Below are 57,397 nucleotides of genomic sequence, written 5' to 3'. Positions count from 1 at the left end.
CATTAGCCGCGGTGCTTTCGTCAAAAACACTCAACGCCCGCTCTCTTCCAGCCTGCCCCATGTGCTCCAGCATCGAGGGATGCTCTGCCAACTGCACACAGCGCGCGGCCAAGGCACTTATGTCGTTGATTGGCAGCAAAAACCCTGTCACCTCATCCACAACTACGTCTGTCAGCCCGCTTGTGTGGAACCCAATAAATGGTTTGCCGCATGCCATCCCTTCCAAAGCGGTGTAGCCAAAACCTTCGTAACGAGACAGTGAGACCACCGCATCGCAGTGCTGGTATTCACTAATCAACTCTTCTTCGGACAGCTTTCCAAGAGTGCTTACGTTGGGCAATTCAGAACCGCCGCGCTCATCACGTAATCCTGCGGTGCAACGCAAGTCAAAGTTCGCACCCAGCGCCTTGGAGAACGCCGGCAGCAAATCATAGCCCTTGCGCCGACTCTGATTACCGACCATCAATAATCTAAACTTACCGCTTTGAATTGGCCTGTAATTAAGAGACGACGTATATAGGTCGTTATTGACCCAGTTGCCGATCACATTTACGGACTCGCGGCCAAACACGTCTTTCACTGTCTGCGCTACGTAACTCGATACAGCCGTCACAGCAGCACTATGCCTGATGGCGAGCGCCTCTCTCCATCGAATATTCAAACGGTGATGAAGCGCCTGCAATGATGAGCGATAAGGTGCGTAGGCGGGGTCATGAACCAGATGATGTACCGTGGCTACGACCGGAGCGTCACGCCCCAGAAATGCCCAAGCGTTAGAGCTGTCGGCGTGAATGACATCGATCGCGGGTGGCTTACGGTATCGCCGAAGTAGTTCCGGCAAGAATTCATACCGTCGATCAAACCACTGCAACAGCGGCTCATGTCCCGCTCGTCTTAGCGCCTGCGAAAGCCGCAGGGCGAATACGTCCGCACCGCTCCCCGCTCGGATGGTGGGGATCCATATTTTCAACGAACGGCTCACGATGACTCGCTTTCAACTCAAATGGTGGTTTGCCAATCCGGCGTTCTAGTCGTCATCGACTCTTGCTGTCTATCACTATCGCGTTAAATAAGTCAGCGTACCCGTTGGCTACCGCCGTCCATGAAATTTTTCTCTCGATCTGAGTGCGGGCGTGTGCAACACGACTTTGCGCTGCGTCAGGGTGGTCGAGTACATCGACAATGGCCGCTGCAAGGGCATCCGTGTCACGTGGCGACACAATATGCGCGCAATCGGCATCGAGTAGGTCATAAACAGCTTGCACATCACCTGCTACTACGGGACATAAGCACCCAACGGCTTCAGCCACGACCAGACCAAGCCCTTCTTGATCGCCATCAGCTGCCTCCACGAAGGGTGCCACGCATACTGCAGCTCGCTGATAGTGGGATGGCAATAACGCTTGCGCGACGGCGCCAAGGAAATGAACTCTATCTTCGATACCAAGCTCTGCAATACGCTCGCCAAGGCGCTTTCGCTCTGGACCATAACCGATGATATCCAATTGTATTCGTGGATGCCTTGCCAGGATCGTCGGCATGGCTTCAATCAAATGGAGAAGCCCTTTCTTTTCGACCAATCGTCCGACAAATAAGATTACAGTTCGTGATCGTTGTTGCCGGTGATCCGGCACGAAGCGAACGGCGAAATCAACTCCCATTGGCATGACTAGCGGATCGGCGGCAGGTATCTCCTGCCTCAGGCGCTGACGCATAGCCTGGCTAACCACGGTAATCCGCGATGCCCGGCCAACGACGTAAGCACGAAGCCATGCGTAAGCACGCCCAGAAATTGCAAATAAATCCGCCCCATGCGAAGTGACTATAAGCGGCACATCTTTTCGTGCGATAGCCGCTACCACGCCTTGCGGCACCAACCAATGCGCATGAATCACGTCCGGCCGCCACTCTCTGCGTGCACGTAAGAATGCCCACCACAATCCAATGAAAAAACCGGGGACTAACAACCACTTCCAAAATGCGTGGCGTAAATTAGCCACCATGCCGCCATCATTGACCAGCGTCTCCAAAAAACCGGGAGCATATCGATAGCGGATTACGCGAACGCCATCGAGACGCTCATCAACGACAGCTCCTGCGGCGTGAGGACCAAGCACCATTACCTCAAATCGATCAGTCAGACGTTTCGCCAGCTCATGTACAAAGCCAGGCTCATGATCCCCTGACCAGCGCGGGTAGGTCGACGTGAGTACAAGAAGTCGTGGCTTTTGATGTGCACTCATGGAATGCCGCGTCTATGGGCTACTACATAGTAGGCAGCGGGCATCATGTTCCGTGCAGGCAGCAGCTTAGAAAGTAGCCAGCCTAGGAGATTGACTATCGGAATTAGAGCGATTGCGATCGGAACCATCACCATCCGCCACCCCCGGGATGAAATCGCATCAATTGCACCTTGAGCCAAAGTCATCGACAGGCAGCCCGCAGTGGCATCAATGCCATCGGTCGCCTCCACTATAACTGCTGTTTCAAAACCCGCCTCACGCAACCGATACTCGAGGCCATGCACGGTGAATCTCTGAAAGTCGTGTGGTTGATCGTGCAAGGGATAGGCAAAAGGAATAGTCAACAACAAGCGACCACTAAACTTGAGTACTCGGCAAGCTTCCCGCAGCGCGGCCTCTGGCTGAGAAAGATGCTCAACCACATCAAGAAGAAGCACTGTATCAAATGAATTTTCTGCAAAAGCCAGTGCCTTGGCATCACCGAAAATATTGGGACGGGTGCCATATAGCTTTGTTGTTATTGGATAATCGAGACCAATATAGCCTTCAATATTTCTTAGGCCCTGTCGGATCTGGCCATCAGCACAGCCGATATCCAGCACCAAACCGAAAGCCCTTTCTTCAATCCACGCATTTCTTCGACGCCCACATCTGGCAGCCTGCCATTGCGGATGCAGTGGAGTAGCGCTTATAGGAGCTAGCCATTGCCTTAATTGACGACGCAATCCACTGGAACCATCAGTCATGACGGCGATATGTCAATGCTGTGATCTGCTCGGAAACCAGCCCTATCAGAAAGACGATAACCGCCGCGCTCCACATTAATGTGCTCATATTTGTCAAACGACCACCGTGCATGAAAGTCCACGCATAGTTAAGGCAACCGAGCAAAAAGAATAACGCGCTTGCCGGAACGAACAATTTCAACGGCGAATACAACGTCGCGATCTTGAATATAATCAACAAAAAACGCACACCGTCCTTAAACGGCTTGATATGACTCTTGCCAACCCGTTTCGCGGCCTTGATCGGCACATAAGCCACCGGATAAGCGCTACGGAAAAACGCCATCGTACTGGTCGTCGGGTAGCTGAAGCCATTGGGCAAGAGGTGCAGAAACTCGCGAAACTTGTCCGCACGCACCGCACGAAAACCCGACGTGAGATCAGCGATGACATGACCTGTCATACGGGTGGCAAGCCAGTTGTAAATCGTATTGGCCACACCACGGCCTACGCCCGCCTGACTACCCCAGTCGCGCGCGCCGACCACCATGTCGTAGCCCTGCTCCAAACGTTCCAGCAAACGCGCGACATCGGCGGGATCATGCTGACCGTCGCCATCCATAAAAATCAGTATCTCGCCCACCGCCGCCCGCGCACCGCGCTTGATCGCAGCGCCATTCCCCATCGAATACGGCGAAGACAGGCAGGTCACCCCGCTGCTCTCGCAAATGGCCCGCGTATCGTCGGTGGAGCCATCGTCTACCACGATGATTTCCGCCCCTGGTTGGGCCGCACGCAGGCGTGGCAGCAGGCTGGCGAGAGCCCCCGCCTCGTTCTTGGCAGGCAAGATGATGCTTAAGCGATTCAAGGTAATTCCCCGATAAGACGAAGAATCATAACGCGCTCAAGCCGGAGTCGCCGCCTCTGCTGCGACGCACTACTTACAGCCACAAACACTGTGCGCTAGGTCACTCCAGGAAGATCTGTGACCGAGTATGGATGACCGGTCGCTCCAACTGGGGTAAATTCTATGCCTGTCGGGGGGCTGGACAACAATAACTATGTCATCGCAACTGCAAGTGTCGCTGGCCGGCCTATCGGGCATGGCGCGTAGGCTGGTGTCCGAGGGGATACTGCCGGAAGCCGATGTGCGCCGTGCCGTTACGGAATCCACCCAACAAAAGACATCATTGGCCGCCTGGCTGCTGGACCACAATCTGGTCGACAGTTCACGACTGACCCAGATCGCTTCAGCCGAGTTCGGCATGCCGATGATGGACGTGTCGGCGCTCAACACCGCTAGCATGCCGTTAGGCCTGATTAGTGAGGCACTGATCAACAAACACAAGGCCCTGCCGCTGTTCAAGCGCGGCAAGCGGCTGTTTGTCGCCATCGCCGACCCTATGCAGTCGCATGCGCTGGACGAGATCAAGTTCAATTCCAACTGCATGGTCGAGCCGATCCTGGTTGAACGCGGGCAGCTGATTCGGGTGATCGAGAGCGTACTCAACACCATGAGTAACGCCATGCCTGAGATGGGCAGCGGCGACCTGGATGAGCTGGTGCTTGAAGGAGGGGATGACGAGGCAGAATCAAGCGGTATCGACGCCACCGCGGGCGACGAAGCCCCGGTGGTCAAGTTCGTCAACAAAATCCTGGTAGATGCAATTCGCCGTGGCGCCTCGGATATCCACTTCGAGCCGTTCGAGAGCCAATACCGCGTCCGTCTACGCATGGACGGTATGCTGCGTGCCGTCGCCAGCCCGCCGATGAAGCTGGCACCGCGAATTTCGTCTCGCCTGAAGGTGATGGCGGGGCTGGATATCGCCGAGCGTCGTGTCCCGCAGGATGGCCGCATCAAGCTCAACCTGTCTAAGAGTCGCGCAGTGGATTTTCGTGTCAGCACGCTGCCAACGTTGTTCGGTGAGAAGATCGTACTGCGCATCCTCGATGGCTCCTCGGCCAAAATGGGTATCGACAAGCTGGGCTACGAGGAAATACAGAAGAATCTTTACCTCGATGCCATCCACAAGCCCTACGGCATGGTGCTGGTCACCGGCCCTACCGGCTCGGGTAAAACCGTATCGCTGTATACCGCGCTGAATATCCTCAACACCGCCGAACGCAATATCTCGACGGTGGAGGATCCGGTGGAAATCCGCATGGAAGGCGTTAACCAGGTGCAGCAGAACGTCAAGCGCGGCATGACCTTCTCTGCCGCGCTGCGTTCGTTTCTGCGCCAGGATCCGGACATCATCATGGTCGGCGAAATCCGCGACCTGGAAACCGCCGAAATTGCCATCAAGGCCGCGCAGACCGGTCATATGGTGTTGTCTACCCTGCATACCAACGATGCGCCACAGACCATCGCGCGACTGATGAACATGGGTATCGCGCCCTACAACATCACCTCATCGGTGACCTTGGTGATCGCGCAGCGACTGGCGCGCCGCCTGCACGACTGCAAGAAGCCAATGGACCTGCCGCCGCAGGTATTGCTCGCCGCTGGCTTCACTCAGGAAGATATCGACGCGGGGCTGACGCTGTACGAGGCAGTCGGCTGCGATAGCTGTAATGAGGGCTACAAAGGGCGCGTGGGTATTTATCAAGTCATGCCCATGCTGGAGGATATTCAGAAGATCGTGCTGCAAGGAGGCAATGCGCTGCAGATCGCCGAGGTGGCCCGCAAAGCCGGCGTCAACGATCTACGCGCGTCCGCTCTGCTTAAGGCCAAAAACGGCGTAACCAGCCTTGCTGAAATCGATCGTGTAACCAAGGATTAAGACCCCTCTCCTAAGCTTGCCAGGGGAGAGGGTAATCACAGATCTGGGACGGCCGTAGCATCGAACCTGCGTTCGAGGCCACGGATTGACCCGGTGTAATGACATAAGCTGCGAGAAATCATGCCGGCGGGGCCTTACAACCAAGCCGGATAGAACCACCGGGGGAAAACTCACGTATGGCCACGGCTACCGCAATCGCAAAAAACACGCGCACGTTGGGCGCTCAACGCGCCGAAGTCAGTGCGCTGACTACTTACGACTGGGTGGCGCTGGACAAGCGCGGCAAGCGTATGAAGGGCGAGATGGCGGCGAAGAATGCCTCGCTGGTCAAAGCTGAGCTACGCCGCCAAGGCATGAACCCGCAGACAGTGCGCGAGCGTGGCAAACCCTTGTTTGGCGCCACTGGCAGCTCGGTCAAACCGCGTGATGTAGCCATCTTCAGCCGCCAAATCGCCACCATGATGGCTTCTGGCGTACCAATGGTGCAGGCCTTCGACATCATCGCCAGTGGTCAAAAGAACATTCGCTTCAAGAACATCCTTATTGATGTGAAACAGGGCATTGAGGGTGGCGCATCCATGCATGAAGCACTGGCAAAGTATCCAGTGCAGTTCGACGAGCTATATCGAAACCTGGTTCACGCCGGCGAGTCAGCAGGCGTACTCGATACCGTGCTGGATACGGTAGCGACCTATAAGGAGCGCATGGAGGCCATCAAAAGCAAGATCAAGAAGGCGCTGTTCTACCCCATTATGGTTCTAGTCGTCGCGTTGTTGGTCAGCATGATCTTGTTGCTGTTTGTAGTGCCGGTGTTTGAGAAGACATTTAAGGATGCAGGCGCTGAATTACCACTGCCGACCCAAATTGTCGTTAGCGCATCTCAATTCATGCAACATTGGTGGCTCTTAGTCATCGCAGTGATCATTGGCAGCGTTGTTGCCCTGGTTATGGCAAAAAAGCGCTCCGTGAAGTTCGCTCATTTTCTTGATCGCGTCATGCTGAAGTTGCCGGTGATCGGCAATATCTTGCATCAGTCGGCCATCGCCCGATTCGCCCGAACACTGGGCGTCACCTTCCACGCAGGCGTACCACTGGTCGAGGCGCTGGATGCCGTCGCGGGTGCTACCGGCAGCATTGTTTACGGTGACGCAGTACGACAAATGCGGGAAGACGTATCCGTTGGTCATCAATTGCAACTGGCGATGCGCCAGACCGCACTATTCCCGAACATGGTCGTGCAGATGACCGCTATCGGTGAGGAATCTGGTGCCTTAGATAAGATGCTGTTCAAGGTCGCAGAGTTCTATGAAGAAGAAGTCAGCAACGCAGTCGACACGCTGTCTACCCTGCTCGAGCCGATTATCATGGTCATCCTTGGCGTTCTAGTCGGTGGCATGGTGATTTCTCTGTACCTGCCCATCTTCAAGCTTGCTGGCACGATGTAAGCTCTTGGCCCCAAGCCCTCACTCAGAGGGCTTATGTTTTACGCCCGTGGACCGCGCATGCTCGAACTTTCCCCCTGGGTCTGCACCGCCATAGCTGGCGTGCTCGGCTTACTTGTAGGCAGCTTTCTCAACGTGGTGATCCTGCGCCTGCCTGAGCGCATGGCGGCGAGCTGGCGCAGCGAAGCACGCGACGTGCTCGAGCTTGAGGCCGATGATGAATCGCCGCTGCCGCCGGGCATTGTGCGCGAGCCTTCGCATTGTCCGTATTGCAAGCATCGGCTGTCGGCGCTGGACAATATCCCGCTGTTTGGCTGGCTGCTGTTGTGCGGGCGCTGCCGCTATTGCCAAACAGCCATTTCAATCCAATACCCCTTGGTCGAATTGCTGACTGGCTTGCTCAGTGCGGCGATTGTCTGGAAGTTCGGCATCGGCTGGCCGGCCCTGGCCGGGCTGACCTTCACCTGGACGCTGGTTGCCCTGGCCGGCATTGATTTCCGCACGCAGCTACTGCCTGACCAACTGACCTTTCCCTTGCTATGGCTGGGCTTGCTGCTCAGCCTGCTACCGCTATTCGCTGGTTCAACCGCAGCCATTATCGGCGCCGCGATCGGCTATCTAAGCCTGTGGAGCGTGTACTGGCTGTTCAAACTGCTCACCGGCAAGGAGGGCATGGGGTATGGCGACTTCAAATTGCTGGCCGCCTTGGGCGCCTGGATGGGGCCAACGGCACTGCTGCCGATCATCTTGCTGTCTTCACTGATCGGCGCCCTGGTCGGCGGCGGTTTGATTGCCCTGCGTAAACATGGCCGTGACGTGCCCATGCCGTTCGGCCCCTTTATTGCCGCCGCGGGCTGGGTCTGGTTTATCGCTGGCGACAGCCTGCTGCAAACCTATATGCAATGGACCGGATTGCGTTGACTGCAGAACACCCTAGCTACGTCATCGCACTGACTGGGGGCATTGCCTCGGGCAAGAGTGCGGTAGCGCACTGTTTCGAGGCGCATGGTATTGCCGTCTACGACGCCGACATCGCCGCTCGCGCGGTGGTCGCGCCCGGTAGCGGTGGCTTGCGGGCTATCGTGGAGGCCTTCGGCGCTGAAGCACTCGATGCCGAAGGCCAACTGGATCGCGCATCGATGCGTCGACGTATCTTCGCGGATGACCATGCCAGGCTCACGCTGGAGGCCATCATCCATCCACGGGTACGGCAGTGGTTGCAAGACCATGCCCGGACAGACCGCGGCCCTTATTGCCTGTTGGCGATTCCGCTGTTGACGGAAAACATCGAGCACTATCGCTGGGTCAATCGCATCCTGCTGGTAGATGCACCTGATAGCACCCGGCTCGATCGTCTTATCCACCGCGACCAAATCGACACGACGCTGGCGCAACGCATGCTCGATCGACAAGCCAGCCGCGAACGGCGCATGGCCTTGGCCGATGACATCATCGACAACAGCGGCGACAGGGCAGCGCTAGAGGCGGCGGTTGCCAGTTTGCATGCGAGCTATTTGGCATTGGCGCGGCACGCCTAAGAGCCAACTCAAAGTCTCCGAGCCCATCTACCTGCCCCCTCCCCTGCCTGCAGGGGAGGGTTGGGGAGGGGTACGGACTAGCGACAAAACCTCACCTCTCTGACGCTCTCGGCTCAAATCACCAGAACCCACGAATCCCCGCCACACCCTGCCCACCTGCATCACGCGCCCTGTCACCATCCACCGGCATCATGCCGCCCAGCGCATAAACCGGTAAGGCAGCGCGCTCTACCAACTGCCCAAATCGCGACCAACCCAAGGGCGGCACGTCAGGATGACTGGCCGTCACCGCTACCGGCGACAGCATCGCGAAATCGGCCTGTAGGCGTGAGGCCTGCACCAATTCCGCTTCGTTATGACAGCTAACGCCCACGAGCTGTGTCAGGGGCAGAGGGCGTTCGGATAGCTCGCGGCATTGACGCGTCTGCAGTTGCACGCCGACACCTAAGCCAAGTTGACGCGCGCCTTCAATATCGCCATTGAGCAGCAGCGATGCCCCGCAGCGTCGCGCCAATGGCAGCAATGCGCTCGCCAACTCGCGCACACTTTCAACCGGCCATAGCGGCAGCCGCAGTTGTAGCAGCCGCTCGCCCCGCTCTATCGCCTGACTCAAACGAGCCAGCCATAGCGGATAAGCCGAAAGCTCAACATCAGCCGGTGTAATGGGATAGCGCGACGGTAATCGCAGAGCCTGCAGAATAGGTCGATCGGCCGGCGCGAGGATGGCGGGGTCGACGTGATCCGGGGCGATCCATTGCCACGCCTGACCTTCCAGCGACAACGGCTGCCCCTGCCAGCGATCAATCTGCCAGGCGTCGAGCAGCAAATCGCGATCGCCATAGCGCCAGGGTATGCGGATCAACGGCACGGCTGTCGCGGCGTCGACATCGACACCCAACTCCTCGCGCAGTTCGCGTACCAACGCAGCCAGAGGCACCTCGCCCGGATCGATTTTGCCGCCCGGAAATTCCCATAACCCGGCGAGATGCTTGCCGGGTGGACGTTGCGCCAACAGCACACGGCCGCTGGCGTCGAGCATGACGCCAGCCATCACATGCATCAGTGCCGGCATCAGTTGCCGCGGATGTATTCGACCATGTCGAAGTCGTAGACGTGCTCTTTGTCTTTCTTGTGGTGCACACGCGACACTTCGGTCCAGTCGCTGAAATGCACGCCAGGGAAAAAGGTATCGGCACCCTCGGTAGCCGCATTCACCCAGGTTAAGTAAAGCCGCCGAGCCAATGGCAACGCCTCGGCATAAACCTGTCCACCGCCGATCACCATCAACCCGGTGCCGTCGCTAAGCGCCTGCGCCTCCAGCACTGAGCGCACAGTGCGCTGGCCTGGAAACGGCGCTTCGTGCTTGCGCGACAGCACCAGATTCTGGCGCTCCGGCAGCGCGCGACCGATCGCCACAGCGGTGTTGTAGCCCATCAAGATGTATTTACCGACCGTCAGTTGTTTGAACCAGCGCAAGTCGTCCGGCAAATGCCACGGCAGTTGGCCCTTACGGCCAATAGCGAGGTTTTCGTCCAGCGCGGCAATCAGCGAAATAGCCATGAAAATCCTAGATTCATCATTAACAAAAGAGCAGCAGGCAAGACCGAGCGGCCTTCCCCATAGCATCGAATTTTACGCGCTTAAACGGCCACCGGCGCTTTAATGGCCGGCTGTGGCGTGTAATCGGTTATAGCGATGTCTTCGTAGCGAAAATCGAATATCGAGCCCACCTTGGGGTTGAGCTGCAACTTCGGCAGTGGCGATGGTTGGCGCGTAAGTTGCAGCCGCGCCTGCTCGACGTGATTGTTATAGAGGTGTGCGTCGCCCAGCGTGTGCACAAAGTCACCCGGCTGCAATCCGCAAACCTGGGCGATCATCTGGGTCAGTAGCGCATAGCTGGCGATATTGAAGGGCACGCCGAGAAAAATGTCGCCGGAGCGCTGGTAAAGCTGGCAGCTCAGGCGGCCGTCGGCCACGTAAAATTGAAACAACGTATGGCATGGCATCAGCGCCATCTTCGGTAACTCGCCGACATTCCACGCGCTGACAATCAGCCGACGCGAATCGGGATTGCGCTTAATCTCTTCAACCAGCCAGCTTATTTGATCGACTGTACCGCCATCGGCCTTGGGCCAGGCGCGCCACTGCTTGCCGTATACCGGCCCAAGCTCACCGTGAGCATCGGCCCACTCGTCCCAAATGCTGACGCCGTGCTCTTTGAGATAGGCGGTGTTGGTATCGCCGCGCAGAAACCAGATCAGCTCGTGGATGATCGATTTCAGATGCAATTTCTTGGTGGTGACGAGCGGAAAACCTTGCGCCAGATCGAAGCGCATCTGCCAGCCGAATACGCTACGCGTACCGGTACCTGTGCGATCGGCTTTTTCGGTGCCGTGATCGAGCACATGCTGTAACAAATCGAGATAGGCGCGCATCGCTTAAACCTTGCCCTGTTCCGTCGTAGCCGCTTCGACCGGCACTACCAGCGGCAACGTGGGGGCGCGCCGCGACATAGCCAATAGCAACAAGCCGACCGCGATCAACGGCAGCGAGAGAATCTGCCCCATCGTCAGCCAGCCGAAGGCGAGATAGCCCAGTTGCACGTCAGGCAGCCGAACGAACTCGACCGCGAAGCGGAAACAGCCATACATAAGCGCGAACAGACCGGAGATCATGTAGCGCGGTCGTGGCTTCATCGAAACCAGCCACAACACCAGGAACATCACTATGCCCTCTAGCGCCATCTCGTAAAGCTGGGAAGGATGCCGCGGCAAGCCGTGAAATTGCTGCATCCATTGCGCCAACAGCGGATCACCGTTCGCCAACTGTAAATCTTGTTCGCGCGCGTTGGGGAAAATCATCGCCCACGGCAACTCGCTCGGCTTGCCCCACAGTTCGCCATTGATAAAGTTGCCCAGCCGGCCAAGCCCCAGCCCGATCGGGACCAGTGGCGCGACGAAATCCACCGTATCGAAGAAATGGAGCTGATGCCGACGCGACCACCATAACCCGGCCGCCAGCACACCGAGCAGGCCGCCATGGAAACTCATGCCGCCGTCCCACAGGCGAAACAGCGCCAGCGGATCAGTCCAGATCCAATGGATGTCGGTGTAGAACAGCATGTAGCCCACCCGGCCACCGATAATCACACCCATCATGGCGTAGAACGCCAAGTCGCCAAACGCATCGCGACTTACCGGCAACCGCCCCTGCCGTCGACGGTGCTCGCCGAACATCCACGAACCGAGAAAGCCGAGCAGATACATCAACCCATACCAGTGAATCTGGATAGGCCCCAGCCCAAAGGCAACGGGGTTGATGGCGACGGTAAAAGGCTGCGTCATGGGTACCTGGGGCCGCGGCAAAAGCCAAGTGTACCGGGCAGCCCGGCAACATGCGCGCAACCCCCTCGACGCCTTGCCTGCGATAGCTATACTCGCCCACGGATCGCCGTCGCACTGCTCGGGGGAGCAGATGCCATGGTGACTGGCCAGCGCAAGAGCGGCCATCCAACCGGACCGCAGCGCTCTCGCCGGTCAACGGATTTGTACACAGGGAGCATCTCAAGGGGGAGAGTTACATGTCATACCGAGTCGCGCGGGCCTTGCTGCCTGTGCTCAGTTTGCTTTTGCCGACGGCCGCCATCGCGGCGGCTGATCTGATTCCAGTCGAGGATTTTGCCCGCCACGCCCAGCTATCCATGCCGCGGCTGTCGCCAAGCGGCGAATACCTCGCCGTGCGCATGGATGACAATGCCAACGGCGACCATGCACTAGCGGTCTATCGCGTCAGCGATATGCTCGCCAGTAACATGGAGCGTCCGTTGATGATGCTACGCCTGCCAAAGTACGAACTTCCAGTGAATACCATCTGGGTCAGCCCGACCCGCCTGATTGTAGAAAAAGGTAAGCAATTCGGTTCGATCGACATACCCATGTACACCGGCGAAATTGTCGCCACCGATATAGATGGCAAGAATCAGGATTATCTCTACGGCTACGACGGCACAGCCGGCAAACGCGCTGGCACGCGTGCACGCGACCGTGGCTTTGGTTCAGTTGCCGGCTTGCCAGAACCCACCAACGACCACTTCTATCTTGGCGTGCACCTTTGGGGCAACGACCAGAGCAGCTCGCTATACGACGTCGATGCGACAAAAAACACCCGCCACCTCATCGGCGATATCGGTGTAGCCCGAATGCGTTTCATGGTGGGTGCCGATGGTCAAGCACATTACGCCTACGGTGAAAATAACGACTACGACTATGTGGTTTATCACCGCGAAGGCAACGCTTGGGCCAAGCTGGACACCCGCCACACTGGCAAAACCTTCGCTCCCATCAGCTTTACCCCCGATCATCAGCGCATCTATGCCCTGCAAAGCGACGCCGGCGGCCCCAGTACGCTGATCGAGCAAGACGAACAAGGCGGTCAGCGCCGCACCCTTGCCAAAGACGACTTTGGCAGCATCAGTCACCTTCAGTGGACGCCACTACCACTACAGCCGTTTGCGGCAACCACCGCCACTGGGCTGCCCAAGCTGATCTACTTCGATACGAATCAGCCTGCAGCAAAATTGCATATGGCATTGAGCCAAAAATTTCCTGGCTTAGTCAGCTTTATCAATTACAGCGAAGATGGCAAACAACTGCTGTTCTCGGTCAGCAGCGACCGTGAACCGGGCACGTACTATCTGATCGACACCACCCACTTCAAGGTGAGCAAGCTGTTTGCCGGCGCACCTTGGATAGACCCTGCAAAAATGGCAGAGCGCCGACCACTGCGCTTCAAGGCCAGCGACGGCCTTGAGCTGGAGGCGATTCTCACCCTGCCGCCTGGCCGCAACGAGAGCAACCTGCCCATGGTGTTGCTGCCACACGGCGGCCCACACGGGATAGAAGACAATTGGTTCTACGACAACGATGCACAATTTCTCGCTAATCGCGGCTATTTGGTGCTGCAGGTGAATTATCGCGGCTCCGGCGGACGTGGCGGCAACTTCAAAGAAGCCGGCTATCTGAAATGGGGCACGCGCGTTCAGCAGGATTTGATTGACGGGGTGAAATGGGCGATCAGCGAAAATTACGCTGACCCCAAGCGCATCTGTGTGTTCGGCGCCAGCTTCGGTGGCTACTCGGCAATGATGACGACCATTCGGGCACCGGAGCTGTTCAAGTGCGCCGTCGGTTACGCCGGTATCTACGATCTGGCGATGATGTACAAAAAAGGCGATATCGGCGACAACAAATTCGGGCGCAGTTACTTGAATACCGTCATCGGCAAGGATGATGCCGATCTCGCTGCCAACTCGCCGGTCAAATTGGCCGACAAGATCAACATCCCGGTCCTGCTTATCCACGGCGAGGACGACCAGCGCGCACCCTTTGCCCAAGCCAAGGCGATGCGTGCCGCACTGGAAGCCGCGCACAAGCCCTACGAGTGGTTGTCAAAGCCTGGCGAAGGTCACGGCTTTTACGACGAGAAGAACAATGTTGAATTCTTCAACACGCTGCAAACTTTTCTCGCCAAGCACATCGGCGAAGGCGCCAGCCGCTGACATTAGCGAACTGAAGCGTATTGATATTACCTAAGCCCCTGCTGGGCATGGCGTTAAGGCGCCATGTCCAGCTCAGTGGAGGCCGACTCCGGCGACAACCCTAGCCGCTGTTTGTTGCAGTCAAGGTATATTTTTGGTTTAGTCCGGGTTGCATTTTCGTAATCATTTGATTTAACTTCGGGCTCACATCGTCTACCCCCATGGCTCGGCGATGCCGAGGCACGCAGGCTCAACCCCGAGCATGGCGTGCCATCCCAGATATCCAGGCGCCCAGCCTCAACCGCTGGTGGCTGGATATTTCTTTGTTCGGAGTTGTTTAAACAATGAAGCAAAAGACACTGCTGGCTACGGCCATCGGCGCGGCACTCATGTTGCCGATCTGGGCCGCCTCGGCTCAGGACGCCACCCAGACCAACGCACCGGCCGAGCAGGCCAAGGCCAAGAGCCTTGAAACCGTTACCGTCACTGGCTCGCGCATTCGCAGCGTAGACCTTGAAACCGCACAGCCGGTTTTCAGCCTGAGCCGCCAGGAAATCCAGAAGCAGGGTTACACCAGCACTGGCGATATCCTCTCGCACATCACCGCATCGGGTTCGCCAAGCTATAGCAAGTCCGCTGTGCTGACCTCCAACACCTACGCCGGCAGCTCCACGGTCGAACTGCGCGGCCTGGGTGCCGCCCGTACGCTGGTGCTGGTCGACGGTCGCCGCTGGGGCACCAATGCCGACGGCTTCACCGATTTGGACACGATCCCCTCCTCGATCATCGAGCGCATCGATGTACTGAAGGACGGCGCTTCGGCCATCTACGGTTCGGACGCCATCGCCGGCGTCATCAACATCATCACCCGCTCTGATTTCAAGGGTGCCGAGGCCAATGCCTATTACGGCCAGTACGGCAAGGGTGACGGCGCCCACCAGCAGTACGATTTCAGCTGGGGCAACAAGATCGGCAAGCTGTCGTATGTCCTCAGCGGCACCTACGCCAAGGATGACCCGGTATGGGCTCGCGATCGTGACTTCTCGGCCACGCCGAATGGTCCGTTCCGTCCGAACAGCGGCCTTTCCCCATACGGCCCAGGCGGCCAGATCTCCAACGGCCCCGGCGGCAAGTACAAGCTCAACGATGGCGCCGATCCGACCAATTTCGCCAACTACCACCCTTACAACGCTGCCACTGACAATTACAACGCCGACGAGCAGATGATGCTGATTAGCGGCGCGAAGCGTAAATCGCTGTTTGGCAAAGCTACCTATGCCATCACCGACAACGTCAACTTCCGTGCCGACGCTGCCTACACCGAGCGCACTGCAAACATCCAGACCGCCGGCTACCCGATCGGTACCGGCAACACCGGTTTGCAGTTGGACAAAGACAGCTACTACAACCCGCTGGGTAGCCAGCAGGGCTATGCCAAGCCGCAAAACGTCAGCTTCCTGCGTCGTGCCGTCGAACAGCCGCGCGAAAACAAGAACACCCTGAAAACCTACCGCGTCGGCGCCGGTTTTGATGGCGTGTTCCAACTGGGCGAGCGTAACTTCAACTGGGATGCGAGCGCGTTCTTCAACAAGAACAAGGGCGAAGTCTTCGGCGTCGGCAACTACAACTTGCTGAACCTCGCACAGGGCCTCGGCCCGTCCTTCAAGGACACCGACGGCACGATCAAGTGCGGCCGCCCGGGCGCCGTCATCACGGGCTGCACGCCGGTGAATATGCTGTCGGGCGCAGGTGGCCTGACCCCCGCCATGCTCAACTACATCGGTCGCCCGACCGATGCCACCTACGGCACCCAGACCACGGGCTTTGCCGCCAATATCGGTGGCGACGTGGTGCAGTTGCCGGCCGGCATGATGCAGTTTGCCGCTGGTGTGGAATACCGCCGTGAGTCGGGTTATTTCCATCCGGATTCGTTCTCGCAGGCAGGCAATTCCACCAACCCGTCGTCGACCCCGTCCTCGGGCAAGTACAACACCAAGGAAGCCTACGCGGAGTTGAACATCCCGGTGCTGGCCGACCTGCCGTTTGCAAAACTGCTCTCGGTCGACCTGGCTAGCCGTTACTCCAAGTACAGCACCTTCGGCAACACCACCAACAGCAAGTTCGGCCTCCAGTGGAAGCCGATCGACGACTTGCTGGTGCGCGGCAGCATCTCCGAAGGCTTCCGCTCGCCGACGATCAACAACCTGTTCGGCGGCACCAACCAGACCTTTGACGTCTACACCGATCCTTGCGACAGCAAGTTCGGCGCGGTTGCCAACGGCAATGCCAATGCCGTCGCCGCCTGCCAGGCCGCCGGTCTGAAGCCGAACTTCCGTCAGACCGATGCTTCGGGCACACCGACCTCCTCGGCAACCGCGTCGTCGAGCACCCCGTTCCTCTCCGGCTCCAATCCCAAGCTGCAGCCCGAAACCTCGCTCAGCAAAACGCTGGGCCTGGTCTACAGCCCGAGCTATGTCGACGGCCTCAATGTGTCGCTGGACTGGTACAACATCCGCATCAAGAACGAGATCAGCTCGATCACCTCCAACGACGTGCTGGAAGATTGCTACCTGCGCAACCTGCAGGCGTCCTGCGGCAAGTTCTCGCGTAACGCCCAGGGCCAGGTCGTCAACCTGACTCACACGCTGGCCAATCGCGGCAGCCTGGAAACCGAAGGCTACGACTTCAACCTGGTCTACCGTCTGCCGAAGTTCTCGTTTGGCCAGTTCAAGGTCAGCCTGGATACCAACTACGTCAGCAAGAACAACGAGACGCTCGGTTCCGGCGTCATCAAGTATGACGTTGGCCAGTACTCCACCTGGCGCATCCGCAGCAATGCCAATCTGGATTGGAGCTATGGCGACTTCGGTGCGACCTGGGGCGTGCGTTACTACTCCGGCCTGAAAGAGAACTGCACCATCAACTTCGCCGGTGGCCCAGAGTGTGATCTGCCGAACTACGTCTCCCCAGGTGTGGGTATTACGCCGAAGCGTCAGGTCGGCGGTATCGCTTTCAACGACCTGCAGGTCCGTTGGAGCGCGCCGTGGAACGCGACTATCTCGATCGGTGCCAACAACGTGTTCAATCGCCAGGGCCCGATCTTCTACACCGCATCGAGCAACACCCTTGGCAACAGCGGTTTCGTCGGCAACCCGTCGTACGACATCGGTCGTTTCTGGTACGTGCGTTACAACCAGAAATTCTAAGAGCTAAGCTCAAAGAATCTTCTGCTAAAAAGGCGAGCCTTCGGGCTCGCCTTTTTTATGCGCGATACCATCAACTGTCCTGCGCGCGCTTCCCCGCCGCCATGACGGCCCAACCCAGGCACAGTGCAATAACGACGTTCAGAATCAGCGGAACGGCAAAGAAAAACTTCCAACTGAGCGCAGCGTTGATAATGGACGCCATCAGAAAAGTAACCACGATGGGGCGAACTCTGAGCGCATCGGTTTTAGCCAGGGCGGCAAGCTGCCACAGCACAACCGCCTGCAGCAGTTGATAAAGGTCGATGATTACCCCAAACCCCACGTAGAAATCCCAATAGGTTCTTGAGGGCCCAACAGCATCGAAGTGATGGGATTTCATGGCGTCGATCACCGCCATTTCACCTGGGCCTTGTGCCGGTGTCCAAGGCGCCCCGGACATATGCAGGGCGCAAAAAAGCAAGCTGATAACCGCAGCGACTCGCAATAAGGTCGATGATTTCATCACGTATCTCCGTTGGCGAAGACAGCAGCAGCGACTTCAACAGCAACAGACCGAGAACCCGTCAGCGCAAACGATCACGACCGAATGGATGCGCTTATAGCAAGACCGGCCGATCCGACAATTCGTCAGGCTCAACTTTGTCATTGCCCGGAAAATGTTGAGTGAGCAGGGCGTGCACCGCGGCGATACCTTCGAGACAACCTTCGCGCCAGGCACCACTGACGAAACGTTCGCGCATTCGCGCGCAAATCGTGTCCCACTCGCCCTGCGCCACGTAACGCGCAATGCCACGGTCAGCGACGATTTCAATACGATGCTCGGCCATCAAAATGTAGAGCAGCACGCCGTTGTTATGTTCGGTATTCCACACGTGTAGCTGACCGAATACCTGCGCAGCGCGAATGGGTGCATCCAACCCCTCCAGCACCGCCAGTGGCGCCAGCCTCGATTCAACGGCGATACAAACTTCGCCCTTGTGGCTGCGCTCGCCAGTAGCGACGGCTTGGGTCATTTCATCGAGCAGGCTGGCCGGAAACCGGCGGCGCACTTGAAACCATTCGCCGAACAGATTCATCAACAGCCGTTGCAGTCGTGTCATCTCACCAACTCCCCGACGAACCACCGCCACCGAAACTGCCGCCGCCACCGCTGAAGCCACCACCACTGGAACCACCGCCGAAACCACCGCCGCCAAAGCCACCACCAAGGCCGCCCCAACCGCCGCCACCGATCGAGCGACCGCCGCCAGCGGGTAGCAGCATGAAAACGCCGCCGATCAATGCACCGATCAGACCGGCGCCGAGCGATATCAGCAACCACAGTGCGCCACCGGTTAACGCCGCACCCAATAGCGCACGTACCACAGCATTCGTACGGCCCAAAATGCGACGCAAAATAAACGCGATAAACAAACCTGCAAAAAGGCTACTTTGCAGATCGAGTCCATGCCGCTTTTCGTAGACGTGCCCTTCCACCGGCGGCGGCAACGACTCGCCATCAATCAATTGGGTCAACGCGCCCACCGCGTCATTGATACCGCCGTTGTAATCGCCGGCACGAAATTTCGGCGCAACATATTCGCGGATGATGCGTGCGGTGGCCGCATCGGGAATCGCCCCCTCCAAGCCATAACCAACCTCGATACGCACGAGTCGGTCATCCTTGGCGACCAGCAGAAACACGCCGTCGTCGACACCTTTGCGGCCGATCTTGTTCGCCTCGGCAACGGCCAGCGAATAGCCTTCCAGATCCTGCGGTTTTGTCGTGCCGACCATCAGCACGACCAGTTGCGCACCCTTGCGTTTCTCCAACGCGGTTAGCTGCGTATCGAGCTGATCGACCTGTTGTGTACTAAGGGTGCCGGTAAGGTCGGTAACATGGCGTGCCAGCTTCGGCACGTCATCGGCATGTGCGGAAGACAGCCCTGCTGCGACCAGCAGCAGGATCGCGAAGAGAAACGGCAGCCGCAGCAGGCGCCCGGTCATCTCAATGCAGCATCATGTCAATGGGTCCCGGCAGGTGCAGGTGCCTGGGCAGGTGCCGGTGTCGCACCGAAATCCACGGTCGGCGCGGTTGAAATCGCCTTCTCGTTTTCAACCGTGAAGTTCGGTTTGACGTGATAACCGAAGATCTTCGCAGTGAGGTTGTTCGGGAAGCTGCGAATCAAAACGTTGTATTCCTCTACCGCCTTCACATAGCGATTACGCGCCACAGTGATGCGGTTTTCGGTACCTTCCAACTGCGCCTGCAGATTCTGGAACAGGCCATCGGCCTTCAACTGCGGATAGTTCTCGCTGACCACCATCAGGCGCGATAGCGCACTGGACAACTGACCCTGTGCCGCCTGGAACTCCTGCAATTTCTGCGGATCATTCAGCGCATCCGGCGACAACTGCATCGTGCCCACCTTGGCGCGCGCCTGAGTGACCTCGATCAGCACCTTCTCTTCGTGCTGGGCGTAGCCTTTGACGGTATTGACCAGGTTAGGCACCAGATCCGAGCGGCGCTGGTATTGGTTAATCACTTCCGACCAGGCGGCCTTCACCCCTTCGTCCTGCCGCTGAATCGCGTTGTAGCCACAGCCCGACAAACCGGTGACGACCAGCAACAGCGCAAGTGCGCGAAAGAGTTTCATGGCAAGACTCCGATCCGGTTCATTGAGGCGCCATTGCAGCACCTCCACCGGCTCGAACGCAATTAAGAGCCTGTTTACGACCTCTGAGCAGCCCGGAGGTCGTAAAGGTTCTTACAACCAGCGTGGACCGATAATCAGCGCCCAGCTCAAAACCACCAGCACCAACAGCAAAAACACTGCCGCCGAGCCCATGTCTTTGGCACGCCCGGCCAGTTCGTGGAACTCAGGGCTGACTTTGTCCACCACCGCCTCAATCGCCGAATTGAGCAGTTCAGCCGACAGCACCAGGATCGCCGGCAGCACCAGCGCGAGCTTTTCCAAAGCACCATGGCCTAGCCATAGACCCAGCGGCACCAGCACCACCGCCAGGCAAGCTTCCAGTCGAAACGAGGCTTCGTGCCGCCAACCGGCGCGCAACCCCTTCATGGACCACTGGAAGGCGCTCCAAAGCTCTTTGGGTCCACGAATGCCACTGGCAGCCATCAGTAATGCGTCCAGTCGAGGCGTGATGGCGAAAGTACGAAAATCTGCATAGCTAGGCGTGTCTCGGTCAAAAAGGCAAACAACAAGCGGCCGATGATGCCATAAATGCCACGTGCCAAAGGCCTCTATTGTCGCAGCGCAGCTACACCCAAATGACGGCTGGGTTACCCTCTCCGCCTGTGGCCCACTGCGCATCATCCTCCCTACGTGCCACGGGCCGCAGCGCGGTCGTTTCCCGACACCAAGAGCACCCGGCAGACTCCCTTATGAAACACCGCACCCGCCGTCCGCTGCACAGCCGTATCGGGCCTTTTGCACTAGCCCGTACCTTGGCGTGGTTGCGCATATGTGCCATCGCCGGGCAAAGCGTCGCGGTGTTGGTCTGTGCGCTGTGGATGCAGTTGGCCATCCCCCTGTTACCGCTGATGGTCGGCATCGGTTTGCTGGCGGTGTTTTCCGTCTTCGCTGCCTGGCGGCTCAGCCAGCCGTGGCCGATGCGCGAATGGGAAACCATCGTGCATGTGGCTGCCGATACCTTAGTCCTTGGCTATCTGTTGTATTTCACCGGCGGCGCCAGCAACCCCTTCATCACCCTGCTGCTGGTACCCATCGCACTAAGTGCGGCGGCGCTGTCGGTACGAGCGATTCTCGCGGTGGCGGCCCTTGCCGGCATTGCCTACCTGCTACTGCTGCGCTGGTACGTACCGCTGCCGATGCCCATGCATACGCAGTCATCCGGCGGCTTTTCACTGCACGTGGCTGGCATGGGCGTGAACTTTGTCATCACCGCGCTGCTACTGGGCTTCTTCATCAATCGGCTGGCCCGTGCCGTGCGCCTGCAACAAATCGAAGTGCAGCGCGTGCGCGAGCGCGCTTTACGCGACGAAGGCATCCTCGCCATCGCCACCCAGGCCGCCGGTGCCGCACACGAACTCAATACACCGTTGTCGACCATGCGCACCCTGCTGCCCGAGCTGCGCCGCGAACATGCCGGCGACGCGGTGTTGGATGAAGACCTTGAACTTCTGCAAGGCCAGGTAGAGCGCTGTCGCACGATTCTTCGCGAGATGGTCGCGTTTGGGCAGGCCCAGCTATCGCAAGAGCCCGAACAAATCAGCCTGGCTCGTTTTATCCACGGCTGCCTTGAGCGCTTTCAATTGCTGCGTCCCGAAGCCGAGCTGGCATTGAACCTGGACGAAGACGCCGCCCCCACCATGCTGCGCACGCCGCCTGGCCTGCGTCATGCCGTGCTCAACCTGCTCAACAACGCGGTCGATGCCTCCGCCCTCAATCATTCGCAAGCGGTCGCACTTACTGTGCACTGCGAGGATGGCTGGCTGGAGCTGATCGTGCGCGACCATGGCCCTGGCTTCAACGCGACCGGCGAGCTGGCGATACTGGGGCGCTCGCTGAAGCAATCCGGGCTGGGCATTGGCCTCGCACTTGCCGAAGCCACTGCTGAACGCCTCGAAGGTGAGTTAATCGCCATCAACACCGATGATGGTGCGCAGATGCGCCTGCGTTTACCACTGGCAGTCGTTGCTGCGAAGCCCAGTATCGGAGCCCACCCTGTCGGTAATTGAGTGGCTTGCCGCTGCTTGGACACTTAGGGCGCGCTTCTACAAAACATTCTTTACTAAGCGACAATGTGCATCCTCATTCGTCGCTCACACCAGAGAGTCTCCATGACCGATCTGCCGCGCACCGCGACCACCCAACCCTTACTAATCGTCGACGACGATGCCACCTTCGCGCGCGTGTTGGCCCGTGCCATGAGCTCACGCGGTTTCGAGGTCATCACCGCAAGCAACGCCGACGAAGCCCGCGCATTAACCCGCCGGCACCATCCGCGCTATTGCGTGCTGGATCTGAAACTAGGCGATGAGAACGGCCTGCGTCTGATCCCTGAACTGAAGATGCTGGTGCCCGATATTCGCGTGCTGCTGCTTACCGGTTATGCGTCCATCGCCACTGCCGTGGAAGCTATCAAGCGTGGCGCTCATGATTACCTGGCCAAGCCGGTAGATGCTGACGCGGTACTACGCGCACTGCTCGACGGCGACAGCTCCACCGGCGAAGACGATGTCATCGATGCACCCGAGGCACCGTTGGCACTACGTCGCTTGGAGTGGGAACACATTCAGCGTGTGCTGACTGAATGCGACGGCAATATTTCCGAGACCGCACGCCGGCTGGGCATGCATCGCCGTACTTTGCAGCGCAAGCTGAGTAAGCATCCGGTGCGCGAGCGGCCTGATAGCGAGGATTGATTTAGGACAGGTTGCGGCGACCTGGATCACCTACGCCAGGCTTTCGAACCCCTGCTGGGGTCCGAGTTATTTTCTCTTGATGGTGCAACCAACGGAGAATGCCACCCTCGATGCGGCGCGCGGCCTGCGCGCACTCGGAGCGACTGCAAGCAGTCGTCGATATATGAAACGCACGCCACACAGCCCCCTCCCTGCTTGCAGGGGAGGGTTGGGGAGGGGTTCAATCTTGCGGCGAGGTTGAACCCCCTCCCAGCCTCCCTCTACAAGTAGGGGGAGGGGCAAAAGCACAGCACGCTCTGCTTTTTGACGTTGCTCTTGACCTCGGGGCCCCTGTGCGTCGGTGAGGGTCGGACGATCAGACCCGCAGGAGCATCGACATGGATATCGATGCCTTTTCGCCAGCGCAGGAGCCCTGTCGCCCATACTGTTTAAGATCAGCCCGGCCGACCCGCACATGCCCGTAGGGCGACGCACCGGGATGGCCTTCTCCGTTGCTTACACCATCAAGAGAAAGTAACTCGACCACCGACAGGTAGCCGAAACCCGCCGTAGGCGAACAACCTAGCCACAACCTCACTGCGACAACGCGCCACCTTCCTCCGCAAATTAGTACGACTATCCTGCAAACCCTTGACCATGGTCCAGGGTAATTCCATTGAAAACCGCCACGCTCGGCTTTAGCGCACTTGCGCTCGCCATCCTCAGCTATAGCGCTCAGGCGGCTGATCCGCAGCAATCGACCACACTCGCACCCATCGCTGTGCATGCCAGCGACATGGGCGTCATGGACGCACAAAGCGTGCAAGTACATGTCACGCGCGAAACCTTGCAGAAGCACAACATCACCGACAGCTCGGACGCACTCAAATACGCACCGAATGTGCAGGTGCGCAAGCGCTATATCGGCGACCCCAATGCCGTCATCAGTGGTCGCAACGCCGGCACGCTGCAAAGCGCGCGTAGCCTGGTCTATGCCGATGGCCTGCTGCTGTCCAACCTGATGACCAATGGCTGGGATGGCGCACCACGCTGGGGCATGGTGGCGCCGGAGGAAATCGGTGCGGTCGATGTGCTGTATGGGCCGTATTCGGCGCTGTACCCCGGTAACTCTTTGGGCACGACGGTGCTGATCCACACGCGCCTGCCCGATCGACTCATGGCCAGTGCCAGCATGAGCTTCATGAGCCAGGATTTCGGCGACCGTTATGGCAGCAGCGGCCACTACAACGGCCACAACCTGTCGGCGGCCCTGGGCAACAAGCAGGGGCGTTGGAGTTGGCTGTTGTCGGTGAACAAGCTGGACAACCATGGTCAACCCATGCAGTACGCCACGGCGAAGGCCGGCGGCAATGCCGCAAAAGCGACCCCGGTCGACGGTGCCACCCTCGACCGAAATCCAAATGGCAGTCCGCGCCTGATCTACGGCGCCAACACTATCGAGCACACCGAGCAGACCCAGGCCAAGCTAAAGGTCGGTGTGGATCTGAGCGATAACGTATCCGCGCAGTTCACCCTGGGCTGGTGGCGCAACCATGCAGAAGATCGCACCCGCAGCCTGATCCGCAATGCCAACGGGCAGCCGGTCTACAGCGGCGTCATCTCAGCGAATGGCCAGACCTGGACACTCCCGGCCAGCGGCCTGGCACCGACCTCATCGTTTGACACGCACGTGCTCTACGGCGCTGAGCTCAACGGCCACTTCGATAACGGCTGGCGTTGGACAGCGGTCGCCAGCAAGTACGATTTTCAACGCTCGCAACAACACACCGCGAACCTGCCCCCACCGAACGGCCCGCTCGGTGGTCCTGGTACGGTCGGCGACATGGGCGACTCGGGCTGGCAGACGTTGGATTTGCGTAGCTCCGGCCCATTGGGCGAGCAGCAGCAACTCTATGTCGGCGCGCATGGTGACCGTTACGTCTTGGACTCCCAGGTCCGTACAGCCAGTGACTGGCGCAGCCAAGGCGATGGCGTACCGCTGAGTGCGTTTGGTGGTCGTACGCAAACCCGTGCGATTTATCTGCAAGATGTGTGGAGCTTCGCCCCGGCCTGGGCATTCACTGCCGGTGGCCGCTGGGAGCAATGGCGTGCTTATCGTGGTTTACGCGCCAACGGCAACGCGTTGGTGAGCTATCCCAGCCGCAAGCGCAACGATTTCTCACCCAAGGCAGCGCTGAACTGGGATTTCGCCGAAGATTGGCAACTGCGCCTGGCCAGCGGCAAAGCCGTGCGCTACCCCACCGTGAATGAATTGTTCCAGGGTTCGATCTCCGGCAACGCCATTATCAACAGCGACCCGAACCTGCGCCCGGAACGCGACTGGTCTACCGACCTTACCCTTATCCGGCATCTAGCCAATGGTCATTGGCGTGTCTCGCTGTTTCAGGATCGCATCGCCGATTCGCTGTATTCGCAAACCGACATCACGGTTACCCCCACCGTCACCAGCGTGCAGAATGTAGGCCTTGTGCGCTTGCGCGGCATTGAGGCCGAGATCGCGCTGAAAGACGTCTGGACGGCCGGTCTTGATCTAAGTGCCAGTGTTGCCGTGAATGACGCCAAGACACTGCAAGATCGCCAGTACCCTAATGCGAACGGCAAAGTGTTCCCGCGTATTCCACGCTATCGCGCCACGGCGGTTGCCGATTACCGCTTTAACCCGGCATGGGACGCCTCCCTCGCTGTGCGCAGCTCGGGTCGCCAATACAACAGCCTCGACAATAGCGACTACATAAACACCTACGGTGCCGTCAGCCGCTACACCGTGGCCGACGCCAAGCTGCGCTGGAAATTTGCATCGCAATGGACAGCCTCATTGGGCGTGGACAACCTCACCAACACACACTACTGGGTCTACCATCCCTACGCCGGACGCACCTGGTTCGGTGAAGTGCGCTGGGATCTATAAGCACTTACAAAGGCCATCGCCATGCGTATCTTCATTGCTGCCCTGCTCTGCCTTATTGCTCCCATGCTGCTTGCGCATGAAGGAATGAGCATGACCAAGGGAGCCGAACTGGGCGCCAGCGCCGCGATCGATGCCAAAGGCCGCGTGTGGCTGGTGGATGCAGCGGATGGCCATGTCCGGTTGCGCCATTCCGACGATTTCGGCCGCACGCTGAGCGCACCGATCCAGGTCAATGCACAGGCCGAGCCGATCTACGCCGAGGGCGAGAACCGGCCGAAAATCGTGCTCGGCAAGCAGGGCGAACTCTATGTGAGTTGGTCGCAGCCACGCACCAAACCGTGGACCGGCTTTGTTCGCTTTGCCCGCTCGCTGGACGGCGGCGAACATTTCTCCGCGCCATTGACCGTGCATCACGATCGCGCCGAAATCACCCATCGCTTCGATGCCATTGCGGTAGATCGCCAGGGCCGCATCGTGGTCGCATGGATCGATAAACGCGACCTCGAAACAGCCACGGCGCAAGGCAAGCCCTATCTCGGCGCCGCGATCTACTACAGCGTATCCACCGACAACGGCGCCAGCTTCGCCACCGAGCGCAAGTTGGTCGATCAAAGTTGCGAATGCTGCCGCATTGCCCTGGCACGCACGCCACAAGGCGAGATCGGTGCATTCTTCCGTGGCATTTACGGCGACAACATCCGCGACCATGCCTATGCCGTATTGTCGACGGACTCAGGCGCCAGCAACGTGCAACGCGCAACCTTCAGCCAATGGCAGATCGCCGGATGCCCTCATCACGGCCCTGCGCTTGCTATCGATACCCAAGGCGTGCGGCATGCTGTGTGGTACGAATCCAAAGACACGCCGACCATCTGGTACGGCCAACTCCAGCCAGGGCAAGCACCGCAACACAGCCTGGCAATAGCCGGTACCGGCGCCAGCCACGCCGACGTCGCCGTGCATGAGCACGAGGTGTGGGTGGTGTGGAACCAGGTGAACGCCCATGGCTACGAATTGATGCTGCGCAGCTCGCAAGATGGCGGCCTGCACTTTGGCGAAGCACGGCAGATCGCCAATACCTCCGGTGCCGTCGCTTCACCGCAATTGCTATTGTGGCAAGGCCGTGCTTTTGTCGCGTGGAATACCGCAGCCGGCTTTCGCCTGATTCCTACCGAGGCCTTGTGATGTGCGCCAAGCTGCTACTGCTGCTCGTCCTGGCCCTACCCACGCTGACCCACGCCGCCACCCCAACGGCGCTGACCACAGACGACATAGCCGGTCTACTCAAACCACCCGTCCATGGCGCACGCATCATCGCGCTGTGGTCGCTGGACTGCGCCTATTGCGAATCCCATCTGCAAGCCCTGGCCAAGCTGCAACAGGCGCATCCGCGGCAGATTGAATTGGTGACTGTCGCTACCGACAGCATCCAGCAACAGGCAGCCATCGAAGCACGGCTAAAGGCCGCAAACATGCTGACCTGGCCCGCGCGGGCTTACGCCGATGACACGCCCGAGCGCATCAATTACCTACTTGATCCCCAATGGGGCGGCGAGACACCACGAACCCTCATCATCCATGCCGATGGCCGTCGCCAGCACTTCAGCGGTGCATTGACTCCCGCTCAGCTGCACATCATCGAGGCTTTATAAATCATCTCGAAAGGCCGTCTTGCGGTAGCGGCTCGTAAGGCCGTTATGTAGACAAACTATTGATCCGTACCCGGCATCGGATCGTCCGTACCATCACTCTCGTCGCCATAAATCGCTACATGCGCGACACCGTCAGCGCCAATCCAGCCGCGGAACATCCCATCGGTATTGAATGGCATCGCGACATTGCCGCTCGCATCCAGTGCAATTGCGCCACCGTTACCGCCCATGGAGGGAATTTCCTGGTTAATCACTTCAGCGGCCGCGCGCTTCAACGGTACGCGCATCTGGGTGACCCGCATGCATATCTCATGTGCCGCCACAGTACGAATGTAATACTCGCCCCAGCCTGTGCCCGACACGGCGCAACCTGAATTGGCATAAGTACCGGCGCCGATGATCGGGGAGTCGCCAATACGGCCCCAGCGTTTGTCGGTCATGCCGCCGGTCGACGTGCCGGCGGCCAAGCGACCATCGGCATCCAGCGCTACCGCACCGACCGTGCCGAAATGCTTGGCTGTTTCGACATCGCTATGTTGCTGGCCTAGCTTGTCTTCCTTCAGCGCTTTTTGCAGTTGCTGCCAACGCTCTTCGGTACGGAAATAGGAAGGGTCGACTAACTCGATACCCGCCTCTTTCGCGAATGTCTCGGCGCCATCCCCGGACAACATGACGTGCTCGGTCTTATCCATCACGGCACGCGCCAGCAGAATGGGATTTTTTACCCGATGCACCCCGGCAATCGCACCGGCCTTCAAATTGGAGCCATCCATGATCGCGGCATCCAGCTCGTTCTTGCCGTCATGGGTAAATACCGCGCCCTTGCCGGCGTTGAAATTGGGGTCGTCCTCCAGCACGGTGATCGCCGCCGTTACGGCATCCAGCGCCGGCTTGCCTTCCTTGAGCTTGGCATAGCCCTTTTGCAAGGCCAAGGTCAGCGCCGCGCGCACCATCTTCTCCTTGGCCGGGCTCATTTCGCGCTTGATGACGCCCGCACCACCGTGAATCACCAAAACCGGCGTCGTGGCGTAGCTCATCGTGGTGATTCCTATGTTGGCGACGATGAGAGCGGTTAGGGCTATGAATAGACGATACGGCTTCACAATGAGCTCTCCCTGAGAGTGACCGAGGGAGTATAGCTATCCACCGCTCATTGCACTGATTCAACGGATAAAAAGAGCAAAAAGAAGCCCGCCGGAGTGACTCGGCGGGCTTGATTTATCGATGGCTGTGAACCACCGCGATTGCTATTGAACTGCGATGGTGCCGTTGGGCGCACCCGGCGTGGTATTGCCGATCTTGCGGTTGTTGCCGGCGGAATTCACCGTTCCGCCACCTGAGCCGATACCGACCGTGTTATTGAACATATCCACGTTCGAAATACGCAGCGATGACCCGGTCTGAGCCTGCACGGCAGTCCCATTGGCGGAAAAGAAGCTGCTCTCCAAGTCAACCGTGCCGCCCTCGGCCAACGCACCAAAGCCCGAACTTCCCTGGACCGTCGAGTTGGTTGCTTCCAGGATGCCTGTTTTGGCGTCGAGAGCATTCGCTACGCCCTGAATAACGACGTTGTTGAGGGTAACAATGGTCGAAGCACTGGCACCGCTCTCGATCACCACACCGCCCGAACCGCCGACGATGGTGGAATCGCGCACGATCACTTTGCCGGGGGTAGTCGAGGCGACATCGATGGCGATGCCGTTACCTGCGCCGGTGGCAGTGAAACCTTGGATCGTGCAGTGATCCACGATCAAGGTGCCGCCGCCAATAAACGAAATGGCCTTGAGCCCACTACCGTTTCCGTTGAGTTCCAGGTTACGCAAAATCACGGTCTCGGTCGGACCTGCATTGACGGTGATGGCGTTGGTGCCGGAGACGAGAATGCTCGCAAGTTCGCCGCCGCCGCTAATCATGAGGCCCTTGGTAATAGTCACCGCACCGAATCCACCTGGATCGAGCACTGAAATCTCACCACCGACCGCCGTCTTGGAGATCGCCCCTGCAAAAGTTTTGCAGGGTGCGGTACGGCTGCACGGGTTGGCATCATCGCCAACGCCCGAGGTCCAGGTTCGGGCGGCCTGTGCATGCGCCGTGGTAATAAAGGCAAAAGTAAGCACGCTGGTGGTCAAAAACAATTTTATAAAACGTTTCATAGGACTTCCCCTTACTGGTCGAGAAACGCCCAGTCCATCAAAAACAGACTAGGAGGCCTGTCGTAAAATCCATACCTGGATAATGACCCGCCGGATGAGAGGCGGCTCCAGCCGCCTTACCTAAAGGTTTTCTGCCGATAAAACGCAGGCAGGACATGCAAGCCGACCTCGGCAGTGCCGACGCATGAGCTTGCAAAATCCCGATAACTTTCCGTAGCCCCCTGGCCCTGGTACCGAGTAGTCTATGCCTAGCACCGTGTAACTGCGACGAGCAGAAAGGGGGCACGTGTGTGTATCGATCTAAATATCGGGCATGGCATTAGGAATGCTATAGGGAGGGGGACTTGCCAAAGCGAGCCTGGATCCACGCAACCGAACCGCCGTGTTGGCAGTGGCGAAATCAAGTCTTTACGAAGGGGCACCGGCCGTGGATGGGTTCGGTACCAGCTACGGCGATTATGGATATCTTGATAATCGCCGTTGCAGTTCATGCCAGACGATTTGCACTCGCTACAACAAAACCACGATCTGCGGTGCCCTCATTTGATCTCGTCTAGCGGCAATGCGACTCAAGGTAAATCCGGCTAATGCCATTGCCTAGTACGCGTGCCTGACCAGACAACCGCATTGTTATACGGCTCAGCCAGGACGAGATGATTTGCTGGGAATAGCTTTCTACATACGGGCACGCATGTATCATCCCCGTATAGCGCTATCCCACGACTCAGATCGAAGTTAGAGTCAATGAGGTCAGCTATGAAGCTCGCTACCGAAAACGCGGCAATCGTCGGACCCTCTTACAGCCCATTGCCGCGCATGGGAACTGCCGTGGTGGGGGTCGGCTATTTTGGCAGCCTGCATGCGCAATGCTATTCCCGCTTGCCAGGATGCAAGTTGATTGCCGTGGTCGATCCTGATCCGGCCGCACAGTCGGTCGCACAACGACTGGGCGTTTCATGGCTGCGCGATATCGATGAACTGCCCCATTCCGTCCAGACCGTTTCGGTCGCCACCCCTGTTGGCACTCACTATGCGTTGACCAAAAGCCTGCTAAAGCGTGGCTTCGATGTACTTCTGGAAAAACCGATCGCCGAGACACCGGAGCAAGCCAAAGAGCTCTGTATGCTTGCCGCAACCAACCGTCGTATCTTGCAAATCGGTCATATCGAACGCTTCAATCCCGCTTTTTCTCTCGGGCCAAGCTTGCTGTCTCGTGCCCAGGCCATCGATATGGCTCGTACCACCCAGCGCCCACCTCGTGGCGATCAACTCAATGTTGTAATGGATCTGATGATCCACGATCTCGACTTGATCCTGTATGGCGTTGCCTCGGTTATCACCGGATTCCACGCCGAAGGACACAGCCGGGGCATAACTGCTATCGACGATGCCTGTGTTGAACTGCGCTTCGGCAACGGATGCGTGGTGCGGCTGAACTCGCACTGGGGGGGCGCTGCATCTGGCAATGACCGTTGCATGCTCGTCAGGTTGGAAGGCGGCGAAACATGGGCGCTCGATTTCCTCCGGCGCACGGCGTATCGCACAACGCCTACCCAACCGCATGACCAAGACTTACCCACGCAAATATCCAGCCCTCCCCACGATTCGCTGAGTTTGCAGCTCGCCTCGTTCATCCATGCCTCCAGACATCGCACGGCGCCGCAGGTAACTCCGGAGCACGGTCATGCAGCGCTTGATCTGGCACAAAAAATCCAGGCCCAGATACTTGGCGGGGTGTCGTGATCGTTCCGTTGCTTGATTTGCGCGCACAGTACCGGCAACTGCAAAATGAAGTCGACGCCGCCGTCCATCGTGTCCTCGAAAGCAGCGAATTTATAGGCGGTCGCGAATCCGAATGCCTGGAACGCGAATTGGCGGGGTACCTTGGTGTAACTGATGTCGTTACCGTCAATTCCGGTACCGATGCCTTGGTTTTGTCCCTGAAAGCACTCGGCGTCGGCTCGGGTGACGAGGTGATTGTTCCAAGCTTCACTTTCTTCGCGACAGCCGCAGCCGTCAGCCTGGCGGGCGCCACGCCCAAGTTCGCCGACTGCGCACCGGATAGCTACAACGTCGACATCAGCGCTCTGCAGAAAGCCAAGGGCCAACACACCAAGGCAGTAATCGTCGTACATTTGTTCGGCGAACCGGTCGACTTGTCCCCGATACAAAAATGGTGCACTGAACATGGTTTGTGGTTGATCGAGGACGCCGCTCAAGCGATCGGCGCTCGATATGCCGATCAATCCGTTGGATCGGTGGGAGATATCGGCGCCTTCAGTTTTTACCCGACTAAAAATCTGGGCGCTTTTGGCGACGGTGGCGCCATCGCCTGCCGAGATCCTGCGATAGCCCGGTGTCTGCGCCAGCTTCGAAATCATGGCCGGGCAGGACGTTACGAGCATCAAGTGATCGGCTGCAATAGCCGACTCGACGAGATCCAGGCGGCTATCCTGCGCGCCAAACTGCCTTTTCTGGACACCTGGAACGAGCGTCGCCGGCGGCTCGCGGCGAGGTATCAACGCGGACTGCAGGGCACCGTCTGCCGCTGGCAGACAGCAAATGTGCAAGCGACCCCGGTATATCACCAGTTTGTCATCCGGCACCCGCAACGCGATGCGCTACAAGCGTTTCTGACGACACATGGCATCGCTACGGCAGTGTTCTACTCTATTCCCTGCCACCTGCAGCCGGCGTTGGCTGAGTCCCACGGCGAGGTGTCATTGCAACACGCAGAACGGTTATCGGAAGAGGTACTGGCTCTTCCGATCTATCCAGAACTGACCGAAGAGGCGGTCGATCATGTCACCGGACTTGTACACCTGTTCGAACAACAGCGGTAAGGGAATGCAGTGCCATGTCCAGTGAATCTCAATATATCCCCGACGACACCGGCGTTGCCATCAGCGTGTCGAACCTGTCGAAAAAATACCAGATCTACCATCGCCCGCAAGATCGCCTTCTGCAGAGCTTCTGGGGCACACGCAAGCAACTGTATAGAGACTTCAATGCGCTGGACAACCTCTCTTTCGACATCTATCGAGGCGAAACCGTAGGTATCGTCGGCCTCAACGGCTCGGGGAAAAGCACCCTGCTGCAAATCATCGCCGGCACGCTATCCCCTACTGCAGGGGCTGTGTATGCACGAGGAAAGATATCGGCCCTGCTTGAGCTTGGCGCCGGCTTCAACCCTGAGTTCAGCGGCCGCGAAAACATCCATATCGCCGCCTCGATCATGGGCTATTCGAAGGCAGACATCGAGCGCAAGTACGCCAGCATCGCGTCCTTTGCCGATATCGGTGACTTTCTTGAACAGCCAGTCAAGACGTATTCCTCCGGCATGTATGTACGGCTTGCTTTCGCCGTCGCCATATCGGTTGAGCCTGAAATATTGATCGTCGACGAAGCACTGGCGGTTGGCGACGTCGGATTCCAGACCAAGTGCATGGTTACGCTAAGACAGATGCAGCAACGTGGCACGACCATTCTGTTCGTCAGCCACGACACCGCAGCGGTCAGTTCGCTATGTCAACGCGCCATCTACTTAAGGCAGGGAAAAATACTTGCCATGGGCCTCGCGTCGGAGATCACCGCCCAATACATTCGCGATGTGCAAGAGGCGAGCAACCGCACGATCCAGAATGCCACCGCGGGCACGGGTGCATCGGATAGTCAAAACAGCGAAGCAACTACGCTCATGCCAGCGCCTGCCAGCGCCCAATTTACCCATTTTGCAAAGATGGCTGAGCACTGCCGCTCCGGCACCGGCGATGCGAGAGTGATGTATGCAGAAATGCTCGATGGCGAAGGTATTCCGGTCAATTCGGCCACCTTCGACCAGAGCGTAACCATACGAATCATCGTCGAGGCTGTCCGTCCAAGTACTTTTTCCGTCAATTACAAAATATGCGATAAAAATCGAGTCGCGGTTATCGGCGCCGATTTTCTCATGCAGGATCAAGAGTTGTTGTCCCTGTTACCAGGCCAGCAGGCGGAAGTCGTTTACAAAACGCGGTTGCCGCTCACGGATGGTAAATACAGCCTGCGCATTTCGCTTACACAACCGATCGACGCTCATCAGCACGCTATCTTTTTCGACATCGTGGAAATCGCCCACGTGTTCGAAATGATGCGTAGCACCAAGGCTAAATTCTGGACACAGATCTACATGCCAAACAGTTTGGATGTAAACATCTCATGACCCACAAAAATGGTGAGCCCCATCGACGCGCACTATTGGTGATCGGCCATCCAGGCCACGAATTGCGCGTTTTTGGCTGGCTCGCACAAACCAGACCCCTGGTTTGCGCACTAACCGACGGCTCCGGTAGCGATGAAACCCCACGGACGGATAAGACGCGCGCAATCCTGGGCGCTGCCGGCGCAACCATCGGCCCTATCTTCGGCGAACTGAGCGATCGTCAGATCTACAAGCACATGCTCGAACAAGATAGCGGCCCCTTTGAGGATCTCTGCGAGCGGCTGGTGCAACTGATTGTCGAGGAGAAAATCGAAATCGTCGTCAGTGATGCCATCGAGGGCTACAACCCCACACATGATCTGTGCGAAGTATTGGTGCACGCGGCAGTGGAAATCGCCAACATCAGGCAACAGCGCGAAACCCGTCATTACATCATTCCGTTGATGGGCGATCCGTGCTCATTGGGCGATGGCAGTGAGTCCGAGCACATTGAAGTCATACTCACACAGGCGCAATTCCAGCAAAAACTGGCTACCGTGCGCGACTACGCGTCAAGTGCCGGAATCACTTTGCAGCAGGAGGCCGAAGACACCTTTCGCACCTTTGGCGAAGAGGCCTTTTCGCGTGAGTATTTGTTTGCCTCGACCCTCTCTGGCCTGGACTGGGAGCGGCGCTTTGATGGTGGTCGACCGTTTTACGAAACCTACGGCGAGAAACAAGTCGCAGCGGGGCGCTATCAGTTTGTCATCCGTTTTCGGGAGCATGTTTTACCCTTGGCCAATCGACTCGAAAAACACGTTGCAGAAATCTCGGCGAGCATCTCCGGTGGTCGTTCATGAGAATCTTGATTACCAACAACACCCTGGGCTCGCGAGCAGGCTCAGAGCTTTATGTACGTGATATTGCGTTGGCATTGCTGAAACGCGGCCATCAGCCAATTGCCTATAGCAGCATGCTTGGCGCTGTCGCCGAAGAACTGCGTATGGCAACCATACCCGTGATCGACGATCTCGCGTCGCTTGCTTTAGCTCCCGATATCATTCATGGGCAGCATCACCTTGATGCAATGGCAGCGATGCTGCATTTCCCGGATACGCCCGCCATCTATTTCTGCCACGGATGGATTCCATGGGAGGAAATGGCGCCGGAATTTCCGACCATACGACGCTATATCGCGGTTGACGATCTTTGTGTCGAGCGGCTGCACAGTACACAAGGCATCGCACCTGAGCGCATCCGCGTAATTCGCAACTTTGTCGATCTGGAGCGCTTCAAGCTTCACGCCCCGCTGCCTGTCAAACCCCGGCGAGCCCTGGTGTTCAGTAATTACGTAGGCGAAGGAGACATCCTTTCCAACTTGCGCCAAGCCTGTACCGCACGAGGGATCGAGCTCGACCTGATAGGCCTCGCCTCAGGACACAGCGAGAATCAGCCTGAGCGCATCCTGGGCCAATACGACATCGTGTTTGCAAAGGCCCGCTGTGCACTGGAGGCACTTGCCAGTGGCACCGCCGTCATCGTGTGCGATGCCGCTGGCCTTGGCGAAATGGTTACACCGGATAATTACGAGACCCTGCGTCGACTCAATTTTGGCATCCGTTGCTTACGTAACCCGCTTAGCCCGGATTTGATCGGCAAAGAGCTGGATCGCTACGATGCGGCGCAGTCGCGCGAAGTGTCGCTGCGTGTAAGAGCTGAAGCAGGTATCGAAGACGCCATTGACCTGCTTTTGAATACGTATCAGGAAGCTATAGCGGAGCCCTGCGAAAGACTTTTATCCAAAGAGTCGTTCCTGATGCCGGCAAGCCGCTACTTATGGCGAGTAGCAAACGCCATCAAGGTTCGTTCTCCGACAACCGCTCGTGCGCTAACGGAGGCTGAGGCCGTATCGGCGGCAGCACGCGCTCGTGCCGAACAGGCTGAGCATCATCTGGCAGAGCAAAAGCTGCAACTCGTTCAACTCGATGCTGCTCTTTCCGAGCAACGGCAAAAGGTCACCGAGGTCAACTCGGCCTTATCCGAGCAGCAACAAAACGTCGCGCTGATCGGCGCAGCCTTGTTTGAACAACGGCAGCGCTCGGATCTGCTGGAGCAGGAACGTTGGCAGCATGAGTCATTGAAGCATGCGATATCGCAGCGTGACGATGAAATCACGGCGATGAAACAAGCCGCATCGCAACGTGACGATGAAATTTCGGCGATGAAGCAGGCTCTATCGCGTTACGAGAGTGAAATCACCGCCATCCGCCGCTCAACCCTGTGGCCGCTGGTCAATGGGCTTTATCGATTGAAAGAACGGCTTTGGAACACCCCCATGGCCGCACTTAAAGCCCGCAAGGCGCGATAAACGCGACGCAATGCCTGCCCGATGCAGCCCCCGCATTCAGGGGGCTGACACCTGCGACCTTCGTACAGTCATGAGTCGCCGCCAAACCATCGTATCCTTGGCAACTGACTCCCCCTGCAAGAAGGCATCGCAATGGATAAGGTTTACGCAAGCGCGGCGCAGGCTCTAGACGGCCTATTGTTCGACGATATGACACTGGCCGCGGGCGGTTTCGGCTTGTGCGGCATCCCGGAGAACCTGATTGGCGCCCTGCTCGCCGCAGGTACAAAAGGCTTGACCATCGTCGGCAATAACGCCGGCGTGGACGATTTCGGCATGGGACCGTTGCTGAAGACCCGCCAGGTGAAACGCGTGTATGCCTCTTACGTGGGTGAGAACAAAGAATTCGAGCGGCAGGTGCTGGCTGGAGAGCTTGAATTGCATCTGGTGCCGCAGGGCACCCTGGCGGAAAAACTGCGCGCCGGCGGCGCCGGCATTCCGGGCTTTTACACCCGCACGGGCTTCGGCACCAAGCTGACCGAGGGTAAGGAAACCAAGCTATTCAACGGCAAAGAATATGTACTGGAAGACGCCATCCATGCCGACGTTTCCATCGTCAAAGCATGGAAGGGCGATCGCCTTGGCAACCTGGTGTTCAACAAAACCGCGCGCAACTTCAACCCGATGATCGCCACCTGCGGCAAGGTCTGCGTGGCCGAAGTGGAAGAACTGGTCGAGGTAGGCACCCTGGCGCCCGATGAAATCCACGTGCCGGGTATCTATATCGATCGCATCATCCAAGGTGAAAAGTACGAAAAACGGATCGAGTTCCGTACCGTGGCCGGTGCCAATACCGGCAAGGAAAGTCCGATCCGTACCGCCATGGCCCAGCGTGCCGCCAAAGAGCTGCGCGACGGCTTCTACGTCAACCTCGGCATCGGCATCCCTACCTTGGTCGCCAACTTCATCCCCGCCGGTATCGATGTCACCTTGCAGTCGGAGAATGGCTTGCTTGGCATCGGCCCGTTCCCGGATGAGGCGCATGTCGATCCCGATCTTATCAACGCCGGCAAGCAGACCATCACCAGCCTGCCCGGATCGAGCTATTTCTCCAGCGCCGAATCGTTTGCGATGATTCGCGGCGGCCATATCGATCTCTCCATTCTCGGCGGCCTGGAGGTTTCCGCCCACGGCGACCTCGCGAACTGGATGGTGCCGGGCAAGATGGTCAAGGGTCCGGGCGGCGCGATGGATCTGGTCAGCGGCGTACAGCGCGTCGTCGTGCTGATGGAGCACAACGCAAAGGACGGCTCACCGAAGATCAAAACCGATTGCGACCTGCCGCTGACCGGCAAGCAGGTGGTCGATCTCATCATCACCGACCTATGCGTGTTCGAAGTGGCAAAGGGTAAGGGCCTCACCCTGATCGAGCTGCAAGAGGGTGTGACGCTGGACGAGGTCAAGGCGAAAACCGGGTGTGATTTTGTCGTGTCTCCTGCGCTTCAAGCTGGCTGATACAAGCCCGCCAACCCTCCCCTTCGAACAGGGGAGGGAGTCGAATCTAGCAAGTTTTTAGCCCCTCCCCCTGCAAGCAGGGGGAGGTTGGGAAGGGGTGCTCTTGCTGCCCAAAACGTTAACCAGCCCCCTACATCGACAGCGGCTGCGGAAAGCGAATGCGCGCGACGTGCCAATGATCCTCGCGGGTCTGCAACTCCAACGGCCAGGCGAACCGCTCACTGATGCGCTGGGCAATCGCCAGCTCAAAACCATGCCGGTCGACCCCACCGTCGACCGGCGAGCGATTGGCCACGGTGACCATGCCGGGCATCACCGTAATCACGATCGTGCCCTGCTCGGCTTGCTGACAGGCATTGCGGATCAATTGCCAGCACAGCACGGCGAACACTCGGGGGGAGCCATGCAGGGCAAAGCGCACCGGCTCCTCCAATTGCAAGACGATCGGCTGCCCCTCCAGCAGGTCGCGCGCGGCGTCCAGCTCGCGCTTGAGTACGTCGTTGACGACGAAGTCCTCTTCGCTTAAACCGTTGTCGGACTCGCGCGCGAGAATCAGCAAGGCTTCAACCAGAGCCTCCATTTCACGGCTGGCACGCTTGATCCGCTGCACTGAACGCTGCCCCGGCTCGCCCAGCAGCGGTTCGTCGGCCAATAAGTCGGCCGACATTTTGATCACCGTGAGCGGGCTGCGCAGCTCATGGCTAGCATCACGCGTAAAGTCGCGTTCACGCTGGTTGTATTCGGCGATGCGATGGGCGAACGCATCCAGGCGGCGCGACAGTACCGCAACATCGACATCGGTATGCGGGGGTAATTGGCCCAGCAGCCATACATCGGAGCCCGCCTGTTGTTCGTCCCAAGCCTCGACCGCACCCGCCAACCGGCTCACTTGCAACCATTGCCGCCGGGTCGCCAGCCACGCCGATACGCTAAAGATCGCGATCAGTATCAACATCGCTTCTACGGGCACCACCTGGGTAGCGCCCATCACACTGGCTATCGCCACCGCTATCAGTTGCGAGCCGAAGATCACGCCGATACGTCGATAAAACGTCCCCCGACGAAACGTCATGCTCGATGCTGAGGGCCTGTTCATGATCTCCATGGCAATAAATTGCAGACGGTAACGAACCGACTACGTAGCAGTAGCGACCTCCGATTCAATATCGGCGAGGCGGTAACCGGAGGAATGCACGGTATGCAGCAAGGGCTGCTTATAAGGCTTGTCGATGATCCGCCGCAGGTTGTACAGGTGCGAGCGCAAGGTGTCGGAGTCGGGCAAGGTATCGCCCCAGATCTCGCGTTCGATATCGCGCCGGCTCACCACCCGCGGCGATTCGCGCATCAGGATGCCCAGCAGCTTCAGACCGATCGGCGAAACCGCCAGCTCCTGACCGGCGCGGGTCAAACGCAAGGTGGCGGTGTCCAGGGTCATATCGCCCACCGTAAGTATCTCGGTGGAAACCTGTCGGCGATCCCGGCGAATCAGCGCACGCAAGCGCGCTTCGAGCTCGCGTACTTCAAACGGCTTGACCAGATAGTCGTCGGCGCCGGCTTCCAGACCCACCAGCTTGTCATCCAAGGTGTCGTGTGCGGTCAGCATCAGCACCGGGGTTGATTTCTTGGCCTCTTTCCGCAGCTTGCGACAGACATCCAGGCCTTCCAGGCCCGGCAGCATCAGATCCAGCACCACCACATCGTAGCTATTGGATACCGCCAGATGCAGGCCGCTGACGCCATCGGCGGCGTAATCCACCGAATAGCCACGGCGCTCAAGATGCTCGCCGACCATTTCGGCGATCTGGCGGTTGTCTTCGACTAACAGAATCAATCCGGATTGTTCATCACGCGCGTTCATCACTTACGTCCCCAGCAGAGTCTTCACATAAGTGAACAGCTAACGATGTAGCGCGTTACAGGTACGTGAAGATTGCATCGATGATGCCAACAATTCACCGCAGCAAAGGCTGCAGCTTGCTCCACACCGTATCCAGAACCATAGGCTCGCCGGCGGCCACCGGGTGAAGGCCATCGTTTTGCATCATGGCCGGATCCAGTGCCACGCCTTGCAGCAAAAACGGCACCAAGGCAGCATGCTTTTCTTTGGCCAGATCCGCGTACACCGCGCGCAGACCGTCGCGATACTGCGGACCGTAATTCACCGGCAGCTCGATGCCCAGCAACAGCACCTTGGCCTTGGCCGGACCGGCAGCATCGATCATCGCGGCGAGGTTATCGCGCAACGACGCCAGCGGCAGGCCGCGCAAGCCATCATTGGCACCCAATTCGATCACCAGCACCGCCGGCCGATGCTTGGTCAGCAAGGCCGACAGGCGGTTGCGCCCACCTAGCGACGTCTCGCCGCTGATGCTGGCATTGATTACCGTCCAACCCGGTTCCATTTCATCCAGGCGTACTTTCAGCAGATGCACCCAACCTTGTTCCACCGCAATGTTGTGCGCAGCCGACAGTGAATCCCCCAAAACCAGCAAGGTCTTAGTCGATGCTGCCTTCGGTGTCGCCGCATCAGCGGCCCGGACCCCGAACAGCCCGACATTAAGCAGCACTAGCAGTAGCCAAAGGAAACGACGCATGAGCGGTACAACTCCGGGTGTTCTTCTCGATGTCCGCGATGTTAGCAAGTCGGTGCAAGGCCCCGAGGGCCGACTGGACATCCTGAACAAAGTCAGTTTGCAGGTTTACGACGGCGAAAGCTTCGCCATCGTCGGTGCATCCGGCTCGGGCAAGACCACCCTGCTCGGCCTGTTGGCCGGGCTCGATACCCCCAGCGCCGGCAGCATCGCGCTCCATGGCCACGCCTTAGAGCAACTGGACGAAGAGGCCCGCGCAGACTTGCGCCGACGCCTGGTCGGCTTCGTCTTCCAGTCATTTCATCTGCTGCCGGCACTTACCGCCGAAGAGAATGTGATGTTGCCGCTGGAGCTGGAAGGCAGCGACGACGCGCGTAGCCGTGCCCGTGAAGCACTGGAGGCGGTGGGCCTGACCCCGCGCCGGCGCCATTACCCGGCGCAGCTTTCCGGTGGCGAGCAGCAACGCGTAGCGATCGCCCGCGCTTTTGTGCATGGCCCACGCCTGCTGTTTGCCGATGAGCCGACCGGCAACCTCGATCAGCGCACCGGCCACCACATCAGCGACCTGTTGTTTGCCCTCAATCACGACCACCGCACTACGCTCGTCCTGGTCACCCACGATATAAAACTGGCGGCCCGTTGCACTCGGCAAGTGGAGCTGGATAACGGCCGATTGGTCGCACGTGCCGCCCCTGCTGCGATGGTCATGCCATGACGATGACCTGCCCCCTCCCAGCCCCAGTCAACTCCCTCCCCTGCATGTCCCGAAAAAGGGACTCCCTTCGATCGCAGGGGAGGGTTGGGAAGGGGTACGCACTGGCCATAAAAGCGAGGGCGCACGCATGAAGTTATTCACCCTCTCCCTGCGTACCCTGCGCCGCGAATGGCATCTGCCCGAATTGCGCACGCTGGCGGCATCCTTGGTACTGGCGGTCGTCGCACTTGGCGTGGTCGCCACACTGACGACGCGAATCGAACGCGGCATGCTGGCCAGCGCCGCTGAATTGATCGGCGGCGACATCGGGATAACCGCGCCACAGGCACTGCCCGACACCTACGCCAGCCAGGCCAACCAACGCGGGCTGACCATCAGCCGCGGGGCCGGCTTTCCCAGCGTAGCGTTCGCCAACGGCCAGAGTCAGTTACTCGACGTACAAGCCAGCGACAGCGCTTATCCGCTGCGCGGCACGCTGGAACTGCGCGATGCCCAGGGCCATGACCACACCGGCGCTCATGCGCCCGCCGCAGGCGCGGTCTATCTCGATCACCGTGCACTGGTGGCGCTAAATCTCAAGGTCGGCGATGCCGTGCAGCTCGGCGGGCGCGACCTGCGTATCGCTGCCGAACTAGTGCGCCAACCCGATGGCGGTCAACTGTTTGCGCTGGCGCCACGCGCGCTGATGAGTTTGAGCGACGCCGAACAAGCCGGCCTGCTTGGCACTGGCAGCCGCGCGCGCCAGCGCCTGCTACTAGCGGGCGAACCTGCCGCGGTGCAAGGCTGGCGCGAGTGGACCCAATTGCAGACGCTGCCCCAAGGCGCCGAACTCATCACGCCAGAACAAACGCAAGAGCGCATGCGCAGTGCTTTCGATCGCGCCGGCGCGTTCCTTCGACTTACTGCCTTGCTCTCGGCTTTGCTCGCCGGTGTGGCGATTGCCTTGGCGGCCCAGCGCTATGCTCGACGAAAGACCAACGAAGTCGCTTTGCTACGCGCACTGGGCACACCGCGTCGACGTGTACTCGGCTTGTTGATCGGCACCCTGGGTGCGCTCGCGCTTCCTGCGGTCTCGCTAGGCATCTTGTTGGCGCTAGGACTGGCTCAAGGTGCTTGGCTCTTCGCCAGCCAGCTTTTCAGCAGTGCACCGACCACCCTGCCCTGGACGCCTGCCCTGATCGCCGCCGTCATGGGTATCGCGGTACTGATCGGCTTTGCCTTGCCGCCGCTGGCGCGACTGGCCGAGGTGCCTCCCGTCGCCGTCTTCCGCGAAAGCGTGGCTCGACGTGTGCGCCGCTTCGATGCGCTTTATCTGTTTCCCGCCCTGGCCGCGTTGATGCTGATCTGGAGCCAGAGCGGCTCAGCCAAACTGGCCGGCATCCTTGCCGCCAGCCTGCTCGGCGTGGCCTTTGTCGCAGCCCTGCTTGCCGGCCTGATGCTATGGCTGGCCCGCCGGCTGGCGCCAGGCGCGCACCCCGCATTACGGCTTGGCCTGGCCGCCCTGGCGCGGCGACGCGGTATGAGCCTGGTGCAAGCCACCGCATTGAGCCTGGGGCTGGTTGCCCTGTTGCTGCTTGCCGTGGTCGCACCGGCCTTGCTTGAAGGCTGGCGCCGCGAGCTACCCGCAGATACACCGAACTGGTTCGTACTTAACCTGCAAGACGATCAACGCGCCGGTTTCGAGCAGACCCTGGCCGGCATCGGCGGGCAAAAGCTCAATATGCTGCCCTTGGCGGTCGGCAAACTCACCGCAATCAACGGCCAGCCGATCGATCAGCTTCGCTTTAAAGACGAGCGCGCCAAAGATTGGGCCGACCGCCAACTGCGCCTGTCCTGGGCCAATGAGTTGCCGCCGAGCAACCAGGTGGTCGCTGGCCAATGGCACAGCGCACAGCCGGCGCAAGCCGAGGTTTCCATCGACACGATGTGGCGTGACATGTTTGCGCTGAAAGTCGGCGACCGCATGCGTTTCAACATCGGCGACAGCGACATGGAGGCACGTGTGGGCAGCATTCGCCAGGTCGACTGGAGTTCGTTCCGGGTCAATTTTTTTCTGCTGCTCGACCCGGCACATGCCAACGAGTTGCCGCATAGTTGGATCGCCAGCTTCTATCTACCGCGCGGCCATGCCGAGCCATTGGCACAGCTATCGCGTGACTACAGCAACCTCAGCCTGATCGACGTCGACTCACTGCTCGACCGCGTCCGCGAAATCGTCGATCGGGTCGGTAATGCGGTGCGCTGGATCTTAGGCTTCAGCCTGCTCGCCGGCGCACTGGTTTTGGCCGCCGCCTTGGCCGCCAGCGCCGCCGAGCGTCGCCACGAAGCCGCGCTGTTGCGCACGCTCGGTGCCCGCCGTAACCAACTGCGCGCCGCAGCGGCCTGCGAATTCGCCCTGCTTGGCTTGGTCGCCGGCCTCACCGCGGCATTCGGCGCCGCCGGTACCGGCTGGTGGCTGGGGCGGGCGGTGTTTCATATCGATGGCTTCATGCCGCCCCTGTGGCCACTGGCGTTGGCTGCCCTGGGTGCGGCCTTGGTGGTGATGTTGCTGGGGCTTGCCGGCACGCGGAAGGTTACGCGTACTTCGCCTATGCGGTTGCTGCGGGAGGGTTGAGTGTTATGGCGCTCTGGTAAGGACCGGCGGGCCTTGCGGGCCTGATCGTCCAGCCCCTCACCGGCGCACAGGGCTCCAGGGTCAAGAGCAAGATCAAAAGCTGCGGGTGTTGTTCTTACCCCTCCCCCTGCCTACAGGGGGAGGCTGGGAGGGGGTCCAACCTTGCCGCAAGATTGAACCCCTCCCCAACCCTCCCTGCGACCGAAGGGAGTCCCCTTTTCGGGACTAGCAGGGGAGGGAGTCACGCTGCCTCACCCGACGCGCTACCCCTATGCAGCAGGGAGGCTGGGAAGGGCTCAATCGTTATCGCGCGGTACTTTGACCTTGCCGGTGATGCTACTGTAATTGACGTCGCCACTGCCTTTCGCAGCAAGGCTCAGGTCACCGCGCACATCGCGCACGGTAAGGTCGCCCGAACCCAGCGTATCGGCGTGCACACTGCCGCCCACATGACTCAATGCGACTTCGCCCGAGCCAATACTGCCGATCTTGGCGTCGCCCTTGATGCCATCTGCCTTGAGTGCGCCCGAACCCAGCGAGCCGAGTTCCAGCGCACCGATGTCATTTGCATCCACATCGCCGGAACCCACGCTGGTAATCAGCGCACCGGCAATCTTGCTCACGTGCAATTCACCTGAACCGACATGGCCTTCCAACTGTTTCACGCCAGTGGCCCAGGCATCGCCCGAACCTACGTTAAGCACGATCGGCAGTTGTGAAGGCACTTGCAGGTTGAGTTCGAGATTGGTGTAAGAGCGAGCGAATAGGCTGATGTTGGAATGGCTGGTACCACCAGCCTCCACCACCAATCGATCTCCCTCACGGTGCTGGGTCACTACCAGTTCGTCCAACAACTTGGGATCCGAAGCGCAGGCGCGCCCGGTCAGTTCGGCGCCTTTCGTGCCATCGCTGCCGGTGAGATGCAGATCATGGCTATGCAGCTCCACTTGCAAGACTCGCACGCCAGACAAGTCGAGCTTGAGATTACGAGGCGCCTGGTACTTGCAATCATCCGCTGCGTGAACGGCGAATGGGGCCAGAAACAGGGCAATAAAGAGGGCACGATGCATTGAATGACTCCAGTGGAAACAGATTCAGGCATGTGATGCGGGCTATGCGCAAAGGGTTGCACATGACTTGAGACCTAGAAGTGCGTTACAGGTCCACCGTCGATTCGTCTTGAACACCCATCTGCTTCACCCGTTGCCACAGTGCCTCTTGCGCCTGCAGATCGCGCTCAACCATGGGCTGCCCTTCAGTCGCGGCCAGTTTCTCCATCTGCCGGAAACGTCGTTCAAACTTCGCATTGGCGTGACGCAACGCTTGCGAAAAATCGACGCCGGCATGGCGGGCCAGGTTCACGGTGACAAACAACACGTCGCCAATCTCGTCCTGCAAACGCGCATGGTCGCGGCCGTTGGCAAATTCGGCGCGCACCTCGTCCACCTCTTCGACCAGCTTGTCCAGCACCGGCTGTGCGTCTGGCCAATCGAAGCCTACCGTGGCGGCGCGCTGCTGCAGCTTCAGTGCGCGCTTCCACTCCGGCAACCCGTGCGAGACGCCGGCCAAGGCACTGCCATCGGTCTGCGCGCCTTTAGCCGCGCGCTCGGCCGTCTTGATGTCTTCCCATGCCTGCATCTGCGCATCCAGATCGGCATAGCTCACATCGCCAAAAACATGCGGATGCCGCCGCAGCATTTTTTCGCTGATGGCATGGGCTACATCGGCAAAATCGAACAGGCCGGCCTCTTTCGCCATCTGCGCATGAAACACCACCTGCAACAGCAGATCGCCCAGCTCATCGCGCAGATCGTGCCAATCCTTGCGATCGATCGCATCGGCCACTTCGTAGGCTTCTTCGATCGTATACGGCGCGATCGAGGCGAAATTCTGCTGCACATCCCAGGGACAACCCCGCTCGGGATCGCGCAGGCGGGTCATGATGGCAAGCAAGTCATCCAGGCTGTGCTTGGTCATCAGCCCACCACGACATCACGCAAACGTCCCGACCAATCGATCATCCGATCACCCACCGCGATAAATTCTGGATTGAGCAGGGACTCGCCACGGTTGTAGCGCAATGGCTGGCCTTGCAGATCGAGCACCGCGCCCCCGGCCTCTTCAAGCACGCATTGCGCGGCGGCGGTATCCCATTCGCTAGTCGGGCCACGACGCAGATAGATGTCGGCCTCACCGCGCGCGATCAGGCAAAACTTCAGCGACGAGCCAAGCGGCTTCGATTGATAATCATCGCCGAGCAATGCCTGCAGCAAAGGCATGCCACTGGCGCCATGCGAGCGGCTGCCCGCCACCATCGGCGGCTTGGCCAGACTACGCGTCACGATGCCCAGCCACGGTGCGTCAGCTTGCATCTGCAACCACGCGCCCTGCCCCTCGGCGGCGACATACAACTCGCCGCTCACCGGTGCCAACACTACGCCTAGCACCGTCCGGTGCTGTTCGATCAGCGCGATATTGACGCTGAACTCGCCATTGCGCTTGACGAACTCGCGCGTGCCGTCGAGCGGATCGACCAGCCAATAACGCTGCCACTGCTGGCGGTCACTCCACGCCGCCGCATGCGCCTCTTCGGACAATACCGGCAACACGGGATCAAGCTGTGCCAAGCCCGCGGCGATCACGCGCTGCGCGGCAAGATCGGCGGCAGTGACAGGCGAACTGTCCGCCTTGTGCAGCACCTCGAAATCTTCACGATAAATCGTCAGGATCGCTTCACCGGCGGCACGCGCAATAGCGCCGATCTGGCGCAGCAATTCAGATACGGGTTGCGTATTCATGTGGTTCTAAATCGCCCGGCAAGATACTCGCGAGCCATAAATAGCGCGGCGATGGACCGCCCTTCGGTCACGTCGTCACGGGCGATCAGCGTATGCAGCTCGGCCAATTTCCATGGCACCACCTCCAACTCCTCAGGCTCGTCGCCCAGCAGCCGCTCGGGATAAAGGTCTTGCGCCAACACCACGTGGGCCATGTGGGTCATGTACGAGGGCGACAACGAAAGGTTATGCAGAATTTTCAGCTTGCGCGCGCCGTAGCCGACCTCCTCCTTCAGCTCGCGGTCGGCCCCCTGCTCGGCGGTTTCGTCTTGATCCAGGCGCCCTTTGGGCAGCGTCAATTCATAGCGCCCTACGCCGGCGCCGTACTCACGCACCAGCAATACGGTCTCGTCGTCCAGCATGGGCACGATAATCACCGCACCGAGGCCGCCGCCCTTCAACCGCTCGTAAGTGCGGCGCTCGCCGTTGGAAAACTCAAGGTCGAGCTGCTCGACACGCAGAAAGCTGCTGTCATGAACATCTCGGATGGCGTGGACGATGGGTGGCTTGCGCATTCGTGCATTGTAGCCATGTGCAGCGCTTGTTCGTCATCGCTCAGGGCAGCGGTGGTGGCCGCATGCCCGCATTCGGCCTGGGCCGGCCCGTAAACACCGCCCAAATCAGCAATGCAAAGCCAAACACACGCAGCAAGCCGCTGAGTACACCCCACACCGTGATGAAACCCCGCACGGCGGTATAACTTTCGTCATGCGTCGTGCGAGGCACGTACCAGCCATAGACCCATGTGTTGGCCAGCGAAATCATCAACTCGATCAAACAAGCAATGAGCAACAACATGGCCGCACGCGGCGCACGTTGCCATAGGACCATGGCCATGATCGCACCGACGATAGCAGTGAGCAGCATCGGGCTATTGTTGAGTAGCATGACTAAAAGAATTTTCAGTTCACTCACGTCGTACACCGATCAGGACTCCTTCACATTTGAGGATGAGAGGCGCTGCAACGCCTGCGCGTGAATCGCCGGCGTACCGGCCAATGCACTGCGCGTATCCAGATTCAACGCATGGCCGTCCAAATCAGTGAACACGCCGCCGGCCTCACGCACAATCACCGCCAGCGCGGCAATGTCCAGAATATTGAGATCCGACTCCAGCACCAAGTCCAGACTGCCGCGTGCCAGTAAGTGGTAATGGCAGAAATCGCCATAGCCACGACTACGATTGCAATCGCGGATCAAGCCACCCAATGCCTGCCAGCGCGCATCGTTGGTGAGCGACTTGATATTGCCGGTGGAAATCACCGCCTGCGCCATCTCGCTGGTGGCCGCCACTTGCACCCGCTCACCGTCATACCAGGCACCGGCGCCGCTGCTGGCCCACATGGTTTCACCGTAGACAGGCGCGCTCGATACGCCCAGCACCAGTTCGCCGCGATGCATCAGGGCAATCTGGGTGGAAAAAAATGGCGTGCGCCGCACGAAACTCTTAGTGCCATCGAGCGGATCGACCAACCACAACAGTCCCTGATCGCCGCCACTATCATGACCAAACTCCTCACCATAAATCGCCGCCTGCGGCAGCGCCGCCTGCAACACCTTGCGTATCGCCAACTCCGCTTCACGATCGGCCACGGTTACCGGCGTGGCATCACTTTTCAACTCCACCACGACACCGCGTCGCCAGTAGTGCAGCAAGACCTCGGCGGCGACTGCGGCCGCTTCACGTGCGGCGTTTAAGGCATGGGGTAGATCCAGTGTGCTCATAGCTATCTCGTAGATGTCGTATTGATGCTGGTTGGGGCAAAAGCCTGACCCCTCCCCTGCACACAGGGGAGGGAGCTGACTGAGGCGGCTTTAGCCCCTCCCCCTACGTGCAGAGGGGGCTGGCAGGGGGTGCTTTTATGCCTTTTTGTCACCCGCCGCCTTGGCCAAACCACCACTCCCCTTAATCTGCACCGCACCATCGGCTCCGGCCCGCCCCAAGCCAAGCAACCAACGCTGCAACGCAGGGTTCGCCCCGCGCGGCTTGGCATTCACGCTATAGCGCCAGCCCAGCGGGCTCAGCCCTAGCTGGCCATTGAGCTGCAAAGGCCCGTTGCCACCATCTTGCAGCTCGCCTTGAATAACACCAGCCCGCCCTTGTGCCTGCAATTGGATCTCGCCCAAGGCCAGCGCACCGGCTGCCGCATCGCTCCAACGCGCGCTGCCGTCGAGCTCCAGCGGCCAACGGCCCTGTAGCAGCACATGCGCAATCTCAATATTCAACTGCCCGTGCAAGCCGCCGCCAAGCCACTCGGTGTGAAGGCCGAGCGAGGCGATATCGCCCCGCAAATGCACCTGGCTCCACTCCGCCCGCTGTTTGTCGAGTTGATGCATATCGCCGTGAAAACTGAGCTGCGGCCCTTCCAGACCCGCGCTAAAACGGGTGTCGCCCCATAAGGCCCGTCGCGACAACTGCCACTCCAGCCGGCCCAGGTTGCGGCCATCGGTGGTCAGCACCTGGCCGGCATGCCCCTCCCACAGCGTGCCGCCGACCTGATCCAGACGCAGGCCATGCAGCCGCGCCTCCAGCCGGGATTGCATCCATTGAGCGGGCAGATACCAAACCAGCAAAGCCAGCAACAGCAAAGCACCCAGCACTATCAACACCGTACCCAACCGCTTCAAGCCATGATCTCCTGATGTTGACGTGTTCGAGCCCCTTATGCCGGGCTTGAGTGCCTACGTATGCAGCGTCGATGATAGCCGGATGAATCCACTCGCTAGCAACAACCGCAGCCTCGCCGAACGCGACCTGCGCCACCTATGGCACCCCTGCACCCAGATGCACGACCACCTCAGCGTGCCGATGGTGCCCATCGTGCGCGGTGAAGGCGCCTGGCTGATCGACGCCGACGGCCGTCGCTACCTGGACGGCATCAGCTCGTGGTGGACCAACCTGTTCGGCCACGCCAACCCACGCATCGGCGCCGCCTTGAAAGCGCAGCTCGATACGCTTGAGCACGTGATTTTCGCCGGCTTCACGCACGAGCCGGCGATTGAGCTGGCCGAAGAACTGGTACGCATCACTCCACCAGGGTTAGACCGCGTGTTTCTCGCCGATAACGGTTCGGCCGCCATCGAAGTGGCGCTTAAAATGAGCTTCCACTACTGGCTCAATCAGGGGCGTGGCGAAAAAAACCGCTTCATCGCGCTCAGCGGCAGCTACCACGGCGAAACGCTAGGTGCGCTGTCGGTAAGCGATGTGGCGCTATATCGCAAAACCTACGCCCCGCTGCTGCTGACCCCCATCCTCGCCCCATCGCCCGATGCCTACGAAGGCGAAGACGGCGAAAGCGCCGCGTCGGTCGCCGCACGCAGATTAGGCGAATTACGCACCCTGCTGGAGCGCCATGCGCACGAGACCAGCGCCGTTATCGTCGAACCGCTGGTGCAATGCGCCGGCGGCATGCGCATGTATCACCCCAGCTACCTGACCGGCCTGCGTGCACTGTGCAACGAATTCAACGTGCACCTCATCGCCGACGAAATCGCCGTAGGCTTCGGTCGCACCGGCACCCTGTTCGCCTGCGAGCAAGCCGATATCGCGCCTGACTTTATGTGCCTGTCCAAAGGGCTTACCGGCGGCTTTCTGCCGTTATCTGCGGTGCTCACCACCCAGCAGGTATACGAGGCGTTTTATGCCGAATACAGCGCCGGCAAAGCTTTCCTCCACTCACACAGCTATACCGGCAACCCACTCGCCTGCCGTGCGGCGCTGGCTACTTTGCAGATCTTTCGCGACGAACCCGTGCTGGAGCGTAACCGCGGTTTAGCTGCCCATCTGGCTACCCGTCTCGCGCCCCTGCGCGATCACCCCAACGTCGCGGAGATACGCCAGACCGGCATGATCGCTGCCATCGAGCTGGTACAAAACAAAGCCCGCCGGCAAGCCTTTCCCGCTGGCGAACGCCGCGGCCTGCGCGTCTACCTGCATGGCCTTGAACATAGCGCGCTGCTACGCCCACTCGGTAACGTGGTGTACTTCATGCCGCCTTACGTCATCACCGAGCAAGAGATCGATCACTTGGTCGATGTGGCTATTGCCGGTATCCACCACGCCGTACGGGACTAGCGACAACCGACCCCCTCCCCTGCTCGCAGGGGAGGGTTGGGGAGGGGTCAATGACCGTGCGTAGTCACACTAGGGTCAAGCTTTTGCAGCGCCGGCCCCAGATCCCGCTCGCCGGTACGCTGAATATCGTCCTGGGTATAGACACGCCCCGTGCCAGGCATGCATTTACCCTTTTGGGGTGGAATATGACTACCAGTCTCGCGCAGGCAATTGCGATCAGATAGCGGCTTCTGGTCGTTGCTGGTCGCACTCGCCTGAACCTGGGCATCCGCCGTAGCGGTCTGCGCATAAACCGCCGTGGCACCCAGGCTAGCAACCAGGGCCAGCGAGCAAATAGATAACGAAGATCTAATGTTGATAGACATGACAACGTACCTCTAGTCGCGCCCGTCAACGGGCCGATCAACATGCTGCGCCGCCACTGGCTGGCAGGCAATGAGGGGCGGCATCACCGTCTCGGCCTTATTCAGCTTTCGGCCCACATGCGGCAACACCCGGCCATGAAGCCCATCAACCCCGTTATGCTCACCCTTTTTGAACACGCAACATCATGCGCACCATCCGTATCCATATCGACCAGCCGCTCAGCGTCGGCGCCGAACTCCCGCTCCCCACGCAGGCCAGCGAACACGTCGCACGCGTGCTACGACTCAACGCCGGCGACGCCATCACCCTGTTTAACGGCGATGGCAGCGACTACCCCGCCACCATCAGCAGCGTCGGCAAGCGCGAGGTCGTTGTGCAGGTGAGCGCGGCGCAGCCGCTCGACAACGAATCCCCGCTATCGCTCACTCTGGCCCAGGGCGTCGCGCGCGGCGAGAAAATGGACCTGATCGTGCAAAAGGCGACCGAGCTGGGTGTGGCGCGTATCGTGCCCCTGCTTACCGAACGCTCCGAAGTAAAACTCGACCCCGCCCGCGCCGAAAAACGCCTGGCCCACTGGCGCGCCGTAGCCGCCAGCGCCTGCGAACAAAGCGGCCGCGCCCGTCTACCCGAGATCACCCCGGCACAGCCCCTGGAAGCTTGGCTGCGCGCACTTACCGACGATGGCGCCCTACGCCTGGCGCTATTGCCCGAAGGCTCCCTGCAAGCCCGCACACTGAGCTTCCAAAGCACCGGCGGCATCCTCGTCGTAGGGCCAGAGGGCGGGCTAGGCGATCGCGATGTCGCCGCACTTACCCAACACCGCTTTCTAGGCCTGCGCCTAGGCCCGCGCATCCTACGTACCGAGACCGCCGGCCTGGCCGCACTAGCGGCACTGCAGGCACTGCACGGGGACGTCTAAACCCCCAAGCAACCTACCCCCTCCCCTGCTTGCAGGGGAGGGTTGGGGAGGGGTCGGCCGAGCGACAAGCCTTCACCACACCCACAAGATCCAAACCGCAAGCCAGATTATCCGGCAGCGCCACCAGTGCAACAGCCCCGTAGCGCGCAACCCAAGAGCAACCGGCTTACTTGGCGTTCTTCTTCTTTTCGTCCTTAGCCGCCTTCTTTTCCTTCATGGTCTTGGCGGGCTTTTTCTTCTCGCTCTTTTTTGAATCCATACCCTTACTCATGGCGCTCTCCTCATCATGGTCATCGTGCGTAGTCGTCTTACGTCGACAGCACCCATCAGCCAACAGGGCCGGCATGTCAACGTGCGAAGCATGGCATGAACGGTGGGGTGGAGTAAGCCCAGTTAGCCGCCCTTTGACCCAAGTTTGCTAAAAGCAACCTCGCCCACATACGTAAGGATGGGTGCCACCTCCGTCAAGGTGTAGGACACAACATTATCCTTGTCGAGCAGCACCCCTTCTACAAAATCCAGGTCGTCGAATAAGTCACCCACGACAAGATCCGGCGTACCGCTCATAGCGTATTTCTCGTCGTCGTGAATCTTCCAATAAAACGACTGCTCAAGAGGAAGGCTATCGACACCCATGTCAATCACGTGATCGAGAAGAATATTGATGACCTCTTTCAGCTTTCGTATATCGATATCACGCACGCAATGATTCCTCTCCGTAGGTTGGGGTGAGCGCAGCGAACCCCAACGTTGCGCGATGCTGGGTATCACGGCGAGTCCCAAAAGCATGCCATGTTGGACATCGCGGCGAACCTCAACATGACGCAACGTTGGGCATCACTTTGTTCAGCCCAACCTACGCGCATTGGTGCGCGAGGACCACAGACTTTTGGTGCGGGCCCGTGGCAGACTCGGGCTGTTGCCACCTGGTTCATCGCAGTTAGCACGACCCAGGTGGCGACTCTGTAGAAAGGCAAGAAGCGCGAGCCGCATGAGCGCCAACTCATACGACCCGCTAACCACAACAAACTGAAGTGGAGTTGTCATGGCTAAGACGAATAGTACGGTAGAGCAGCACCCGTCTGCTGAATTTAACCCGCTAAGCCGCTATTTTCTGACCGAAGGCACCTTGGTCGGCCCCCACGAGGAATCCCTCACCACCCTCACCGGCATGCTTACAGGCGTGCTGACCCTGGTGCGCATCCTCGCCACCAGTGAATCGTTTCGCGAGCTACGCGACACCAACCAATACCAAGAGCCCGAAGAGATGCCCTTCAATCCGATGACCACGGAAGGTTTGTTTATGGCCCTGCATTTTTTGACGGAACGGGCAGAATCGGTGTCCCTGGGCTTGCTGGAGAAGCAGCAGAAGCAAAAGAGCTAAGCCCGTAACGCACGAAGCCCGCCTACGCGGGCTTCGTTTGCGTAGGTCCGTCGCTTGAGTGGTAGGTTGGGGTGAGCGCAGGCGAACCCCAATAATCAACGAGCAATGTTGTCGGATATCACTTCGCTCAGCCCGATCTACTTAATGACTCCGACCCTGGGGCATCTCCACGTTTTAATGCCGCCATGCCCATCTGATCGAAGATGATCGCACTCGGACATCGTAAGCGATGCATGAGGTCGCGTAGGTCGGGTATAGGCCATCGTCGAGCGAGCGCTTCGCACCCCACTCTTATCAGGGAGCAGAGGCGTCGCACGCTACGACGCGGCGATAGCCATTGATCCCGACCTGTCGCCTCGCAGGCCACACCCACGATCCAGCAGGCAAAGGCGGCCATCGCGCTTAGCAGCAGGAACAAGTCGATGCGCTTTCCTTTACGCGTAAGACTGTCTTCAAACACTTGTCCGTAGCGATGAGATTTGAGGTCGCGGAACGACAGTTCGATCTGCATGCGTCGCGCGTAGATGGTCACGATATGCCGCGCACTGAGTTCAAGTTCGGGCGAAGCCATCAACAGCCTCGGCTCGCTTTCACGCGTGGCGTGTTTTCGACTGTAGCTATTGCGCGCAACCTCACCTTGGCAGGTCCAATGCTTGCGCCCCTTGGCCGACTTCGCGTGCAACACCAGACGGCAATCAAGCGGTGCATTGCGCACAGCCTGCATCAGGCCCAGGTCGCAAGGATGCGCTGTGGCCAGTGCATAGACGCCCTTACAAGGAACCCATTGATCGTGCTCGTTGGGGGCATCGGCAGGCTTAACGTGGGTGCGGTGACGCAGCCGTCCGATCCAATACCAGCCCATGGAGGCCACCGCACGAAACCAAGGTGCGCGGAACCCCGCATTGGTCACGAGGATGGGCTGTACATCGGCTCGCAGTAGCTGAGCTAGCCGCTGTAGAAACTGTCGCTCGGCCTGAGGGGTACCCTGCTTACCCTGAGGTCCAGTATCGTCAATGTACGACCACCGACGGGTATCGAGGCACGAAGCAGATGCCAGCTTCGGTCCGCTTTCAAATCCGACCAGTCGATCAAGATCAATGGCCGCTTGCTACGCACCAGTCAGCGGGCATTCCTGCGTAGATGCCTTCACGCTCTGCATGAAGATGGTTATTGCTGAGCAAACGGTCCAAAGCTTTCAACGGCGCACTGCATCGGGCCATGATCGCGCCAGGTCCATCAGCGTTAATCGCCGGCCTTGGATCAATGCATCGGTGGCACGCATGAGCACGAGTGATCGCAACGAGTGCATCGCGTAGGCAGCTTTGCAATACTTCGGCCGTACGCATGGGGCGGTCGCCTCTGGCTTCGTAACCCGTGAGGAGGGACCGCATCATGCGTACACCGTTCGATGTGACTAGGTGCAAACGACTGAGCACGCTGAGAATTTCGTGGAGATACCTCAGTCACTAACCCCTTATTTTATAATCCCGGTTAACGTTGAACAGCAACCGGGACTCCGCATCATAGTATTGCCCCGGATACCGGAAGCCCCAGTCACCTGCAAGCGCTGGCATTACTGTCGCTGGTGGACGGCGCATGCGACAGCGGCACCATGCCACCGAACTTTCCCGCAGAGGGAATCCCGGTCATTTTTGCGTCGTAGACCCAAAACACTACAAGATCGTCGAGGTGCTTGGCCTTCCTTAGTGCTGGAAAAGTCTCTTCAAGATTCAACGCGCCGGTTGCGAACTCTCCGGATCCAATGGTCACGTCGCGAGGGGGTAGATCGTCTACGAGATAGATCGGCTCCAACTCCTTACCAACCCCTGCCCCTTTGTAAACGATTAGACCTGTCGCCCTCTGTCCCCACGGCAGAAAGCTATGATCGAGCGTAATGGCTTTATCCGTGCAGTTCCAAAATCTAATATTCAGTGCAACGTGTCCGTTTCCGATAGTCACGCCGGCCGCCTCCGCAACGACCGGATTTTGTTCTCTCGAAAAGGCGTCAGCCGAGTACACCGTCAGCAATACCAGCGCGAAAAGAAGTTTAGATCCTAGGAAGAGTTTCATACTCGTGCTCGTAGCCCCTTAGATAGTCTTTCTCTTTCTTCAAGCTCGTTCTGGAGCATTGCCTTACACTTGTCACAATCATTGATCGCGCGAAGCTTGGCCTCCAGACACTCCATCTGAACCTTGTATGCGGCAATCTCGTCCGCATCAGCTTGAATTTTATTTCTCTCTCCCATCCTCATGAATGCAGGTTGGTTAGCACAAATCGTGGGATTAGCCTTCAAGAATTGCTGCCTATGCACCATTTCGTGGGCTCGCGTGCAATCCCCCCAGCATGCCATCTCGTCAAACGTGATCTGAGGTGACATGTATACAGAGATTCCACCAAGGCCGTCGCAAACAATAGTCGAGCTACCTCCTACTGGCGTATCCGGATCCAGCACTTTGGCCTTTCCATCCGGATCAAAAGCCACAAGAGGATTGTCGTCCACATAGGCATACGTACTCATGGAGTGGCGTAGTCCCAGCGGATTCGCATAGCCATAGGTATACGTGTTTAGCCCACCACCGAGACCGACAGGATCAGACTGCGAGTATCCGCCTCTTGCCGATTCAAAGTATCGATAGCGATTGCTTTTTAGCCCTGACTCGGCATCGTGATATTGACCGGGAAAGCGCAAATTAAAGACGTAACCACTGACAGAGGTCGGCTGCTGCTCACCAAATGGGTTGCCTGCATACGACCACTGCCACAGTGTGCTGCCAGCACTATCAGTCACCGCACGTGGAGTACCCAGATCATCAGCATGCACGTAATTTATCGTGCTCGTGGTGCCAGCCATATCGACCACCGCCACCGGCAAATCATTTAGCCAGATATAGTCACGATTGGTGTTGTCGTATTAGCCGATAAAATGGCTACAACTGTGGGGCTTCCAATTATGAGCCATGAAATAAGGCTGCGGTGCGGCGAGCTCGTTCTACGGAGTTAGCTGTGATCGTAAATTTGTTGCGACTGAGCGGAGCATTCAAAAATCCAGAGTAGATTGCTTGATTGTCTACCGACAAGATAATTCTCTGCTCATGAACATCAGCCGTTAACTTTCTCAAATTATCGGCATCCTCTTTTGAAAAATGAATCTCCACGAGGTAGACGCCAATATTTTCGTTTTCCCCTATCGCTATTGATGTGGGCTTTATATTTGTTACTTGCTTTTTATAATTAATGCATTCCGTGGAATGAATGATCTCCATGGCATCACTTGATCTATCAATCGTTTTTTTATCTTCCGCAGGCGTCTTTTCATCACAGGAAAAAGAAAGCGTAAATGGTGCAAAATGAACATCAACAATGTTCGTGGGGCTCGCATGAATTGCATTACTCCATTGAGCCGCATAAGTAAGCGCAAGCATTGTAAAAAGGCGAAGGTAACTCATAAATACTCCGAATTCCTGTTAGTCGAATCGATGCTTAAGGTATTATTGGTGAGCTTATTCTACGCCACCTTCAACATTCTTCGCATCGCGCTGTAGATCAATCATTCTAGTTATCAGTTCGTTCGCATCATCTAGATCTGCGTTTTTAGGCCCCCTGGGTACCCACTGCAATATTTGCTCATCCGACGCCCACTGGGTGCAGGTACACGTTGGATAAATCTGCTTGAACTCTGATGCGGTAGGAAATGCACCAATGCCATCGCCAATGAAGCCTAACTCGTACCAACTCGGCTGGTCCTTATGACAAGCCGACGGATCGTAGAGGCATCTTGCACTTACACATCGAGCCGTATCTACGATCATCGGCCTATCGAGTGACCATGCGCCTGGCGTTTGCTCTGGACCCACAGGAACTTCAGGCAACGGTAAGCTCGGAACACCGCGCCCATAGTTTCCACCTGGCCCAGGGGGCGGGCTATGTGCTGATGGCACTCTGGCACCACCTATTGGCGATAACCCTGACGGATCGATATTCCCAAGCGGATTCGCATAGCCATAGGTATAAGTGTTTAACCCACCACCGAGACCGGCAGGATCAGACTGCGAGTATCCGCCCCTTGCCGATTCAAAGTATCGATAGCGATTGTTTTTAAGCCCTGACTCGGCATCAGTGATACTGACCGGGAAAGCGCAAATTAAAGACGTAACCACTGACAGAGGTCGGATGCTGCTCACCAAATCCGCATCGCGACCAACTCACCTTCAATCGCTCAGGTCGCCTTATCTGTGCGGTTTCCGTGACGTGCGTCAACTGCATCAAAAGCGAGGGGGG

At 58.7% G+C, this 57,397-nt stretch carries 53 protein-coding genes and 1 pseudogene (1 of these 54 only partly in view); 22 read left to right on the top strand and 32 right to left on the bottom strand.

The features are described from left to right. The 4 genes from DVJ77_RS05965 to DVJ77_RS05950 form a co-directional block, all read right to left on the bottom strand. Positions 1 to 970: the 5' portion of a glycosyltransferase family 4 protein gene (locus DVJ77_RS05965; protein ID WP_162791382.1), read on the bottom strand. It extends 44 nt beyond the left edge of the window; the window shows 970 of its 1,014 coding nt (coding positions 1–970); its start codon is at positions 968 to 970; its stop codon lies beyond the left edge, outside the window. A 64-nt stretch (positions 971 to 1,034) separates the two neighbouring features. Then, a complete protein-coding gene (locus tag DVJ77_RS05960) occupies positions 1,035 to 2,243 on the bottom strand; it encodes a glycosyltransferase family 4 protein (protein WP_114844548.1) in 1,209 nt (402 codons plus the stop codon). Continuing rightward, on the bottom strand, positions 2,240 to 2,989 hold the full coding sequence (locus tag DVJ77_RS05955) for a class I SAM-dependent methyltransferase (RefSeq protein ID WP_114844547.1): 750 nt from the start codon (positions 2,987 to 2,989) through the stop codon (positions 2,240 to 2,242). Before DVJ77_RS05955 ends, DVJ77_RS05960 begins: the two co-directional genes overlap by 4 nt. Further along, entirely contained in the window at positions 2,982 to 3,836 is an 855-nt protein-coding gene (locus DVJ77_RS05950; protein WP_114844546.1) for a glycosyltransferase family 2 protein, read from the bottom strand. Before DVJ77_RS05950 ends, DVJ77_RS05955 begins: the two co-directional genes overlap by 8 nt. A gap of 193 nt (positions 3,837 to 4,029) precedes the next feature. Between DVJ77_RS05950 and pilB the strand changes: the two genes are divergently transcribed. The 4 genes from pilB to coaE all read left to right on the top strand — a co-directional run bounded on the left by pilB (position 4,030) and on the right by coaE (position 8,731). Next, positions 4,030 to 5,751, top strand: coding sequence for a type IV-A pilus assembly ATPase PilB (pilB, locus tag DVJ77_RS05945; RefSeq protein WP_114844545.1), 1,722 nt, complete (start codon positions 4,030 to 4,032; stop codon positions 5,749 to 5,751). Positions 5,752 to 5,927: 176 nt separating this feature from the next. Next, positions 5,928 to 7,196 carry a type II secretion system F family protein gene (locus tag DVJ77_RS05940; protein WP_114844544.1) on the top strand — a complete coding sequence of 423 codons (1,269 nt, stop codon included), beginning with the start codon at positions 5,928 to 5,930 and terminating at the stop codon, positions 7,194 to 7,196. A gap of 57 nt (positions 7,197 to 7,253) precedes the next feature. Further along, positions 7,254 to 8,114 carry a prepilin peptidase gene (locus DVJ77_RS05935; protein WP_114844748.1) on the top strand — a complete coding sequence of 287 codons (861 nt, stop codon included), beginning with the start codon at positions 7,254 to 7,256 and terminating at the stop codon, positions 8,112 to 8,114. Further along, on the top strand, positions 8,111 to 8,731 hold the full coding sequence (coaE, locus tag DVJ77_RS05930) for a dephospho-CoA kinase (RefSeq protein ID WP_225427840.1): 621 nt from the start codon (positions 8,111 to 8,113) through the stop codon (positions 8,729 to 8,731). The genes DVJ77_RS05935 and coaE overlap by 4 nt, the downstream gene beginning before the upstream one ends. A 118-nt stretch (positions 8,732 to 8,849) precedes the next feature. Here coaE and DVJ77_RS05925 read toward each other — a convergent pair whose 3' ends face one another. The 4 genes from DVJ77_RS05925 to lgt form a co-directional block, all read right to left on the bottom strand. Next, entirely contained in the window at positions 8,850 to 9,803 is a 954-nt protein-coding gene (locus tag DVJ77_RS05925) for a Nudix family hydrolase (RefSeq protein ID WP_318530903.1), read from the bottom strand. Continuing rightward, the gene (locus DVJ77_RS05920; protein WP_114844542.1) at positions 9,803 to 10,291 is read right to left on the bottom strand and encodes a dihydrofolate reductase; all 489 of its coding nucleotides are present in this window, start codon (positions 10,289 to 10,291) and stop codon (positions 9,803 to 9,805) included. The genes DVJ77_RS05925 and DVJ77_RS05920 overlap by 1 nt, the downstream gene beginning before the upstream one ends. 80 nt (positions 10,292 to 10,371) lie before the next feature. Then, positions 10,372 to 11,166, bottom strand: a complete 795-nt coding sequence (locus tag DVJ77_RS05915) for a thymidylate synthase (RefSeq protein WP_114844541.1) — start codon at positions 11,164 to 11,166, stop codon at positions 10,372 to 10,374. Positions 11,167 to 11,169: 3 nt separating this feature from the next. Next, positions 11,170 to 12,075, bottom strand: coding sequence for a prolipoprotein diacylglyceryl transferase (lgt, locus tag DVJ77_RS05910; protein WP_114844540.1), 906 nt, complete (start codon positions 12,073 to 12,075; stop codon positions 11,170 to 11,172). A 236-nt stretch (positions 12,076 to 12,311) separates the two neighbouring features. Here lgt and DVJ77_RS05905 point away from each other — a divergent pair, with 236 nt between their 5' ends. Further along, complete coding sequence (locus tag DVJ77_RS05905; protein WP_114844539.1) at positions 12,312 to 14,288, top strand: alpha/beta hydrolase family protein; 1,977 nt, start codon at positions 12,312 to 12,314, stop codon at positions 14,286 to 14,288. Between the two features lie 323 nt (positions 14,289 to 14,611). Further along, positions 14,612 to 17,473: a TonB-dependent receptor plug domain-containing protein gene (locus tag DVJ77_RS05900; RefSeq protein ID WP_114844538.1), complete on the top strand. Its 2,862-nt coding sequence runs from the start codon at positions 14,612 to 14,614 to the stop codon at positions 17,471 to 17,473. Between the two features lie 70 nt (positions 17,474 to 17,543). Here the strand turns inward: DVJ77_RS05900 and DVJ77_RS05895 are convergent, their stop codons facing one another. The 5 genes from DVJ77_RS05895 to DVJ77_RS05875 all read right to left on the bottom strand — a co-directional run bounded on the left by DVJ77_RS05895 (position 17,544) and on the right by DVJ77_RS05875 (position 20,592). Beyond that, on the bottom strand, positions 17,544 to 17,975 hold the full coding sequence (locus tag DVJ77_RS05895) for an LIC_13387 family protein (protein WP_114844537.1): 432 nt from the start codon (positions 17,973 to 17,975) through the stop codon (positions 17,544 to 17,546). 94 nt (positions 17,976 to 18,069) lie between these two features. After that, positions 18,070 to 18,573 (bottom strand): TPM domain-containing protein, encoded by a 504-nt coding sequence (locus DVJ77_RS05890; RefSeq protein ID WP_114844536.1) that lies wholly within the window; start codon positions 18,571 to 18,573, stop codon positions 18,070 to 18,072. A 1-nt stretch (position 18,574) separates the two neighbouring features. Further along, positions 18,575 to 19,459: a TPM domain-containing protein gene (locus tag DVJ77_RS05885; RefSeq protein WP_114844535.1), complete on the bottom strand. Its 885-nt coding sequence runs from the start codon at positions 19,457 to 19,459 to the stop codon at positions 18,575 to 18,577. A 17-nt stretch (positions 19,460 to 19,476) separates the two neighbouring features. Next, positions 19,477 to 20,109 carry a LemA family protein gene (locus DVJ77_RS05880; RefSeq protein WP_114844534.1) on the bottom strand — a complete coding sequence of 211 codons (633 nt, stop codon included), beginning with the start codon at positions 20,107 to 20,109 and terminating at the stop codon, positions 19,477 to 19,479. Between the two features lie 111 nt (positions 20,110 to 20,220). Beyond that, complete coding sequence (locus tag DVJ77_RS05875; RefSeq protein ID WP_114844533.1) at positions 20,221 to 20,592, bottom strand: diacylglycerol kinase; 372 nt, start codon at positions 20,590 to 20,592, stop codon at positions 20,221 to 20,223. Between the two features lie 266 nt (positions 20,593 to 20,858). Here DVJ77_RS05875 and DVJ77_RS05870 point away from each other — a divergent pair, with 266 nt between their 5' ends. From DVJ77_RS05870 to DVJ77_RS05850, 5 genes are all read left to right on the top strand, one after another. Beyond that, a complete protein-coding gene (locus DVJ77_RS05870; RefSeq protein WP_114844532.1) occupies positions 20,859 to 22,175 on the top strand; it encodes an ATP-binding protein in 1,317 nt (438 codons plus the stop codon). 102 nt (positions 22,176 to 22,277) lie between these two features. Beyond that, positions 22,278 to 22,862, top strand: a complete 585-nt coding sequence (locus DVJ77_RS05865; protein WP_114844531.1) for a response regulator transcription factor — start codon at positions 22,278 to 22,280, stop codon at positions 22,860 to 22,862. A 655-nt stretch (positions 22,863 to 23,517) separates the two neighbouring features. Next, the gene (locus tag DVJ77_RS05860) at positions 23,518 to 25,770 is read left to right on the top strand and encodes a TonB-dependent receptor (RefSeq protein ID WP_225427839.1); all 2,253 of its coding nucleotides are present in this window, start codon (positions 23,518 to 23,520) and stop codon (positions 25,768 to 25,770) included. Between the two features lie 90 nt (positions 25,771 to 25,860). Then, positions 25,861 to 26,955: a sialidase family protein gene (locus tag DVJ77_RS05855; protein WP_225427838.1), complete on the top strand. Its 1,095-nt coding sequence runs from the start codon at positions 25,861 to 25,863 to the stop codon at positions 26,953 to 26,955. Continuing rightward, positions 26,955 to 27,422, top strand: a complete 468-nt coding sequence (locus tag DVJ77_RS05850; RefSeq protein ID WP_114844529.1) for a thioredoxin domain-containing protein — start codon at positions 26,955 to 26,957, stop codon at positions 27,420 to 27,422. Before DVJ77_RS05855 ends, DVJ77_RS05850 begins: the two co-directional genes overlap by 1 nt. 56 nt (positions 27,423 to 27,478) lie before the next feature. Here DVJ77_RS05850 and DVJ77_RS05845 read toward each other — a convergent pair whose 3' ends face one another. Both DVJ77_RS05845 and DVJ77_RS05840 read right to left on the bottom strand, forming a co-directional pair. Beyond that, positions 27,479 to 28,459: an isoaspartyl peptidase/L-asparaginase family protein gene (locus tag DVJ77_RS05845; protein WP_114844528.1), complete on the bottom strand. Its 981-nt coding sequence runs from the start codon at positions 28,457 to 28,459 to the stop codon at positions 27,479 to 27,481. Between the two features lie 210 nt (positions 28,460 to 28,669). Next, the gene (locus tag DVJ77_RS05840) at positions 28,670 to 29,575 is read right to left on the bottom strand and encodes a right-handed parallel beta-helix repeat-containing protein (protein WP_114844527.1); all 906 of its coding nucleotides are present in this window, start codon (positions 29,573 to 29,575) and stop codon (positions 28,670 to 28,672) included. Positions 29,576 to 30,331: 756 nt separating this feature from the next. Between DVJ77_RS05840 and DVJ77_RS05835 the strand changes: the two genes are divergently transcribed. From DVJ77_RS05835 to DVJ77_RS21630, 6 genes are all read left to right on the top strand, one after another. Further along, entirely contained in the window at positions 30,332 to 31,318 is a 987-nt protein-coding gene (locus DVJ77_RS05835; protein ID WP_162791380.1) for a Gfo/Idh/MocA family protein, read from the top strand. Then, positions 31,315 to 32,418 (top strand): DegT/DnrJ/EryC1/StrS family aminotransferase, encoded by a 1,104-nt coding sequence (locus DVJ77_RS05830; protein WP_225427837.1) that lies wholly within the window; start codon positions 31,315 to 31,317, stop codon positions 32,416 to 32,418. Before DVJ77_RS05835 ends, DVJ77_RS05830 begins: the two co-directional genes overlap by 4 nt. A 14-nt stretch (positions 32,419 to 32,432) precedes the next feature. Further along, a complete protein-coding gene (locus DVJ77_RS05825; protein ID WP_114844525.1) occupies positions 32,433 to 33,776 on the top strand; it encodes an ABC transporter ATP-binding protein in 1,344 nt (447 codons plus the stop codon). Further along, entirely contained in the window at positions 33,773 to 34,615 is an 843-nt protein-coding gene (locus tag DVJ77_RS05820; protein ID WP_114844524.1) for a hypothetical protein, read from the top strand. The genes DVJ77_RS05825 and DVJ77_RS05820 overlap by 4 nt, the downstream gene beginning before the upstream one ends. Continuing rightward, entirely contained in the window at positions 34,612 to 36,123 is a 1,512-nt protein-coding gene (locus DVJ77_RS05815) for a glycosyltransferase (protein WP_114844523.1), read from the top strand. The genes DVJ77_RS05820 and DVJ77_RS05815 overlap by 4 nt, the downstream gene beginning before the upstream one ends. A 132-nt stretch (positions 36,124 to 36,255) precedes the next feature. Next, on the top strand, positions 36,256 to 37,617 hold the full coding sequence (locus tag DVJ77_RS21630; RefSeq protein ID WP_114844522.1) for a 3-oxoacid CoA-transferase: 1,362 nt from the start codon (positions 36,256 to 36,258) through the stop codon (positions 37,615 to 37,617). 130 nt (positions 37,618 to 37,747) lie between these two features. Here the strand turns inward: DVJ77_RS21630 and DVJ77_RS05805 are convergent, their stop codons facing one another. The 3 genes from DVJ77_RS05805 to DVJ77_RS05795 form a co-directional block, all read right to left on the bottom strand. Further along, positions 37,748 to 38,689, bottom strand: coding sequence for a sensor histidine kinase (locus DVJ77_RS05805; protein WP_225427836.1), 942 nt, complete (start codon positions 38,687 to 38,689; stop codon positions 37,748 to 37,750). A 63-nt stretch (positions 38,690 to 38,752) separates the two neighbouring features. Beyond that, positions 38,753 to 39,475 (bottom strand): response regulator transcription factor, encoded by a 723-nt coding sequence (locus tag DVJ77_RS05800; protein WP_114844521.1) that lies wholly within the window; start codon positions 39,473 to 39,475, stop codon positions 38,753 to 38,755. 94 nt (positions 39,476 to 39,569) lie between these two features. Further along, on the bottom strand, positions 39,570 to 40,211 hold the full coding sequence (locus tag DVJ77_RS05795) for an arylesterase (RefSeq protein ID WP_114844520.1): 642 nt from the start codon (positions 40,209 to 40,211) through the stop codon (positions 39,570 to 39,572). Here DVJ77_RS05795 and DVJ77_RS05790 point away from each other — a divergent pair. Next, positions 40,210 to 40,923 carry an ABC transporter ATP-binding protein gene (locus tag DVJ77_RS05790; RefSeq protein WP_114844519.1) on the top strand — a complete coding sequence of 238 codons (714 nt, stop codon included), beginning with the start codon at positions 40,210 to 40,212 and terminating at the stop codon, positions 40,921 to 40,923. The two genes, DVJ77_RS05795 and DVJ77_RS05790, sit on opposite strands and share 2 nt — an antisense overlap. A gap of 127 nt (positions 40,924 to 41,050) precedes the next feature. Continuing rightward, positions 41,051 to 43,537 carry an ABC transporter permease gene (locus DVJ77_RS05785; protein ID WP_114844518.1) on the top strand — a complete coding sequence of 829 codons (2,487 nt, stop codon included), beginning with the start codon at positions 41,051 to 41,053 and terminating at the stop codon, positions 43,535 to 43,537. A 296-nt stretch (positions 43,538 to 43,833) separates the two neighbouring features. Here DVJ77_RS05785 and DVJ77_RS05780 read toward each other — a convergent pair whose 3' ends face one another. The 7 genes from DVJ77_RS05780 to gspN all read right to left on the bottom strand — a co-directional run bounded on the left by DVJ77_RS05780 (position 43,834) and on the right by gspN (position 49,002). Next, a complete protein-coding gene (locus DVJ77_RS05780; protein WP_114844517.1) occupies positions 43,834 to 44,607 on the bottom strand; it encodes a DUF4097 family beta strand repeat-containing protein in 774 nt (257 codons plus the stop codon). An 85-nt stretch (positions 44,608 to 44,692) separates the two neighbouring features. Further along, on the bottom strand, positions 44,693 to 45,514 hold the full coding sequence (gene mazG / locus DVJ77_RS05775; RefSeq protein ID WP_114844516.1) for a nucleoside triphosphate pyrophosphohydrolase: 822 nt from the start codon (positions 45,512 to 45,514) through the stop codon (positions 44,693 to 44,695). Further along, positions 45,514 to 46,335, bottom strand: a complete 822-nt coding sequence (cysQ, locus tag DVJ77_RS05770) for a 3'(2'),5'-bisphosphate nucleotidase CysQ (protein WP_114844515.1) — start codon at positions 46,333 to 46,335, stop codon at positions 45,514 to 45,516. The genes mazG and cysQ overlap by 1 nt, the downstream gene beginning before the upstream one ends. Next, the gene (gene nudE / locus DVJ77_RS05765) at positions 46,332 to 46,889 is read right to left on the bottom strand and encodes an ADP compounds hydrolase NudE (protein WP_114844514.1); all 558 of its coding nucleotides are present in this window, start codon (positions 46,887 to 46,889) and stop codon (positions 46,332 to 46,334) included. The genes cysQ and nudE overlap by 4 nt, the downstream gene beginning before the upstream one ends. A gap of 40 nt (positions 46,890 to 46,929) precedes the next feature. Next, positions 46,930 to 47,298, bottom strand: a complete 369-nt coding sequence (locus DVJ77_RS05760; protein WP_114844513.1) for a hypothetical protein — start codon at positions 47,296 to 47,298, stop codon at positions 46,930 to 46,932. Between the two features lie 3 nt (positions 47,299 to 47,301). Next, entirely contained in the window at positions 47,302 to 48,099 is a 798-nt protein-coding gene (locus DVJ77_RS05755) for an inositol monophosphatase family protein (RefSeq protein ID WP_114844512.1), read from the bottom strand. Positions 48,100 to 48,234: 135 nt separating this feature from the next. Next, a complete protein-coding gene (gspN, locus tag DVJ77_RS05750; protein WP_114844511.1) occupies positions 48,235 to 49,002 on the bottom strand; it encodes a type II secretion system protein N in 768 nt (255 codons plus the stop codon). A gap of 82 nt (positions 49,003 to 49,084) precedes the next feature. Between gspN and DVJ77_RS05745 the strand changes: the two genes are divergently transcribed. Continuing rightward, positions 49,085 to 50,449 (top strand): adenosylmethionine--8-amino-7-oxononanoate transaminase, encoded by a 1,365-nt coding sequence (locus DVJ77_RS05745; RefSeq protein WP_114844510.1) that lies wholly within the window; start codon positions 49,085 to 49,087, stop codon positions 50,447 to 50,449. Between the two features lie 47 nt (positions 50,450 to 50,496). On the opposite strand, the gene DVJ77_RS05740 is transcribed toward DVJ77_RS05745, so the two are convergent. Beyond that, positions 50,497 to 50,814 (bottom strand): hypothetical protein, encoded by a 318-nt coding sequence (locus DVJ77_RS05740; protein WP_114844509.1) that lies wholly within the window; start codon positions 50,812 to 50,814, stop codon positions 50,497 to 50,499. A gap of 185 nt (positions 50,815 to 50,999) precedes the next feature. Here DVJ77_RS05740 and DVJ77_RS05735 point away from each other — a divergent pair, with 185 nt between their 5' ends. Next, the gene (locus DVJ77_RS05735) at positions 51,000 to 51,734 is read left to right on the top strand and encodes a 16S rRNA (uracil(1498)-N(3))-methyltransferase (protein ID WP_114844508.1); all 735 of its coding nucleotides are present in this window, start codon (positions 51,000 to 51,002) and stop codon (positions 51,732 to 51,734) included. A 393-nt stretch (positions 51,735 to 52,127) separates the two neighbouring features. Here the strand turns inward: DVJ77_RS05735 and DVJ77_RS05725 are convergent, their stop codons facing one another. Next, on the bottom strand, positions 52,128 to 52,436 hold the full coding sequence (locus DVJ77_RS05725) for a hypothetical protein (protein ID WP_114844506.1): 309 nt from the start codon (positions 52,434 to 52,436) through the stop codon (positions 52,128 to 52,130). 343 nt (positions 52,437 to 52,779) lie between these two features. On the opposite strand from DVJ77_RS05725, the gene DVJ77_RS05720 reads away from it, so the two are divergent. Further along, positions 52,780 to 53,118 (top strand): hypothetical protein, encoded by a 339-nt coding sequence (locus tag DVJ77_RS05720; RefSeq protein WP_114844505.1) that lies wholly within the window; start codon positions 52,780 to 52,782, stop codon positions 53,116 to 53,118. 127 nt (positions 53,119 to 53,245) lie between these two features. Here DVJ77_RS05720 and DVJ77_RS05715 read toward each other — a convergent pair. The 5 genes and pseudogenes from DVJ77_RS05715 to DVJ77_RS05695 all read right to left on the bottom strand — a co-directional run bounded on the left by DVJ77_RS05715 (position 53,246) and on the right by DVJ77_RS05695 (position 57,276). Next, positions 53,246 to 54,464: pseudogene (locus tag DVJ77_RS05715) on the bottom strand (IS4 family transposase). Positions 54,465 to 54,672: 208 nt separating this feature from the next. Further along, positions 54,673 to 55,188, bottom strand: a complete 516-nt coding sequence (locus tag DVJ77_RS05710; protein ID WP_114844504.1) for a hypothetical protein — start codon at positions 55,186 to 55,188, stop codon at positions 54,673 to 54,675. Beyond that, complete coding sequence (locus DVJ77_RS05705) at positions 55,185 to 55,985, bottom strand: RHS repeat domain-containing protein (protein ID WP_114844503.1); 801 nt, start codon at positions 55,983 to 55,985, stop codon at positions 55,185 to 55,187. The genes DVJ77_RS05710 and DVJ77_RS05705 overlap by 4 nt, the downstream gene beginning before the upstream one ends. Positions 55,986 to 56,067: 82 nt before the next feature. Then, positions 56,068 to 56,565 carry a hypothetical protein gene (locus DVJ77_RS21045; protein ID WP_162791379.1) on the bottom strand — a complete coding sequence of 166 codons (498 nt, stop codon included), beginning with the start codon at positions 56,563 to 56,565 and terminating at the stop codon, positions 56,068 to 56,070. Positions 56,566 to 56,619: 54 nt separating this feature from the next. After that, on the bottom strand, positions 56,620 to 57,276 hold the full coding sequence (locus DVJ77_RS05695) for an RHS repeat-associated core domain-containing protein (RefSeq protein WP_225427869.1): 657 nt from the start codon (positions 57,274 to 57,276) through the stop codon (positions 56,620 to 56,622). Positions 57,277 to 57,397 lie beyond the last annotated feature (121 nt).

The sequence above is a fragment of the Dyella tabacisoli genome, from assembly GCF_003350925.1.
Classification (GTDB): domain Bacteria; phylum Pseudomonadota; class Gammaproteobacteria; order Xanthomonadales; family Rhodanobacteraceae; genus Dyella_C; species Dyella_C tabacisoli.
This window is presented reverse-complemented; position numbering and strand designations above follow the sequence as displayed.

What these genes read in the sequence shown, in the direction of transcription:
- DVJ77_RS05900 (WP_114844538.1), top strand. Translation starts at nt 14,612, where the DNA reads ATGAAGCAAAAGACACTGCTGGCTACGGCCATCGGCGCGGCACTCATG.
- DVJ77_RS05960 (WP_114844548.1), bottom strand. Translation starts at nt 2,243, where the DNA reads ATGAGTGCACATCAAAAGCCACGACTTCTTGTACTCACGTCGACCTAC.
- lgt (WP_114844540.1), bottom strand. Translation starts at nt 12,075, where the DNA reads ATGACGCAGCCTTTTACCGTCGCCATCAACCCCGTTGCCTTTGGGCTG.
- DVJ77_RS21045 (WP_162791379.1), bottom strand. Translation starts at nt 56,565, where the DNA reads ATGAGTTACCTTCGCCTTTTTACAATGCTTGCGCTTACTTATGCGGCT.
- DVJ77_RS05855 (WP_225427838.1), top strand. Translation starts at nt 25,861, where the DNA reads ATGACCAAGGGAGCCGAACTGGGCGCCAGCGCCGCGATCGATGCCAAA.
- DVJ77_RS05740 (WP_114844509.1), bottom strand. Translation starts at nt 50,814, where the DNA reads ATGTCTATCAACATTAGATCTTCGTTATCTATTTGCTCGCTGGCCCTG.
- DVJ77_RS05805 (WP_225427836.1), bottom strand. Translation starts at nt 38,689, where the DNA reads ATGACGTTTCGTCGGGGGACGTTTTATCGACGTATCGGCGTGATCTTC.
- cysQ (WP_114844515.1), bottom strand. Translation starts at nt 46,335, where the DNA reads ATGAATACGCAACCCGTATCTGAATTGCTGCGCCAGATCGGCGCTATT.
- DVJ77_RS05820 (WP_114844524.1), top strand. Translation starts at nt 33,773, where the DNA reads ATGACCCACAAAAATGGTGAGCCCCATCGACGCGCACTATTGGTGATC.
- DVJ77_RS05880 (WP_114844534.1), bottom strand. Translation starts at nt 20,109, where the DNA reads ATGAAACTCTTTCGCGCACTTGCGCTGTTGCTGGTCGTCACCGGTTTG.
- DVJ77_RS05940 (WP_114844544.1), top strand. Translation starts at nt 5,928, where the DNA reads ATGGCCACGGCTACCGCAATCGCAAAAAACACGCGCACGTTGGGCGCT.
- DVJ77_RS05935 (WP_114844748.1), top strand. Translation starts at nt 7,254, where the DNA reads ATGCTCGAACTTTCCCCCTGGGTCTGCACCGCCATAGCTGGCGTGCTC.
- DVJ77_RS05710 (WP_114844504.1), bottom strand. Translation starts at nt 55,188, where the DNA reads ATGAAACTCTTCCTAGGATCTAAACTTCTTTTCGCGCTGGTATTGCTG.
- DVJ77_RS05835 (WP_162791380.1), top strand. Translation starts at nt 30,332, where the DNA reads ATGAAGCTCGCTACCGAAAACGCGGCAATCGTCGGACCCTCTTACAGC.
- DVJ77_RS05780 (WP_114844517.1), bottom strand. Translation starts at nt 44,607, where the DNA reads ATGCATCGTGCCCTCTTTATTGCCCTGTTTCTGGCCCCATTCGCCGTT.
- DVJ77_RS05920 (WP_114844542.1), bottom strand. Translation starts at nt 10,291, where the DNA reads ATGGCTATTTCGCTGATTGCCGCGCTGGACGAAAACCTCGCTATTGGC.
- DVJ77_RS05865 (WP_114844531.1), top strand. Translation starts at nt 22,278, where the DNA reads ATGACCGATCTGCCGCGCACCGCGACCACCCAACCCTTACTAATCGTC.
- pilB (WP_114844545.1), top strand. Translation starts at nt 4,030, where the DNA reads ATGTCATCGCAACTGCAAGTGTCGCTGGCCGGCCTATCGGGCATGGCG.
- DVJ77_RS05915 (WP_114844541.1), bottom strand. Translation starts at nt 11,166, where the DNA reads ATGCGCGCCTATCTCGATTTGTTACAGCATGTGCTCGATCACGGCACC.
- DVJ77_RS05895 (WP_114844537.1), bottom strand. Translation starts at nt 17,975, where the DNA reads ATGAAATCATCGACCTTATTGCGAGTCGCTGCGGTTATCAGCTTGCTT.
- DVJ77_RS05925 (WP_318530903.1), bottom strand. Translation starts at nt 9,803, where the DNA reads ATGCCGGCACTGATGCATGTGATGGCTGGCGTCATGCTCGACGCCAGC.
- DVJ77_RS05850 (WP_114844529.1), top strand. Translation starts at nt 26,955, where the DNA reads ATGTGCGCCAAGCTGCTACTGCTGCTCGTCCTGGCCCTACCCACGCTG.
- DVJ77_RS05825 (WP_114844525.1), top strand. Translation starts at nt 32,433, where the DNA reads ATGTCCAGTGAATCTCAATATATCCCCGACGACACCGGCGTTGCCATC.
- DVJ77_RS05890 (WP_114844536.1), bottom strand. Translation starts at nt 18,573, where the DNA reads ATGACACGACTGCAACGGCTGTTGATGAATCTGTTCGGCGAATGGTTT.
- mazG (WP_114844516.1), bottom strand. Translation starts at nt 45,514, where the DNA reads ATGACCAAGCACAGCCTGGATGACTTGCTTGCCATCATGACCCGCCTG.
- DVJ77_RS05885 (WP_114844535.1), bottom strand. Translation starts at nt 19,459, where the DNA reads ATGACCGGGCGCCTGCTGCGGCTGCCGTTTCTCTTCGCGATCCTGCTG.
- DVJ77_RS05800 (WP_114844521.1), bottom strand. Translation starts at nt 39,475, where the DNA reads ATGAACGCGCGTGATGAACAATCCGGATTGATTCTGTTAGTCGAAGAC.
- DVJ77_RS05905 (WP_114844539.1), top strand. Translation starts at nt 12,312, where the DNA reads ATGTCATACCGAGTCGCGCGGGCCTTGCTGCCTGTGCTCAGTTTGCTT.
- DVJ77_RS05840 (WP_114844527.1), bottom strand. Translation starts at nt 29,575, where the DNA reads ATGAAACGTTTTATAAAATTGTTTTTGACCACCAGCGTGCTTACTTTT.
- DVJ77_RS05785 (WP_114844518.1), top strand. Translation starts at nt 41,051, where the DNA reads ATGAAGTTATTCACCCTCTCCCTGCGTACCCTGCGCCGCGAATGGCAT.
- DVJ77_RS05870 (WP_114844532.1), top strand. Translation starts at nt 20,859, where the DNA reads ATGAAACACCGCACCCGCCGTCCGCTGCACAGCCGTATCGGGCCTTTT.
- DVJ77_RS05790 (WP_114844519.1), top strand. Translation starts at nt 40,210, where the DNA reads ATGAGCGGTACAACTCCGGGTGTTCTTCTCGATGTCCGCGATGTTAGC.
- DVJ77_RS05875 (WP_114844533.1), bottom strand. Translation starts at nt 20,592, where the DNA reads ATGGCTGCCAGTGGCATTCGTGGACCCAAAGAGCTTTGGAGCGCCTTC.
- DVJ77_RS05845 (WP_114844528.1), bottom strand. Translation starts at nt 28,459, where the DNA reads ATGAGCTACGCCACGACGCCGGTTTTGGTGATTCACGGTGGTGCGGGC.
- DVJ77_RS05815 (WP_114844523.1), top strand. Translation starts at nt 34,612, where the DNA reads ATGAGAATCTTGATTACCAACAACACCCTGGGCTCGCGAGCAGGCTCA.
- DVJ77_RS05745 (WP_114844510.1), top strand. Translation starts at nt 49,085, where the DNA reads ATGAATCCACTCGCTAGCAACAACCGCAGCCTCGCCGAACGCGACCTG.
- DVJ77_RS05955 (WP_114844547.1), bottom strand. Translation starts at nt 2,989, where the DNA reads ATGACTGATGGTTCCAGTGGATTGCGTCGTCAATTAAGGCAATGGCTA.
- DVJ77_RS05720 (WP_114844505.1), top strand. Translation starts at nt 52,780, where the DNA reads ATGGCTAAGACGAATAGTACGGTAGAGCAGCACCCGTCTGCTGAATTT.
- DVJ77_RS05755 (WP_114844512.1), bottom strand. Translation starts at nt 48,099, where the DNA reads ATGAGCACACTGGATCTACCCCATGCCTTAAACGCCGCACGTGAAGCG.
- DVJ77_RS05735 (WP_114844508.1), top strand. Translation starts at nt 51,000, where the DNA reads ATGCGCACCATCCGTATCCATATCGACCAGCCGCTCAGCGTCGGCGCC.
- DVJ77_RS05795 (WP_114844520.1), bottom strand. Translation starts at nt 40,211, where the DNA reads ATGCGTCGTTTCCTTTGGCTACTGCTAGTGCTGCTTAATGTCGGGCTG.
- DVJ77_RS21630 (WP_114844522.1), top strand. Translation starts at nt 36,256, where the DNA reads ATGGATAAGGTTTACGCAAGCGCGGCGCAGGCTCTAGACGGCCTATTG.
- nudE (WP_114844514.1), bottom strand. Translation starts at nt 46,889, where the DNA reads ATGCGCAAGCCACCCATCGTCCACGCCATCCGAGATGTTCATGACAGC.